At 64.7% G+C, this 53,239-nt stretch carries 47 protein-coding genes and 2 pseudogenes; 22 read left to right on the forward strand and 27 right to left on the reverse strand.

Features of this window, described 5'->3' with window-relative positions:
- Window positions 1-81: 81 nt before the first annotated feature.
- Window positions 82-345 carry a hypothetical protein gene (locus CV770_RS25360; protein ID WP_028143817.1) on the reverse strand — a complete coding sequence of 88 codons (264 nt, stop codon included), beginning with the start codon at window positions 343-345 and terminating at the stop codon, window positions 82-84.
- A gap of 140 nt (window positions 346-485) precedes the next feature.
- Window positions 486-1,292 carry a creatininase family protein gene (locus CV770_RS25365; RefSeq protein WP_104464302.1) on the reverse strand — a complete coding sequence of 269 codons (807 nt, stop codon included), beginning with the start codon at window positions 1,290-1,292 and terminating at the stop codon, window positions 486-488.
- Window positions 1,293-1,455: 163 nt separating this feature from the next.
- Between CV770_RS25365 and CV770_RS25370 the strand changes: the two genes are divergently transcribed.
- The 7 genes from CV770_RS25370 to CV770_RS25400 all read left to right on the forward strand — a co-directional run bounded on the left by CV770_RS25370 (window position 1,456) and on the right by CV770_RS25400 (window position 6,678).
- Entirely contained in the window at window positions 1,456-2,478 is a 1,023-nt protein-coding gene (locus tag CV770_RS25370; RefSeq protein ID WP_104464303.1) for an ABC transporter substrate-binding protein, read from the forward strand.
- Between the two features lie 10 nt (window positions 2,479-2,488).
- Window positions 2,489-3,304: an ABC transporter ATP-binding protein gene (locus CV770_RS25375; RefSeq protein ID WP_091959818.1), complete on the forward strand. Its 816-nt coding sequence runs from the start codon at window positions 2,489-2,491 to the stop codon at window positions 3,302-3,304.
- Window positions 3,301-4,119 carry an ABC transporter permease gene (locus tag CV770_RS25380; protein WP_104464304.1) on the forward strand — a complete coding sequence of 273 codons (819 nt, stop codon included), beginning with the start codon at window positions 3,301-3,303 and terminating at the stop codon, window positions 4,117-4,119. The genes CV770_RS25375 and CV770_RS25380 overlap by 4 nt, the downstream gene beginning before the upstream one ends.
- Window positions 4,119-5,108 (forward strand): 2-hydroxyacid dehydrogenase, encoded by a 990-nt coding sequence (locus CV770_RS25385; RefSeq protein ID WP_092261246.1) that lies wholly within the window; start codon window positions 4,119-4,121, stop codon window positions 5,106-5,108. Before CV770_RS25380 ends, CV770_RS25385 begins: the two co-directional genes overlap by 1 nt.
- Window positions 5,108-5,800: an AprI/Inh family metalloprotease inhibitor gene (locus tag CV770_RS25390; RefSeq protein ID WP_104464305.1), complete on the forward strand. Its 693-nt coding sequence runs from the start codon at window positions 5,108-5,110 to the stop codon at window positions 5,798-5,800. The genes CV770_RS25385 and CV770_RS25390 overlap by 1 nt, the downstream gene beginning before the upstream one ends.
- A 101-nt stretch (window positions 5,801-5,901) precedes the next feature.
- The gene (locus CV770_RS25395) at window positions 5,902-6,276 is read left to right on the forward strand and encodes a hypothetical protein (RefSeq protein ID WP_091959833.1); all 375 of its coding nucleotides are present in this window, start codon (window positions 5,902-5,904) and stop codon (window positions 6,274-6,276) included.
- Window positions 6,277-6,372: 96 nt separating this feature from the next.
- Window positions 6,373-6,678, forward strand: coding sequence for a YMGG-like glycine zipper-containing protein (locus CV770_RS25400; protein WP_104464306.1), 306 nt, complete (start codon window positions 6,373-6,375; stop codon window positions 6,676-6,678).
- Window positions 6,679-6,771: 93 nt separating this feature from the next.
- On the opposite strand, the gene CV770_RS25405 is transcribed toward CV770_RS25400, so the two are convergent.
- On the reverse strand, window positions 6,772-7,365 hold the full coding sequence (locus CV770_RS25405; protein WP_104464307.1) for a dihydrofolate reductase family protein: 594 nt from the start codon (window positions 7,363-7,365) through the stop codon (window positions 6,772-6,774).
- A gap of 26 nt (window positions 7,366-7,391) precedes the next feature.
- Window positions 7,392-7,703, reverse strand: a complete 312-nt coding sequence (locus CV770_RS25410; protein WP_161500028.1) for a hypothetical protein — start codon at window positions 7,701-7,703, stop codon at window positions 7,392-7,394.
- A gap of 94 nt (window positions 7,704-7,797) precedes the next feature.
- Here CV770_RS25410 and CV770_RS25415 point away from each other — a divergent pair, with 94 nt between their 5' ends.
- Entirely contained in the window at window positions 7,798-8,220 is a 423-nt protein-coding gene (locus CV770_RS25415) for a winged helix-turn-helix transcriptional regulator (protein WP_104464309.1), read from the forward strand.
- Window positions 8,221-8,272: 52 nt separating this feature from the next.
- On the opposite strand, the gene radC is transcribed toward CV770_RS25415, so the two are convergent.
- From radC to CV770_RS25430, 3 genes are all read right to left on the reverse strand, one after another.
- Window positions 8,273-8,986 carry a RadC family protein gene (radC, locus tag CV770_RS25420; protein WP_091959846.1) on the reverse strand — a complete coding sequence of 238 codons (714 nt, stop codon included), beginning with the start codon at window positions 8,984-8,986 and terminating at the stop codon, window positions 8,273-8,275.
- A 92-nt stretch (window positions 8,987-9,078) separates the two neighbouring features.
- Window positions 9,079-9,897, reverse strand: coding sequence for a type I methionyl aminopeptidase (map, locus tag CV770_RS25425; protein ID WP_018316408.1), 819 nt, complete (start codon window positions 9,895-9,897; stop codon window positions 9,079-9,081).
- A gap of 185 nt (window positions 9,898-10,082) precedes the next feature.
- Window positions 10,083-11,399 carry a mechanosensitive ion channel family protein gene (locus CV770_RS25430; RefSeq protein ID WP_165637487.1) on the reverse strand — a complete coding sequence of 439 codons (1,317 nt, stop codon included), beginning with the start codon at window positions 11,397-11,399 and terminating at the stop codon, window positions 10,083-10,085.
- 207 nt (window positions 11,400-11,606) lie between these two features.
- Here CV770_RS25430 and CV770_RS25435 point away from each other — a divergent pair, with 207 nt between their 5' ends.
- Window positions 11,607-13,400: a potassium/proton antiporter gene (locus CV770_RS25435; RefSeq protein ID WP_104464310.1), complete on the forward strand. Its 1,794-nt coding sequence runs from the start codon at window positions 11,607-11,609 to the stop codon at window positions 13,398-13,400.
- Window positions 13,401-13,670: 270 nt separating this feature from the next.
- Here the strand turns inward: CV770_RS25435 and modC are convergent, their stop codons facing one another.
- The 5 genes from modC to mepA form a co-directional block, all read right to left on the reverse strand.
- Window positions 13,671-14,333, reverse strand: coding sequence for a molybdenum ABC transporter ATP-binding protein (modC, locus tag CV770_RS25440; RefSeq protein WP_091959850.1), 663 nt, complete (start codon window positions 14,331-14,333; stop codon window positions 13,671-13,673).
- A 2-nt stretch (window positions 14,334-14,335) separates the two neighbouring features.
- The gene (gene modB, locus CV770_RS25445) at window positions 14,336-15,031 is read right to left on the reverse strand and encodes a molybdate ABC transporter permease subunit (RefSeq protein WP_104464311.1); all 696 of its coding nucleotides are present in this window, start codon (window positions 15,029-15,031) and stop codon (window positions 14,336-14,338) included.
- Window positions 15,032-15,044: 13 nt separating this feature from the next.
- Entirely contained in the window at window positions 15,045-15,830 is a 786-nt protein-coding gene (modA, locus tag CV770_RS25450; protein ID WP_104464312.1) for a molybdate ABC transporter substrate-binding protein, read from the reverse strand.
- Window positions 15,831-16,025: 195 nt separating this feature from the next.
- On the reverse strand, window positions 16,026-16,529 hold the full coding sequence (locus tag CV770_RS25455) for a hypothetical protein (protein ID WP_201760034.1): 504 nt from the start codon (window positions 16,527-16,529) through the stop codon (window positions 16,026-16,028).
- Between the two features lie 325 nt (window positions 16,530-16,854).
- The gene (mepA, locus tag CV770_RS25460; protein WP_091959859.1) at window positions 16,855-17,799 is read right to left on the reverse strand and encodes a penicillin-insensitive murein endopeptidase; all 945 of its coding nucleotides are present in this window, start codon (window positions 17,797-17,799) and stop codon (window positions 16,855-16,857) included.
- Between the two features lie 544 nt (window positions 17,800-18,343).
- Here mepA and CV770_RS25465 point away from each other — a divergent pair.
- Both CV770_RS25465 and CV770_RS25470 read left to right on the forward strand, forming a co-directional pair.
- Window positions 18,344-20,506: a putative bifunctional diguanylate cyclase/phosphodiesterase gene (locus CV770_RS25465; protein WP_104464314.1), complete on the forward strand. Its 2,163-nt coding sequence runs from the start codon at window positions 18,344-18,346 to the stop codon at window positions 20,504-20,506.
- A gap of 135 nt (window positions 20,507-20,641) precedes the next feature.
- Complete coding sequence (locus CV770_RS25470; RefSeq protein ID WP_104464315.1) at window positions 20,642-21,352, forward strand: RDD family protein; 711 nt, start codon at window positions 20,642-20,644, stop codon at window positions 21,350-21,352.
- A gap of 6 nt (window positions 21,353-21,358) precedes the next feature.
- Here the strand turns inward: CV770_RS25470 and CV770_RS25475 are convergent.
- Both CV770_RS25475 and CV770_RS25480 read right to left on the reverse strand, forming a co-directional pair.
- Window positions 21,359-22,538: pseudogene (locus tag CV770_RS25475) on the reverse strand (acyl-CoA dehydrogenase family protein).
- A gap of 111 nt (window positions 22,539-22,649) precedes the next feature.
- Window positions 22,650-23,542, reverse strand: a pseudogene (locus CV770_RS25480) (LysR family transcriptional regulator).
- 104 nt (window positions 23,543-23,646) lie between these two features.
- Here CV770_RS25480 and CV770_RS25485 point away from each other — a divergent pair.
- Together CV770_RS25485 and CV770_RS25490 are read left to right on the forward strand one after the other, a co-directional pair.
- A complete protein-coding gene (locus tag CV770_RS25485; RefSeq protein WP_104464316.1) occupies window positions 23,647-24,516 on the forward strand; it encodes an SDR family oxidoreductase in 870 nt (289 codons plus the stop codon).
- 41 nt (window positions 24,517-24,557) lie between these two features.
- Entirely contained in the window at window positions 24,558-25,223 is a 666-nt protein-coding gene (locus CV770_RS25490; protein ID WP_104464317.1) for an NAD(P)-dependent oxidoreductase, read from the forward strand.
- Between the two features lie 37 nt (window positions 25,224-25,260).
- On the opposite strand, the gene CV770_RS25495 is transcribed toward CV770_RS25490, so the two are convergent.
- Window positions 25,261-26,481, reverse strand: coding sequence for an MFS transporter (locus tag CV770_RS25495; RefSeq protein ID WP_104464318.1), 1,221 nt, complete (start codon window positions 26,479-26,481; stop codon window positions 25,261-25,263).
- A gap of 390 nt (window positions 26,482-26,871) precedes the next feature.
- The gene (lepA, locus tag CV770_RS25500) at window positions 26,872-28,683 is read right to left on the reverse strand and encodes a translation elongation factor 4 (protein WP_104464319.1); all 1,812 of its coding nucleotides are present in this window, start codon (window positions 28,681-28,683) and stop codon (window positions 26,872-26,874) included.
- A 114-nt stretch (window positions 28,684-28,797) separates the two neighbouring features.
- On the opposite strand from lepA, the gene CV770_RS25505 reads away from it, so the two are divergent.
- A complete protein-coding gene (locus tag CV770_RS25505) occupies window positions 28,798-30,423 on the forward strand; it encodes a glycosyltransferase family 39 protein (protein WP_104464320.1) in 1,626 nt (541 codons plus the stop codon).
- Between the two features lie 112 nt (window positions 30,424-30,535).
- Here the strand turns inward: CV770_RS25505 and CV770_RS25510 are convergent, their stop codons facing one another.
- From CV770_RS25510 to CV770_RS25530, 5 genes are all read right to left on the reverse strand, one after another.
- Window positions 30,536-30,853, reverse strand: coding sequence for an HPr family phosphocarrier protein (locus CV770_RS25510; protein ID WP_104464321.1), 318 nt, complete (start codon window positions 30,851-30,853; stop codon window positions 30,536-30,538).
- On the reverse strand, window positions 30,850-31,251 hold the full coding sequence (locus CV770_RS25515) for a PTS sugar transporter subunit IIA (RefSeq protein ID WP_007597752.1): 402 nt from the start codon (window positions 31,249-31,251) through the stop codon (window positions 30,850-30,852). Before CV770_RS25515 ends, CV770_RS25510 begins: the two co-directional genes overlap by 4 nt.
- A 133-nt stretch (window positions 31,252-31,384) precedes the next feature.
- Entirely contained in the window at window positions 31,385-31,909 is a 525-nt protein-coding gene (locus CV770_RS25520) for an HPr kinase/phosphorylase (RefSeq protein WP_104464322.1), read from the reverse strand.
- Window positions 31,906-33,702, reverse strand: a complete 1,797-nt coding sequence (locus CV770_RS25525; RefSeq protein WP_201760035.1) for a sensor histidine kinase — start codon at window positions 33,700-33,702, stop codon at window positions 31,906-31,908. Before CV770_RS25525 ends, CV770_RS25520 begins: the two co-directional genes overlap by 4 nt.
- A 218-nt stretch (window positions 33,703-33,920) precedes the next feature.
- Entirely contained in the window at window positions 33,921-34,622 is a 702-nt protein-coding gene (locus CV770_RS25530) for a response regulator transcription factor (protein WP_008542552.1), read from the reverse strand.
- A gap of 241 nt (window positions 34,623-34,863) precedes the next feature.
- Between CV770_RS25530 and CV770_RS25535 the strand changes: the two genes are divergently transcribed.
- The 3 genes from CV770_RS25535 (at window position 34,864) to CV770_RS25545 (ending at window position 40,171) form a co-directional block, all read left to right on the forward strand.
- Window positions 34,864-35,598 carry a HugZ family pyridoxamine 5'-phosphate oxidase gene (locus tag CV770_RS25535; protein WP_104464323.1) on the forward strand — a complete coding sequence of 245 codons (735 nt, stop codon included), beginning with the start codon at window positions 34,864-34,866 and terminating at the stop codon, window positions 35,596-35,598.
- A gap of 76 nt (window positions 35,599-35,674) precedes the next feature.
- Window positions 35,675-38,269 carry a CHAT domain-containing tetratricopeptide repeat protein gene (locus CV770_RS25540; protein ID WP_104464324.1) on the forward strand — a complete coding sequence of 865 codons (2,595 nt, stop codon included), beginning with the start codon at window positions 35,675-35,677 and terminating at the stop codon, window positions 38,267-38,269.
- A 285-nt stretch (window positions 38,270-38,554) separates the two neighbouring features.
- Entirely contained in the window at window positions 38,555-40,171 is a 1,617-nt protein-coding gene (locus CV770_RS25545; RefSeq protein WP_091959907.1) for a phosphoenolpyruvate carboxykinase, read from the forward strand.
- An 81-nt stretch (window positions 40,172-40,252) separates the two neighbouring features.
- On the opposite strand, the gene CV770_RS25550 is transcribed toward CV770_RS25545, so the two are convergent.
- A complete protein-coding gene (locus tag CV770_RS25550; RefSeq protein ID WP_104464325.1) occupies window positions 40,253-41,140 on the reverse strand; it encodes a helix-turn-helix domain-containing protein in 888 nt (295 codons plus the stop codon).
- A 334-nt stretch (window positions 41,141-41,474) separates the two neighbouring features.
- Here CV770_RS25550 and CV770_RS25555 point away from each other — a divergent pair, with 334 nt between their 5' ends.
- On the forward strand, window positions 41,475-43,115 hold the full coding sequence (locus tag CV770_RS25555) for a flavin-containing monooxygenase (RefSeq protein ID WP_104464326.1): 1,641 nt from the start codon (window positions 41,475-41,477) through the stop codon (window positions 43,113-43,115).
- A gap of 55 nt (window positions 43,116-43,170) precedes the next feature.
- On the forward strand, window positions 43,171-44,364 hold the full coding sequence (acmB, locus tag CV770_RS25560) for a methyl acetate hydrolase AcmB (RefSeq protein ID WP_104464327.1): 1,194 nt from the start codon (window positions 43,171-43,173) through the stop codon (window positions 44,362-44,364).
- A 37-nt stretch (window positions 44,365-44,401) separates the two neighbouring features.
- Here acmB and CV770_RS25565 read toward each other — a convergent pair whose 3' ends face one another.
- Window positions 44,402-45,217: an acyl-CoA thioesterase gene (locus tag CV770_RS25565; RefSeq protein WP_104464328.1), complete on the reverse strand. Its 816-nt coding sequence runs from the start codon at window positions 45,215-45,217 to the stop codon at window positions 44,402-44,404.
- A gap of 188 nt (window positions 45,218-45,405) precedes the next feature.
- A complete protein-coding gene (locus CV770_RS25575) occupies window positions 45,406-47,922 on the reverse strand; it encodes a glycogen/starch/alpha-glucan phosphorylase (RefSeq protein WP_165637491.1) in 2,517 nt (838 codons plus the stop codon).
- Between the two features lie 205 nt (window positions 47,923-48,127).
- Here CV770_RS25575 and CV770_RS25580 point away from each other — a divergent pair, with 205 nt between their 5' ends.
- Complete coding sequence (locus CV770_RS25580) at window positions 48,128-48,373, forward strand: hypothetical protein (protein WP_091959926.1); 246 nt, start codon at window positions 48,128-48,130, stop codon at window positions 48,371-48,373.
- A gap of 24 nt (window positions 48,374-48,397) precedes the next feature.
- Here CV770_RS25580 and CV770_RS25585 read toward each other — a convergent pair whose 3' ends face one another.
- Entirely contained in the window at window positions 48,398-49,261 is an 864-nt protein-coding gene (locus CV770_RS25585; protein ID WP_165637492.1) for a LysR family transcriptional regulator, read from the reverse strand.
- A gap of 97 nt (window positions 49,262-49,358) precedes the next feature.
- Here CV770_RS25585 and CV770_RS25590 point away from each other — a divergent pair, with 97 nt between their 5' ends.
- Window positions 49,359-50,270, forward strand: a complete 912-nt coding sequence (locus tag CV770_RS25590) for a DMT family transporter (RefSeq protein WP_091959935.1) — start codon at window positions 49,359-49,361, stop codon at window positions 50,268-50,270.
- Between the two features lie 15 nt (window positions 50,271-50,285).
- Window positions 50,286-51,059: an MBL fold metallo-hydrolase gene (locus tag CV770_RS25595; RefSeq protein ID WP_091959940.1), complete on the forward strand. Its 774-nt coding sequence runs from the start codon at window positions 50,286-50,288 to the stop codon at window positions 51,057-51,059.
- A gap of 132 nt (window positions 51,060-51,191) precedes the next feature.
- Here CV770_RS25595 and CV770_RS25600 read toward each other — a convergent pair whose 3' ends face one another.
- Both CV770_RS25600 and CV770_RS25605 read right to left on the reverse strand, forming a co-directional pair.
- Window positions 51,192-51,962 carry a TIGR02186 family protein gene (locus CV770_RS25600; protein ID WP_104464329.1) on the reverse strand — a complete coding sequence of 257 codons (771 nt, stop codon included), beginning with the start codon at window positions 51,960-51,962 and terminating at the stop codon, window positions 51,192-51,194.
- Window positions 51,959-52,876, reverse strand: a complete 918-nt coding sequence (locus CV770_RS25605; RefSeq protein ID WP_028139822.1) for a sulfite exporter TauE/SafE family protein — start codon at window positions 52,874-52,876, stop codon at window positions 51,959-51,961. The genes CV770_RS25600 and CV770_RS25605 overlap by 4 nt, the downstream gene beginning before the upstream one ends.
- Between the last annotated feature and the right edge of the window lie 363 nt (window positions 52,877-53,239).

Genomic DNA, 53,239 nt, shown 5'->3' on the forward strand with positions numbered 1-53,239 from the left:
GGGTCGGGGGCACGACACGGGGTGGATGAGGCGCCCGTGTCGGACGCAGGATCCACGTAAGATCGGCCTCAGGTACTCAAATCAGTAGCAGCTACGAACGCGGCCAACGTACTGGCCGAAAGCGTTGTACTGGGCGACCCAGCCGCAGCGGTGATAGCCGTAGTAATAGGGATCGTTGTTGGCGGCGATCGCGGAGCCGACGACGGCGGCGGTGGCGATGCCGGCACCAACACCCCAGACCCAACCGGGCTGCTTGGCTTCGGCCGAGGAGGTGGTGGACACGATGCTGCCGGTGACGGCGAGGGTCGCGAGAGCGAGAGCGGCAATCTTGGTCTTGATCGACATGTGAAACTCCATCCGGGGTTGAGGCGGTCCGTTGTGGCCCGCGTGCCCAGTTTGACGGAGGCTCCCCGCGTCCGGTTCGAATGCGGCAAATCCGCTCCCGGAGTGAGGAGTTTTCGTGAATGATTCCAATTGGATGCTGGTTAGCCGAGGGGTCCCTTGGCGAGCCTGTTCACGTCGAAGTTATCGACCTCGCTCAGCAGCTCGCAAAAAGCACAGGCGCCTTGATCGATGAGCTGCTCGCCCTTGGCCGCCACGGCCAATGTCGCATTGCCGACGGCGCCGCTGGCGTTGAGATCCTGCGCCTGCCAGGCGAACGGCGCGGGCCGCTGCGTCGACAGCCAGCGGTACTGCTGCTCCAGCGCCATGCTGCTCGCAGGAAAATCCGCGATGGCATCCTTGCGCACCTGATCGGGATAGCGCGCCAGCATGATCGAGGTCTCAACCGCGCCGCCATGAATGCCGTGGCGCACCTCGTCGGCCGGGAACAATGTGTCGGCGCCTGATAGCCGCGACCACGACGTCGTCACCACGAACAGTTTCTGATGCGCGCGCAGATCCTGCGCGATCAGCATCATGGCCGCGCTGTTGCCACCATGACTGGTGATGATGACGAGCTTCTTCACGCCGCGCCGCGCGACGTCCTCGCCGATCCCGGTCCATCGCTTCAGCGCGGTTTCAGTCGGCAGCGTCTGCGTGCCCGGATAGTCGATATGCTCGGTGGAAATCCCGACCGGTTCGACGGGAAGAAAACTGGCCGGAACGTTGTCGGGCAGAAGCTCGCGCACGCGCGTAAGGTACGCGTCCGCGATCAGCACGTCGGTGGTGAGCGGCAGATGCGGGCCGTGCTGCTCGGTCGCCGCCAGCGGCAGCACCGCGATCCAGCGCGACGTCTCCGCGGGGGGCGCATCGGCCCAGCGGATTTCGGTCCAGTCGCGGGATGGCATCATTGAGTTTTCTTTGGAGGTTTCATTGCCCGAATTTGTCACGTAATTTGGGATCAGGGGACGCGGGCCCGGCCGGCTCGTGTCCCCTGACGTCATGCGGTTTTATCGCGTTGGCCTGCCACGAGCTAGACGCGATTATGCTGGAAGCGATCGACGGAGTGCCATTATGACCCCCTCTCATCTGCGCAGAGCGCTAACTGCGGGCCTGATGACCGCTCTGATCTGGAGCGTCCCGGCGCGGGCCGAAACCCTGGACAAGGTTACCTTCGGCACCAATTGGGTCGCGGAGGCCGAGCATGGTGGCTTCTTCCAGGCGGTCGCTGACGGCACCTACAAGAAATACGGCCTCGACGTCACCATCGTTCCCGGCGGTCCGAACGAGAACAACCGGATGCTGCTGATCGCCGGCAAGATCGATTTCTTCATGGCCGCGAACACGCTGATGTCGTTCGACGCGGTCGCCAACAACGTTCCCGTCGTGACCATCGCCGCGATCTTCCAGAAGGATCCGCAGGTGATGTTGACGCAGCCGGATGCCAAGGTCAGCAAGATCGAGGACCTCAAGCCGCTGACGCTGTTCGTCTCCAAGGAGGGCATGGGCAGCTATTTCCAGTGGCTGAAGTCCGAATACGGCTTCAACGAGAAGAACGTGCGGCCCTATAATTTCAATCCGCAACCCTTCATCGCCAATCCCAAGAGCGCGATGCAGGGCTACGTCACCTCCGAGCCGTTCGCGGTGGAGAAGGCCGCCGGCTTCAAGCCGAACGTGCTGCTGCTCGCCGACTACGGCTTCAACACCTATTCGACCCTGATCGAGACGCGCCGCGACGTGGTCGAGAAGAAGCCCGACCTGGTGCAGCGTTTCGTCGATGCCTCCATGATCGGCTGGTACAATTACATCTACCGCGACAATTCCGCCGGCAACGCCATGATCAAGAAGCTCAATCCGGAAATGACCGACGACCTGCTGGCCTATTCCGTCGCCAAGATGAAGGAGCATGGCATCGTCGATTCCGGCGACAGTTTGAAGAACGGCATCGGCGCGATGAGCGACGAGCGCTACACCTCCTTCTTCAACAAGATGGTCAAGGCCGGCGTCGTGAAGCCCGAACTCGACTTCCGCAAATCCTACACGCTGCGCTTCGTCAACAAGGGCGTCGGCGTCGAGCTGCGCCCGGGCAAGCCGTAGCGCAAGCTCGATGTCATCAGGCAAAACCTCGTCCGCGGCCGACGCCGGCCTGACGCATCTCGCCGTCAGCCTGCGCGGTGTGACGAAGACCTATGACAACGGCGTCATGGCGCTCGGCCCGTTCGACCTCACTGTCCGCAAGGGCGAGTTCATCTCGCTGCTGGGTCCGTCCGGTTGCGGCAAGTCGACGGTGTTGCGGTTGATCGCGGAGCTCAGCGCGCCGTCCTCAGGCATCGTGCGGGTGGCCCATCACGAGGGCGTGGTGCAGCCGGGCCACGGTATCGGCTTCGTGTTTCAGGAGCCGACCTTGATGCCCTGGACCAGCGTGCGCGAGAATGTGAGGCTGCCGCTCAAGCTCGCCGGCGTGCCGAAGGCGGAGGCGCGCGGGCGTGCCGACGCGGCGCTGGCCAGCGTCGGGCTCGCCGATTTCGCCGATGCCTTTCCGCGCGAGCTCTCTGGCGGCATGAAGATGCGGGTGTCGCTGGCGCGCGCGCTCGTCACCGATCCGGATATCCTTCTGATGGACGAGCCGTTTGCCGCGCTCGACGAGATCACGCGCTTTCGTCTCAACAATGATCTGCTCGCGCTGTGGCGCAGCCTCGGCAAGACCGTCATCTTCGTCACCCATTCGGTGTTCGAATCCGTCTACCTGTCGCAGCGCGTGGTGGTGATGACGGCGCGGCCCGGCCGCATCCAGGCCGACATCCGCATCGAGACGGTCGAGCCGCGCAGCGAGACGTTTCGCACCTCCGCCGCCTATTCCGATTATTGCCGGAAGGTGTCGGCCGCGCTGGCGCCGTCTTATTCGGGGCAGTCGACGCTATGAGCGTGCAAGCTGCCGTCACCGCAAAACCGCGAGGCGCGCAACGCGCGATGCGCTTCGTGCTTCCCGTCATCGTGTTCGCGGCCGGCATCCTCGCCTGGGAACTCATGGTCCGCATCAAGGACATCCCGCCTTACGTGCTGCCCGCGCCCTCCGTCATCGTCCTGACGCTGATCAAGGACTGGGCGGTGCTGTCACAATCGCTCGCGACCACGCTTCTGACGACGCTGGAAGGTTTCCTCGCCGCCAGCATCGGCGGCGTCGCGCTGGCGCTGTTGTTCAACCAGTCGAAATGGGTGGAATATTCGCTGTTCCCCTATGCCATCGTCCTCCAGGTCACCCCGGTGATCGCGATCGCACCATTGCTGCTGATCTACCTGGAGCAGCAGACCGCAGTCGTGGTCTGCGCCTTCATTGTCGCCTTCTTCCCTGTGCTGTCCAACACCACGCTCGGGCTCAATTCGGTCGATCGCAACCTTGCCGGCCTGTTCCAGCTCTATGGCGCCTCAAAGCCGCAGACACTGCGCTTTCTCAAGCTGCCCGCGGCGTTGCCCTACATTCTCGGCGGCCTGCGCATCGCAGGCGGCCTGTCGCTGATCGGCGCGGTCGTGGCCGAGATTGCGGCCGGAACGGCCGGTGCGGGCTCCGGGCTCGCCTACAGGATCGCCGAGTCGGGCTATCGATTGAACATACCCCGCATGTTCGCAGCGCTGCTTTTGTTGTCGCTGGCCGGGATTGTCATCTATGGGGTGCTGGCGGTAGTTTCCCACCTCGTTTTACGGCGCTGGCATGAGAGCGCGCTTGGAAAGGAAAACTGATGGCTGCCGGTTCGATTTCGTCCGAAAAGATCGACCTTCTGATCTATGGTCCGGTGCGGCCGATCCTCGAGAACGGGTTTTCCGACCATTTCGTCGTGCACAAGGCCGAGACGCACGGCGACCTCGAACGGCTGACGCCGGCGATCCGCGAGAAGATCCGCGGCGTGGCGGTGACCTATCACACCGTCCGTGCCGACAAGGGTTCGCTGTCGCAGCTGCCCAAGATCGAGATGGTGGCAAGCTTCGGCGTCGGCTACGACCACGTCGATGCCAAATACGCGGCCGAGCACGGCATCATCGTCACCAACACGCCCGACGTGCTGACCGAGGAGGTCGCCGACGTCGCGATGGGGCTGCTGATCTCCACCTTGCGCGAGTTCATCAAAGCCGATCGCTACGTGCGCTCCGGCCTCTGGCAGACGCAGAACTATCCGCTCAGCGTCGGTTCGCTGCGCGATCGCAAGGTCGGCATCGTCGGCATGGGCCGGATCGGCCAGGCCATCGCGCGCCGGCTCGATGCCTCGCTGGTGCCGGTGGTCTACCACTCGCGCAATCCGTCCAAGGACGTCTCCTACAAGCACTATCCCGATCTGATCGAGATGGCGAAGGCGGTGGACACGCTGATGGTGATCGTGCCCGGCGGCGCCTCGACCAACAAGATGATCAATGCCGAGGTGCTCAAGGCGCTCGGCCCGCGCGGCGTGTTGGTCAACGTCGCGCGCGGCTCGGTGGTCGACGAGCCGGCGCTTGTGCAGGCGCTCAAGTCCGGCACCATCCTCGCCGCCGGCCTCGACGTGTTCGCGGCCGAGCCGACTGTGCCGGACGAGCTCAAGACCATGCAGAACGTCGTGCTGCTGCCGCATATCGGCTCGGCCTCGGTGGTGACGCGCAACGCGATGGACCAGCTCGTGGTCGACAACCTCAAGTCATGGTTCTCAGGCAAGGCGCCGTTGACGCCGGTGGCCGAAACGCCGTTCAAGGGGCGCTGATGCGAAGTCTTCGGGTCGTTGCATTCGCCGTCGCGGCCTCCTTGGCCGCGAACGGCGCTGCGCATGCGCAGGATGCAACGAGCCTGAAGAAAGAGATGCTCGGGCAGTGGGAGCTATCGACCACCGAGCGCAGCAAGACCTGCGTCGTCACGATGAAGGGCGACGCCGCGGCCCAGGGCTTCAAGCTCGAGCTGGAGCCGGCCTGCAAGGCGGCGCTGCCCTTCACCAAGGACATCGTCGCCTGGAGCGTCAGGGGCCTCGACATCGTCCGTCTGCAGGATGCGAGCGGTGAAGCCGTGATCGACTTCACTGAGGTCGAGGCCGGCATCTTCGAGGGCCTGCGCCAGGGCGAGGGCGTCTACATCCTGCAGGATCTCGCCGCGGCCCGCTCGATGGCCAAGTCGATGGACCAGATGATCGGCGACTGGGCGATGGTGCGCGGCAACGGCCAGCCGGTCTGCGGGCTGACGCTGACCAACACGGAAGCCGGCCAGGACAATTTCCAGGTCTTCCTCAAGCCGAAATGCGACGCGGCCATCGCGCAGTTCAACCCGACGCAATGGCGGCTGGAGCGCGGCCAGATCATCCTGATGTCGAAATCGGGCAACGTCTGGCAGTTCGAAGCCGACGACAACGCACAGTGGCGGCGCGTCCCCGATACCGCCGATCCCCTGATCATGCTGCGTCAATAGGCGGCCCGACATTCGTTGCCGCGAATGGCGCCACGCGAAGGCGGAACCTGCAGACCGGGCATCTCGTTGACGGAAGAGGTGATTTCGTTGGGAGATCCGGCATGGCCAAGCGCGTCCTCGCGATCGGCATCGAACCCGGCAGTGCCGACTACAGCGCATTCCCGCAGCTCACGCCGGAGCTCGTGCGAACCTACATCGAGGCCCAGCTGTTGCGCCTGCGCGATCTCGGCTTCGAGGTCACGAGCTGCCTGATCGATCTCGACGTCACCGCGGAAGCCGGCGTCACGGCGGCGCTGCGCGACGAGCGCTTCGACTGCGTCGTGATCGGCGCCGGCCTGCGCGAGCCGAAGGAGCGCCTCGTGCTGTTCGAGAAGGTGCTCAACCTCGTCCATCGCCTGGCGCCGGACGCTGCGATCTGCTTCAACACCACGCCCGCCGATACCGTCGAGGCCGTGCAGCGCTGGGTCGAACCGTAACCTTCGGCCTGAGGCCCCGCGCTGGCTGCGACAATTGGTCTGGTCCGGCGCCGTCCCGAGCGCTATGACTGGCGGCATCAACCGGGAGGATTCGGGATGCTTCGAGCTGTTGGAATGGCGGTGTGTCTGACGGTTGCGATGGCGGTGCCGGCGCATGAGGCCGCCGCCCAGGATGCCATCGGCGGCGCGATCATCGGCGGCGTCGGCGGGGCGATCCTCGGTGGCGCGCTCGGCGGAGGCCGCGGTGCTGCCATCGGCGCCGTCGTCGGTGCCGGCACGGGCGCCGCGATCGCCTCCGAAGGCGAGCGCCGCCGCTCCGGTTACTACGCCTATCAGCGCGGCTGCTACATGCAGCGCCCGGACGGCCGCTACGTCCCGGTCGATCCGCGGTATTGCTACTGACGGTGTGCGAACCGTCGACCGTATTGCTCCAACCTGCTTCAGCTAGGCTTCGATGCTTGTCACCGTGCTCCGCCGCTTCCGACACGCATTGTGTCAGGTCTGGGCCATCGGCGCATAGCGGCTGACCACAATCCCGCAATCATAGGCCTGACAGCCGAGGAGACGGAGCTTGTCAAAGCCGCTCTGATCGAAGATGCGTCGTCCGCTGCCCAGTGCTGCCGGATTGACGTAAAACTGGAATTCGTCCACCAGTCCGGCGGCGATCAGTGCTGAGGCGAAACTTGCGCCCCCGAAGACGGCTATATTGCCGCCTTGCTGCGCTTTCAGAGCACTGACCTCGCGCGGGAGGTTTCCGCTGCATACGATCGTGCGCTCCCAGCGGGATTTCTGCAATCTGTCGCTTGGAACCACCTTCTGGATGTCGACGATGCGCCGTGCAAATGCGTAGAAGGGATCTTGCGCGAATTTCTTGGCGGCGTTGCCCCAATGGTCGAGGTACCCCTCTTCAACCATCTTACGGCTCAGCAGGATGCTGTCGATTGACTCAAAGTGACCATTGAAATCACGCTTGAGCACTTCATCCCAGGGGTTGTGGTCGCCCCAGCCCCAAACTTGCCAATCGCGGGCACGGTCCGCGCCGACAAAGCCGTCGACCGACATCTGCATTTGAAGAACGAGTTTCCTCATCTCCGAACTCCCTTGAAATTGCTGTCTCAGGCGTGACCGGCTGCACCGAAGGCGCGTTCGGCCCAGCGCTCCAGTGACGTCGGGGCTGTGTTCCGTGGACCCGGCGCCTCCATTGCCCAGCGCTCGCCATTGTTGAAGCTTCTGGCAGTCTCGATCAGCGCGTCGGCAAAACTCGCCGATATGCCGTTTTCGATCATGCCCGCGCGAACGTTCGAATAGGGCGCTGCTTGATAGGCAACCTGCCTGCCGAGAGCACGGCCGAGGATCTCGACCTCACTGGTGACGCCAACCACCACAATCGTTCGCTGACCTCCAGTCGATCGCTCCAAACGGGTCATGGCTTCCTAACTTCGATCAGCGATTTACATTTGCAATCATTGGCGCGGGATGCTAATGGTGTCAATAGTAAATCGCTTTAAAAATGGAATTGTAATGGCGGGCAAAGAGAAGTCGGGCTGTCCGGTCAATCTTTCGCTGGAGATCGTCGGCGATCGATGGACGTTGTTGATCATTCGCGACATGGTGTTTGCGGGAAAAAAGCACTTCAGGGAGTTCCTGCACTCGGATGAGGGCATTTCATCGCGCACCCTCGCAGAACGGCTGCAGACCCTTCTGGACGAAGGGATCGTCACTCGTCACGACGATCCCAATCACAAGCTCAAGACGGTGTACCAGCTGGCGCAGGCCGGAATTGATCTGCTGCCCGTGCTGGTGAGTCTCGGCGATTGGGGCAACCGCTATCGTCCCGCCGATCCTCGGTTGGGGGCCATCGCCAAAGAACTCGCCGGCGGTGGACCCAAGGCGATCGCGCGCATGAAGCGGAAGCTTGCCTCAGAGCATCTGGCCGCTGAATGACGTCAACTCGCCAGGTCCAGTTACTTCGTCGAGACTGACTTCCCTGGAAGTGTCAAATCAACCGCATCCCGCGCAGGCTGGCGTGGCCACTCTTGCCGACGATGATGTGGTCGTGCACGGCAATCCCGAGTGGTTTTGCGATGTCGATGATCGCTTTGGTCATCTGGATGTCGGCCTGCGAGGGCGAGGGATCGCCGGAGGGATGGTTGTGGACGAGGATCAAGGCGGTCGCCGATAATTCCAGCGCGCGCTTGATCACTTCGCGCGGATAGACCGGGGTGTGGTCGACGGTGCCGGTCTGCTGCACCTCGTCGGCGATCAGCTGGTTGCGCTTGTCGAGAAACAGCAGGCGAAACTGCTCCTTCTCGGCAAACGCCATGCTGGAGCGGCAATAGTCGATCACCTCGTTCCAGGACGACAGCGCGTTGCGGCTGTTGACCTCGCCTTTGGTCACGCGGCTCGCGGCGGCCGCAATCAGCTTGAGCTGGTTGATCGCGGCCTCGCCGATGCCGTCAACCTCGCGCAAGCGCGCCACCGGCGCGTGCACGACCTCGGCGAACGAGCCGAAAATCTTGATCAGCGTTTTCGCGAGCGGCTTGGTGTCGCGCCGCGGCAGCGCCGGAAACAGCGCCATCTCCAGGAGTTCATAATCGCTCAGCGCATCCGCGCCGGCGCTGTAGAAGCGCTCGCGCAGCCGCTCGCGATGGCCGTGATAGTGCGGCGGGTCCTCAGGCTTGCTCTTGTCGTGGTCCGGCTTGGCGGGCATCGGCCGCCAGCATTGCCGCGGAACCGCGTTTTTGCAACCGTCAATTGCGGGGACAAATGCGGTTCACGTCCGGCCGGCGAGCCTTTGAAGCCTTACCCGATCTGCTTCTCGCCGTGCCGCTCCGACAGCGTAAAAATCTCGACGCCATCAGCGGTGACGCCGACGGAGTGCTCGAACTGCGCCGACAGCGAACGGTCGCGGGTGACGGCGGTCCAGCCGTCGGAGAGGATCTTCACATGCGGCTTGCCGAGATTGATCATCGGCTCGATGGTGAAGAACATGCCAGGCTTGAGCTGCACGCCTTCGCCGGGCCGGCCGATATGAATGATGTTCGGCTCGTCGTGGAACATGCGCCCGAGGCCATGGCCGCAGAAATCGCGCACCACGCTCATGCCCTGCGGCTCGACGAAGCTCTGGATGGCGTGGCCGATGTCGCCGGTGGTGGCGCCGGGCTTCACCGCGGCGATGCCGCGCATCATCGCTTCATACGTCACCTCGATCAGCCGCTCGGCCTTGCGGGCGATCGGGCCGACCGCATACATCCGGCTGGAATCGCCGTACCAGCCGTCGACGATGAAGGTGACGTCGATGTTGACGATGTCGCCTTCCTTTAGCGGACGGTCACCGGGCATGCCGTGACAGACGACGTGGTTGAGCGAGGTGCAGGTCGAGTAGCGATAGCCGCGATACATCAGCGTCGCCGGATAGGCATTGTTGCTGAAGGCGAAGTCGCGGACGAATTCGTCGATGCGCTCGGTCGGCACGCCGGGCCCGACGATGTCGGTGAGCTCGTCGAGGCACTTCGCCACCAGCGCGCCCGCCTTGCGCATGCCGGCAAAGGCACTCGGCCCATGCAGCTTGATCTGTCCGGTCTTGCGCAGGGAGGTATCGGAGGCTTCGACGTAGCTCATGCGGGCGCAATCTTCTGAGGTGGGCTCGATATCGGCGGAAAGTCTTGATTTCAGGCCCCAATTTAATGATTGCGGGCCTTCGTGCAAGCCAAGGCAGAGCGTTTTCGAGCGAAGTGGCTACCGGTTCGTGTGAAGAAAACGCGTCAAAATAAGGATCTTGCCGCCTCTTGCGCCCGAAAGCGGGCCTAATTCGGGACTTCTACGGAGGTTTCCACCGGCAGCGCGCCGCCGCGGACCCGGATTTCGCGGACGGGGTAGGGAACCCGGATGCCCTCGCGCTTGAAAGCGTCCCACAGCGACAGCATCACGTCACTCTTGACGTTGTCCATGCCGTCGGGGTCCGCGATCCAGAAGGTCAGCGAGAACTTCATCCCGGCTTCGGCGAACTCGGTCAGGATGGCGTTCGGCGGCTTGCCCTTGGTGGCGCGCGGATGGGCCGCTGCGGTCTCGGCGGCGAGCTTGGTGACCAGGCGGGGGTCGGCGTCGTAGTTGGTGCCGAAGGCGATCTTCACCAGCGTGTTCTTGTCGGTATAGGTCCAGTTGACGACCTTCTGCGTCACCAGATCCTCGTTCGGCACCAGGAACTCGCGGCCGTCGCCGGCGGCGACGGAAATATAACGCGTCTTCATCGCGCTGATGCGGCCGGTATTGTCGCCGATGGTGACGAGGTCGCCGGGCTTCACCGATTTGTCGGCGAGCAGGATGATGCCCGAGATGAAGTTGGCCACGATCTTCTGCAGGCCGATACCGATGCCGACGCCGACCGCGCCGGAGAACACCGCGAGCGCCGACAGGTCGATACCGACCGCGCCGAGCGCAATGACGATTGCGATGGCAAGAAGCCCGATGCGGATGATCTTGACCAGCAGCACCTGCACCGACGGCGTCAGGTCGGTGGTTGCGTTGATCCGGCTCTCGGCGAAATTGCTCGCGATGTTGGTGAGCCACAGCGCGATCAGCAGGAGCGCGCCGGCCTTGAGGACCAGCAGCGGGGTCAGCCTGAGACCACCGAGCACGATCGCGTAGGAATCGAGCAGGTCGACCGTCGTATCGAGCTGGCCGAGGATCGAGAGCGCGGCGAGAAGCCACGCCGTGATCGACACCAGGCGGACGATGAAGGCATTGCGCAGCACCGAGGTCACCAGCCGGATCACGAGCCATGCGAAGCCCAGCTTGGCGGCGACCATCAGCAGATAGGAGCGGCTCGGCCAGGTCGCGTGGTACATCACCACGCGCGAGATGATCACGAGCAGCGTGAAGACCGCCGTCGAGGCGCTGGAGACCATCACCCGGGCGAAGTGCCGGAGCGGCAGCGGCCAGCGCATCGTCAGCGCGGTCATGTCGACCCGGTTGCGCACGCCGGTCTCCGCGGCATAGGCGATGCCGGCCGCGGCCAGGATGAGACCGAATTGCAGGTAGAACCAGGGCGACGAGATTTCCGCCCCGACGCTGCGCGCGGTGGTCTGCACGAACTCCATGAAGTCCTTGAGGTCCATGTCCATCGGTCTCGTCGGCAAGCGGGGAGGAATTGATTCGAGGGAGCCGCAGAATCCCACAAAGGGCGCGGCCGGGCCATCGATACACCGCTAAGTGAAGCGCGTTAAGGCCGCAAAACGCGGGCAGATTGCCGCGAGCGGAAGAAAATGGGTTGGCGCGCGAGTCTGCCGACGATAAGGATGCAATTCCAGCTGTTTTTACCCGGAAGGTGGATGGCTTCCCTCGACTCCGTCAGCATTGCCATTTTGCTCGGCGCCGTCCTCGTGATGGCCGGTATCCTGTCGAGCCTGCTTGCGCTGCGCTTCGGCGCGCCCTTGCTGCTCGTCTTCCTTTTGATCGGCATGCTCGCGGGCGATTCCGGCCCCGGCCAGCTCCAGTTCGACGACGTCCGCACCACCTATCTGGTGGGCTCTGTCGCGCTGGCCTTGATTCTGTTCGACGGCGGCTTGAAGACGCGCTTTGCCAGCATCCGCACCGTGCTCGCCCCGTCCGTGGTGCTCGCGACCGTCGGCGTGCTCTTGACCGCGCTGATCACGGCGCCGTTCGCCAAATACGCGCTCGACCTCAACTGGACGGAGTCGCTGCTGGTCGGCGCGGTGGTCGCCTCGACCGACGCCGCCGCCGTCTTCCTGCTGGTGCATACCCAGGGTCTGCGCCTGCGCCCGCGCGTCGGCGCGACGCTGGAGGCCGAATCCGGCACCAACGATCCTTTCGCGATCTTCCTCACTTTGATGCTGGTCGAATACATCTCGCTGGGATCGAGCTCCGCAAGCCATGTGGCGATGGAGTTCATCCAGGAGGCGGTGCTGGGCGCCGTGGTCGGCGTCTTCGGCGGACGGCTCGTCGTCATCGCGCTCAACAAGGTCGCGCTGCCGCAGGGCCTGCACGCGCCGTTCGTGACGACTGCGGCCCTCGTGATCTTTGGCGGCTCGCAGATCATGCACGCCTCCGGCTTCCTCGCGGTCTATCTGGCCGGCATCATCATCGGCAACCGGCCGACCCGCGCGCACAATTCGGTAGTGGCTTTCCTCGATGCCGCGACCTGGCTGGCGCAGATCGTGATGTTCGTGCTGCTCGGCCTGCTGGTCTCGCCAAGCCGGTTAGGGGCCAGCGTCTTGCCGGCGGTCGGGGTCTCCTTCGTGCTGATGCTGGTGGCGCGGCCAATCGCGGTGTTCGTGTGCCTGGCGCCATTCCGCTTCAACTGGCGCGAAAAGATCTTCATCGCCTGGACCGGCCTGCGCGGTGCCGTCGCGATCTTCCTGGCCTCGATCCCGATGCTGGTCGGCTTGTCCAAGGCCTATCTCTATTTCGACGTCGCCTTCGTCGTCGTCATCATCTCGCTGCTCTTGCAAGGCTGGACGCTGGCACCCGCCGCGCGCAAGCTGCATGTCGCTCTGCCGCGCGCCGAGCGCGGTCCGCGCCGTGTCGAGCTGGATCTACCCGGGCAGCTCGAGCAGCAGCTGGTCGGCTATCCGGTGCGGCCCAAGAGCCTGTATTTCCGTCGCGGCCTGATCCCGTCCTGGTCCAAGCCGACGCTGGTGATCCGCAACGAGAACATCTTGACGCCGCTAGAGGCCGACCCCATCGCGCCCGGCGACTACATCTACCTGCTGGCGCCGCCGGAAAAGGCCGAGTCGCTGGACCGCTTCTTCGTCGACATGCAGCCGAGCTCGGCGCCCGATCCGCATCTGCTCGGCGACTTCATGGTCTCCGGCGAGCACACGCTGGCCGAACTTGCGGAGATCTACGGCGTCAAGGTCGGCGAGGACGAGAGCAAGCTGACGCTGGCCGATTATTTCGACGTCCATCTCGACCGCGCCCCGAAGGAGGGCGCCGAGTTGCCGCTGGACGAGATCGTGCTGGTCGCGCGCAGCATTTCCGGCGGCCGCGTCAATGTCGTCGGCCTGCGCCTGCCGGAAGAAGACGAGGCGCCGCCGCCGCTGACGCGCGCGCAGGCGCTGCGGAAGAAGCTCGCGGATGTGTGGACCTCGGTGGCGGGGGTTTAGCGAGGCTCTCGTGTCCCGGACGCGCTGCAACGCGCAAGCGTTGCTGCGCAGAGCCGGGACCCATGGTGGATGTGGGCCCCGGCTCTGCGCCGCATCACTACGTGCTGCGTCGCGTCCGGGGCACGAGAGAAACTCCGCAATGACGGCGAGGCTCGACCTTCGCTTTTCGAACAACAGTTCGTAGCCCGGATGGAGCGCAGCGTAATCCGGGGCCGCTGTATCGGTACGGAAGAGTCCCGGATTGCGCTGCGCTCCATCCGGGCTACGGTCTCACGCCAGCACCTTCACTCCGCCAAAACTCGTCACCCGCCCCTGCTTCAGCATCACGATCTGCGTCGCGAGCTGGCGCAGCTCGGCGGCGTCGTGGCTGACATAGACCATCGGCACGTTGGCCTCGTCGCGCAGCCGCACCAGATAGGGCAGGATCTCGAGCTTGCGGCCTTCGTCGAGCGCGCCGAGCGGCTCGTCGAGCAGCAGCAGGCGCGGTTTTGCCAGCAGCGCGCGTCCGAGCGCGACGCGCTGGCGCTCGCCGCCGGAGAGCTTTCCAGGGCGGCGGCCGAGCAGGGTGCCGATGTCGAGCAGGTCGATGACGCGCTTGTGCTGCGCCGGATCCGGCGCCAGGCGGTTCATCTGCCGTCCATAGTCGAGATTCTGCGCGACGTTGAGATGCGGGAACAGCCGCGCATCCTGGAACACATAGCCGATGCGGCGGCGCCAGGTCGGGATATGGATGCCGGCCGCGGTGTCGTCGACGGTCTCGCCGTCGAGCACGATGGTGCCGCGGTCCGGCCGCAGCAGCCCCGCGATCATGTTGACCAGTGACGTCTTGCCGGCGCCCGAGGCGCCGAACAGGCCGATGACGCGGCCCTCGCCGGTGAACGATGCGGCGAGCGAGAATTCACCGAGTTGTTTTTCGACATCGACGCGCAGCATGGTCAATTCCCGTGCAGGCGCGCAGTGGCGCGGCGGGCGAACCATTCGGCGGCGATCAGCGCGCCCAGCGCCAGCACGATCGAGACGATCACGAGCCGGCCGGCCGCGGCGTCACCGTCCGGCGTCTGGATCAGCGAGTAGATCGCGGACGAGATCGTCTGGGTCTCGCCGGGAATGTTGGAGACGAAGGTGATGGTGGCGCCGAACTCGCCGATCGCCTTGGCAAAGCCGAGCACCATGCCGGCGAGCACGCCCGGCAGAGCCAGCGGCAGCGTCACCGTGAAGAATACTTTCCATGGCGCGGCGCCGAGCGTCTCGGCGGCCTGCTCGAGCCGGCGGTCGATCGCCTCGATCGACAGCCGCATCGGCCGCACCAGCAGCGGAAACGACATCACGCCGCAGGCCAGCGCGGCGCCGGTCCAGCGGAACGAGAAGACGATGCCGAGCTGGTCGGCGAGGAATCCGCCGACGAGGCCGCGGCGGCCGAACGTCAGCAAGAGCAGATAGCCGGTGACGACAGGTGGCAGCACCAGCGGCAGATGCACGACGGCGTCGAGCATCGACTTGCCCCAGAAATCGCGCCGCGCCAGCAGCCACGCCAGCGCGATGCCGAATGGCGTCGCCACCAGCGTTGCGATGATCGCGACCCTGAGCGAGAGCAGGATCGCGGTCCATTCGGCGGGAGAGATGTCGAACATCAAGTGGTGATTATCAGATTGTCGGGCTGACCAGGAACTTGAAGCCGTATTTTTCCAAAATGGTCTTGGCGGCGGAGGAGCGCAGGAAGGCGAGATAGTCGCTGGTCCCGTCCTTCGCCGTCGTGGTCGCGGCGACCGGATAGATGATCGCGGGATGCGAGCCCGCCGGGAAGGTGCCGACGATCTTGACGCCTGGCTCGGCCTTGGCGTCGGTGGCATAGACGATGCCGAGGTTGGACTCGCCGCGCGCCACCAGCGTCAGCGCGGCGCGCACGCTCTCGGCCATCGCGAATTTCGGCTCGGCGGCCTGCCAGGCGCCGAGCTTCTCAAGCGCGGCCTTGGCGTATTTGCCGACGGGTACGGACTTGACGTCGCCGGTCGCGATCCTGCCGTCGCCGGCGAGCTTGGCGAGGTCGAAGCCTTGCGCGATTGTGACGTTGGCGATCTTGGAATCCTTCGGCGCGATCAGCACGATGCTGTTGCCGAGCAGATTGACTCTGGAAGGCTCGTTGATGGTCTTCTTGGAGATCGCGTAATCCATCCAGTCGGTGTCGGCGGAGACGAACACGTCGGCCGGCGCGCCCTGCTCGATCTGCCTCGCCAGCACCGAGCTCGCGGCATAGCTGACCGAGAACTTGACGCCGGTCCTGGCGGTGTAGGCGGCGTCGATCTCGTCGAGGGCGTTCTTCATCGACGCCGCGGCGAACACGGTGATGGTCTTGTCCTCGGCGGCGGCCGGCGAAAGGCTCGCGCTTGCGAGGATCACGAGGGCGGTGAAAAGTCGACAAATGCGTAACATGGGGAGCGCTCCGTGCGAGTCCGCGCGCGCAAGATGCACGCACAGGTCTGGCGTTGGTGGGTCAGGTCGCGACGGGTGGAAGCGCTGCTCCACGGGGCCCGGCTGCGGCTTACGGCCGGCAGGGATATCGCAATTGCGAAGATAGCAGGCTGGCGCCCGAGGTCAAAGGGTGGCCGCTTGTCCGGCCGGGCGGGCCTATTGCGCCGGCAGGATCGCGATCCCGACCGAATTCTCCTTGGCGCCGCTGAGCTGAAGTACGAAAGGCTGCGCCGAAAGCTCGTATTTCACGGTCTTGCGGATGCCACCGCAATCGGTCGCACCGCTGAAGGCCACGGGCTTGAGAACATGCCCATCCTGGACCACGTCGATCCAGGCGCCGGCGGACAGGCTGATCGTGTAGAGCCCGGCCGTGGCGGACTTGACGCTGGTGAAGCCGGCAAAGCTGCCGTCCTTGGGCGCGCGCTCCGGCGGCGTCGGCAGTTTTGCCTCGCTTGGGGCAACCAGTCCCAGCGTGATGGCCGAGGAGGGCAAGCTCGCCTGCTCGCTGCCCGATGCGAGCGTTGTGCGGTCCGGCGCGGTGAGCGCGGCGCGCTCGCGCTCGATCGGCCATTTGAACTTGTCGCAGCCGCTCGGTTCTTCAGCGGCGAGAGCGGAGGTCGGGCCGAACGAGAGCGCAGCGAGGACGGCGAGAACGCGCATGTGAAATCCCATCGTTGGCCGCGCGAGCGGTGCGAGGCTTGCGGTCAGGCTTGTTCGACGGGATGCGCGTCCCGGAGATGCCGCAGCTTACGGCTGAGCGGCAACGCCATTGTACCGCATTCACGTGGTACGAACCAACCAACGAGTTCGTCATCCCGGGGCGCGCGCAGCGCGAGCCCGGGATCCATAGCCACAGGATTGTGTTTGGCGAAGATTCGGAGTGGCCACCTCGCGCCATAACCACTCCCTGTGGTTATGGGTCCCGGGCTCGCTTCGCGCCCCGGGACGACAGCATTGGGTGGGGCGGCAGCGCGGCCCACACACACTACGGCTTTGCATCCGCCCCATGCAGCACCGCTTTGCATGCCGCCGGCATCTGCGCCAGCGTCATCGGCGGTTTCGGCTTCGGCGGCTCCGGCGGCGGCTTGGGGTGCAGCACCGCGTCGGAGAACCAATAGGCGAGATCGGCGGGCTTGCAGCCTTCGTCCTCGGACTGCGACGGCTGGCCCTCGCATTCGCCGGCGCCTGGCGGGCAGTGCATGCGGATGTGGAAGTGGTAGTCGTGGCCCCACCAGGGCCGGATCTTCGACAGCCAGGCGCGGTCGCCCTTGGCCTCGCGGCACAGCGCCTTCTTGATCGCGGCGTTGACGAAGATGCGCTGCACCGCCGGCTCCCGGGCCGCGTCGCGCAGCACCAGCACATGGCCAGGTGTGAACACTTTTGGATCGATGTCGAGCCGGTCGTGGCGCACCATCATCACCGCCGACATGTCCTCGCGCTCCTCGCGCGAGAGGCGGCGGTCCGGCATCGGCGTCAGCCAGATGTCGGCATCGAGGCCGATCTGGTGGCTGGCATGACCCGACAGCGCCGGCCCGCCGCGCGGTTGGGCGATGTCGCCGACCAGGATGCCCGGCCATCCCGCGTCCTTGCGCGCTTTGGCCGCGAGCCGCTTGATCAGCGCGATCATCTCGGGGTGGCCGTAGCTGCGGTTGCGCGACAGCCGCATCACCTGCCAATTGTCGCCGTTGAGCGGCATCTGCTCGGCGCCGCCGATGCAGCCCTTGGTGTAGGAGCCGATGACATGGGCCGCCCCCTTCGACGGCAGCAGCTTGCGCGCGAACAGCTCCTTGGCGGCGAGATCGGGGTCGTTGGGATTGGCCAGCGGCGGCAGCGGCTTCGGGTTCACGCTACCCTTGTCCTGGGCCAGCGCGCCGCCGGCGGTCAGGAACGTCGCTAAAAGCAGGAGAGGGGCGAGGCGGCGGGGACTCATGCGCAGCCCTTATAGCCCAACACGGCGTCGGGGTTAAGAATCGGGCTGTGCTGCGGCGGACGATCTCACAGCGTCTTGACGGCCGTTGCCCCAGTGCGAAGGCGCGCCCGGCATGTCGATCCCCATATCCAACAGGGTCGTCCAAAAGTCGTGGTTTTTTCATGGGGCCAGCCGGATTCTTAACACTGCGATAACCGTATCCTGCATTGACCAAAATTCTTGCGCGGAGCGAGAGCCGTTTTCGTCCTGCATGCAAGCTGATGCGTTTTCGGAATTGAATCATGAATAGCGCGCATATTTGCGTCACGTCTTTCTCCGCTAGCGGCGAGGCAACAGGTTTGCCGTGCCCTGTGACGCTGCTGCGCCTCTCAAACAGGCAAATCGATCCGGTTTACAGTTGCCGCAAGGCGCGGCCCCGGCCGGCCGGGCCACCCAAGATTACTTTTTTTTCAGACACTTGCCCCAAAACTTGCGCCGTTGGGCGCGACTGGGACGAGTGAAGTTGGGTTTGGGGTCTCGAAAAACAAGAAAACGAAAGCAAAGCGTGCTTGCCCGGGCTGGTCAATCGCCGCGCAAGCCGCGCTTCGCGCGCGCGCCGCGAGGTCTTTCGGAACGCGATGAAGTCCTGCGCAGCCGTGCCGAGGCGGAAGCCGCGATCGCGGACGCGCGCAAATCCCATGAGCGCCTGCGCCAGGCCGTCGACATCCTGCCGCAGGGCATCGTATTTCTCGACGCCGAAGGCCGCTACGTCCTCTGGAACAAGAAATACGCCGAGATTTACAGCAAGACCGCCGATCTGTTCGAAGAGGGCGCGCGTCTCGAAGACACGTTGCGCATCGGCGTCGCCCGCGGCGACTATCCGGAGGCCATCGGCCATGAGGACGAGTGGATCGCCGAGCGGCTGCAAAGGCTCTATCAGCCCGGCGCACGCCACGAGCAGAAGCTGTCGGACGGCCGCGTCATCCTGATCGACGAGCGCCTGACCGACGATGGCGGCGTCGTCGGCCTGCGCGTCGACATCACCGAGTTGAAGCAGCGCGAGGCCTCGTTCCGCCTGCTGTTCGACGGCAATCCCGTTCCCATGATCGTCTGCGCGCTGGACGACGAGCACATCCTCGGCGTCAACGACGCCGCGGTCGCACATTACGGCTACAGCCGCGCCGACTTCGAGCGGTTGAAGATCCGCTCGCTGCAGGCCTTCGACAGCGAGCCGCCCTGGACCGCTGATCCGACCGGCGCGGAGCAGGCCGGCCGCACCTGGAAGCACGTCAAGGCCGACGGCGCGCTGATCGACCTTGCGATCTATTCCCGCGAATTGACCTATGCCGAGCGGCCGGCGGTGCTGCTCGCGCTGATGGACATCACCGAACGCAAGCGCGCCGAGGCGCGGCTCGCCTTCATGGCCCAGCACGACGGCCTGACCGGCCTGCCGAACCGCAGCCTGCTGCGCCAGCAGGTCGACGAGATGCTGCTGCACACGCGGCGCAGCACCGACAAGGTCGCGCTGCTGATGCTGGGGCTCGACAGTTTCAAGTCGGTCAACGACACGCTGGGACATGCGGTCGGCGACAAGCTGCTGCGCGGCGTCGCCAAGCGGCTGCGCTCCACCTTGCGCGAGGAAGACGCGCTGGCACGGCTCAACTCCGATGAGTTCGCGATCGTGCAGAGCGGCCTGACGCGCCCCGAGGACGCGGTGATGCTGGCAAAACGTCTGCTTGCGGCGATCGCCGATCCCTATCTGCTCGACGGCCATTCCGTGGTGATCGGCGCCTCGATCGGCATCGCGATGGCGCCCGGCGACGGCGATGATTCCGAAAAGCTGCTCAAGAGCGCCGACATGGCACTGTCGCGCGCCAAGCTGGACGCGCGCGGCAGCTTCGCCTTCTTCGAGGCCGCGCTCGACGCGAAAGCGCAGACCCGCCGCAAGATCGAGGTCGAGCTGCGCGACGCGATCCAGAACGACGTGCTGCGCCCTTATTACCAGCCGCTGATCGACCTCCAGAGCGGCCGCATCACCGGCTTCGAGGCGCTGGTGCGCTGGCCGCATGCCGAGCGCGGCATGATCTCGCCGGCCGAGTTCATTCCGGTCGCCGAGGACACCGGCCTGATCAATCCGCTCGGCGGGTTGATGCTGCGCCGGGCGTGCCTGGACGCCGCGACCTGGCCGGACGACGTTCGCGTCGCGGTCAATCTGTCGCCGCTGCAGTTCCGTAGCGGCAATCTGCTTTCGATCGTGACGGACGCCTTGAGGTATTCCGGCCTGCCGCCGCGGCGGCTCGAGCTCGAGATCACCGAGACGCTGCTGCTGGAGAAGAGCGCGCAGGTGCTGGCGACGCTGCATGCGCTGCGCGCGCTCGGGGTGCGCATCTCGATGGACGATTTCGGCACCGGCTATTCCAGCCTCAGCTATTTGCGCAGCTTCCCGTTCGACAAGATCAAGATCGACCAGTCCTTCGTGCGGGATCTCGGGGCCAACCGCGAGGCCCAGGCGATCATCCGCTCCATCGTCAGCCTCGGCAAAGGCCTGGGGGTCATCATCACCGCCGAGGGCGTCGAGACCGAAGCCGAGCTCAGCTGCCTCCGCACCGAGGGCTGCGACGAAGGCCAGGGCTTCCTGTTCAGCAAGGCAAGGCCGAACGCCGAGATCATCAGCCTGCTGGCCGCGCAACGCGGCATCGACGGCGAGGACGCCGCGCTGGTGGCGTGAGCGGCACAGGAGGCCGTCATGCAGAAACTTGCGCGTCCCAAAGCATGCGCGTCATATGCGATTGCTGGCGGATGGTCGAACCTGCCGCAGGTTGGCGGCGTCTCAGGGATCGAATGAACCGATGCGGCTTCTCTCATGACCTCCGATGCTCCTCCGCTGGCCGGACCGCGCTATGCCCGCTTCTCGCGGCGGTTCAAGGCCGTTCTGCTCGACTGGATGCTGGCGATGGCCCTGCTGTTCGGCGCCCTGGCGATCGCGAGCAATGTCGCGAGCGATGGGCTCAGCCGGATTCTCGGCGTTGCAGTCGTCGTTATCCTGCTGCTCTACGAGCCGGTGCTCGTCTGGCGCGCCGGCGGAACGCTCGGGCATATCTGGACGAATTTGCGCGTCATCGACGATCGCGGCGGCAATTTGAGCTTCGCCAAGGCGTTCGCACGCTTTGCCGTGAAGGGCATCCTGGGCTGGTATTCGTTCGTGATCCTGGCTGCCACGCGCCGCAACCAGGCGGTTCACGATCTACTCACGCATTCGACCGTGCAGATCCGCGATCCCGCCAGGGCGAAGCCCGGCCAGTTCATCACGGAGCGGCGTGAGGATGATCCGACGATGCCCTCGCGGCTGCGGCGTACGCTCGTCTATCTTGCGCTCAGCGTCTTCCTCTATTTCGGCGTGGTCGCAGCCTTGGTCCGAAGCGGCGTCCTGTCCCGCGCGTGCCTCAACCAGGACATTTGCTCAGGAGGCGACCGCATCGTCGACCTCGCCGCCGCCGCGGCTTTCCTTCTGACGATTGCCCTGGTGATCGGCATGGGCTGGCGAGGCCGGCTGCCCGGCGCCCGCAAGGCGTAGACGAATTCACCGCTTGGCATCGACGCTGGCCGCCAAAATCGCCTTCCCCACATCCTCATAGTGCGTGTCCCGCGCCTGGATCTGCTGCGCGATCGCGTGCATGTCGCGAAACCGGCGTTCGAACGGGTTGCTGCGGAACACCGCGGTCGCGCCGGCCATGTGATAGGCGGTGTCGACCACCTTTGTCGATTGATGGATGGTCCAGGTCGCGGCCAGTCGCACCGCGCTGCGATGCGCTGAACTCACCCGTCGCGGACAGCTCGTGCCACATCGCAGCCGCGGTGGCATAAAGATAGGCGCGCGCGGCGCGCAAATCGCCTTCGGTGCGGCCGATCAGGCCCTGCACCGCCCCTTTGTCGCGCATCGCGCCGGCCGCCAGCGAGGGCCGCTTTTCGCGCGCAAGTGCAATCGCCGCATCCAGCGTCGCGCGTGCCACGCCGAGCGACACCGCGGCAAAGCCGAGGCTGAAGGCGGAGCCGGTGCCGATCCTGTAGAGCGGTCCCTTCCCGCGCAAGCCGGACGGCACGTCGCGGAACGCCGTGAAGCGCTCGGGGATGAAGAGGTCGCTCACCTCGTAGGAATCGGTGCCGGTGCCGGCGAGCCCGATCGCCTGCCAGACATCGTGCAACGTCGCGCTTGCGGCGGGAAACAGAATGGTCCGCACTTCCGGCGAGCCATCGGCGTTCCTGCGCGGCGTGCCGTCAACCCCGAGGATGCGCACATGCGCGCCCAGCCAGCTCGCCTGCCGCGAGCCCGAGGCGAAATCCCAGCGCGCCGTGACGCGATAGCCGCCCGCGACCGCGCGCGCCTCGTGCGCGATCGCGCCCCACGCCAGGATCCCGGGCGCGGTGTTGAAGATCTCCTGCGCGGTATCGCGATCGAGCGAGGCCGCGATCATCGCGCAGACGCTGCACTGGCCGAGACACCAGGCCGTGGACGCATCGGCCTTCGCGATCTCTTCCTGCATCTGCATGAAGGTTTCAATGGGAGCTTCAGCCCCGCCGAGGCTCTGCGGCAGCAGCGCGCGATAAAGGCCGTTCTCGATCAGCGCGGAGACGACGGCCGGCGTCAGCCGCCGCGTCCGCTCGATCTCGTCCGCTTCGCCCGCAATCAGCGGGGCGAGCGCCCGGGCACGTTCGACCAGACCAACTCCGGGAGTTGCGTTCATGCGCGTTTCCTCGCCCATTCTGCCGTGAGCGGTGAGATGCGCGATGGTGGTCTATTTGGCGGGGAGGATCAAGGTTCGGAGCGGCGGTTCACTTCGCTTCGAGGGCCGCATTCAGAGAACCTGCAAGTCTTACCCATCGACATAGGCTGCCAGTTCGTCCGGCGTTCCCGTGGGAAAGGCATCTTTGAGATAATCGAGAAAGGCGGATACACGAGCGCTCAGCAGTCGTCGCGATGGGTAGAGTGCCCATAAGGCGATCTCCGGTCCATCGACGTCGCCCCAATGCACAAGCGTGCCGGCCGCGAGATCTTGGCTCACGAGCGACACCGGCAATCGGCCGGCGCCCACACCTGCCCGCACTGCGTCGCGAACCATGACAAGCGACGACAAGCGAAGGACCGGATCAACTTTAACTCGCGGTGGCCAGCCGGTGCCGTCATCTCCCAGATGGCGGTCTGGTCGCTCGCCCCGCGTACTACCACGGGAACAGCGATATCGCCCGCGGGTGGAGCAAGTTGCGGGCTTGCGACGACCACCAGCCGATCGCGCAGGAAAATTCGTCCGACGAGGCTCTCATCCGGATTCGGATTGACCCGGATCACGAGGTCATAACCTTCCTCCACCATGTCGACGGCCCGGTCTTCCGTCGTGATCTCGAGCCGGACCTCCGGATATCTGAGCGCGAACCCGGCGGCGAGCTTGCCCATGGCGGTTTGCGAGATGAGCAATGGCGCGCTGATCCGCAAACTGCCTCGTGGCCTGTCTCCACCTGAAGCGATCGCGGTTGCCGTCTCGTCAAGCTCGGCGAGCAATGCCGCCGTCCGCTCGTACAGCGCCCGGCCTTCCTCGGTGAGCTTCAGCAAGCGTGCTCCGCGCTCGAAAAGGCGCAGATCGAGGCTGCTCTCCAGTTCCGCCACCCGGCGGGAAAGCGTTGCTTTTGGGCGCCCGGCAGCCCGGGCGGCCCGTCCGAACCCTCCGTGCCGGGCCACCAGGTTGAAATCGGCAAGTGCGAGCAGGTCCATTCGTTCCACCAGTAAGACAGTCTGTCCAGATATAGCGTCTATTGGTTCGAATTTGGATCGCTAGTTTCCGGGTGTCTTCCAACCCCAAACCCGGAGTGATCCCCATGACCATCCTCGTTACCGGCGCCACAGGCGCCGTCGGCCGCCAGGTCGTCGAACAGCTCGTCAAGCGCGGCGCCGACGTGCGCGCGCTCGTCCGCGATCCCGCGAAAGCCAGCTTCCCAGCAGGCGTCACGGTCGCGCAAGGCGATCTGCTCGACGTCGATGCGCTTCGCGACGCTCTCGCAGGTGTCTCCACCTTATTCCTGCTCAACGCAGTCGTGCCGGATGAATTCACGCAGGCGCTGATCACGCTTAACCTGGCCCGCCAGGCCGGCGTTGAACGGGTCGTCTATCTCTCGGTGATCCACAGCGACCTCTACGTGAACGTGCCGCACTTAGCGGGCAAGTTCGGCGTCGAGCGGATGATCGAGCAGATGGGCTTCAATGCCACCATCCTGCGCCCTGCCTACTTCATGCAGAACGATCTCACGATCAAGGACGTGGTGACCGGATACGGCGTCTACCCGATGCCGATCGGCAGCAAAGGCCTCGCCATGATCGACGTGCGCGACATCGGCGAGATCGCAGCCCTCGAGCTGGTTCACCGCGAGCAGTCCGCAGGACCACTGCCGCTGGACCGCATCAATCTCGTCGGTCCCCACACGCTGACCGGCGCAGATGTCGCCGGCATCTGGTCGGACGTGCTGGGGCGCACGATCGCCTATGGCGGCGACGATACGGCCAGCTTCGAGAAGAATCTCAGGCAGTTCATGCCGGGCTGGATGGCGTTCGACATGCGGCTGATGAGCGAACGCTTCCTCACCGATGGAATGATCCCCGACGCGGGCGACGTCGAACGCTTGACGGCGCTTCTGGGCCGCCCCTTGCGCTCCTATCGCGACTTCGCGTCCGGGAGCGCGGCCTCGGCCTGAGGCACGAGCGCGCTCCAACCACGACGACAAGGAATTCCATCATGATCAGTTCTGCGGATGATAATGCCAGGGCCCCATTGAAGGTGCTGGTTCTTGGAGCAACCGGCCCTACCGGGCGTCGGATCGTCAGCCAGGCTCTGGCGCGAGGACATCAAGTGACCGCGCTGGTGCGGTCACCCGGGAAGGCGGGCGACCTGAGCGGCGCAAGAGTCGTCGTTGGAGACGCTCGCGACGAGAAAGCATTGCGTGAGGCCGTCTCTGGCCAGGACGTCGTCGTCAGCGCGCTCGGTACCCCAGCGAGCCTATTCCGCGAAGTGACGCTGCTCTCGACGGCGACGCGCGCGCTCGTGAACGCGATGAAGGCCGAGCAAGTCTTCCGGCTGGTCTGCATCACGGGGATCGGCGCGGGAGACAGTGCCGGCCATGGCGGCTTCGTCTTTGACCACGTGATTTTCCCGCTGCTTCTGCGCAAGGTTTATGCCGACAAGAACCGGCAGGAAGCGATCGTCAGAAACAGCGGGCTCGACTGGATTCTCGTTCGCCCCGCCGTCCTGAACGACAAGTCCGGCCGCGGCGCGATCCGGGCGCTCAGCGATCTCGGCGGCTTCAATGGCGGAGCCATCTCGCGAGAAGATGTTGCGGCATTCGTGCTGGACCAAATGCAGGTCGACACCTGGCTGCATCGTTCGCCGTTGATCACGTGGTGAGCGCGTGATCAACGGTTGGCCGTTGCACGTTGCCTCCTCACGCCGCAGCGCGGCCCAGGTCGAGCGATGGCCTGCGTTTCGTCGGGAAGCTCAGCGCCACCGCGACGGCGGCCAGCCCGATCGCGAAGGAGCCGACATGCAGCCATGTGTAGCGCTGGAAATTGTCGAACACGAGCCCGCCGGCCCACGGTCCGAGCGCCATGCCGAGGCTGGCGAAGGCCGACACCGCGCCGAACACGGTGCCCATGATGCGCGCGCCGAAGAATTCGCGGACCAGCACCGCATAGAGCGGCATCACCCCGCCATAGGCGAGGCCGAACACCACCGACAACGCGTAGAATTCGCCGAGCTGCGCCACTGCGAGATAGGTCGCGATGCACATCGCCTGCACGAGCAGGCCGCCGACCAGCACGGGCTTCGCGCCGATGCGATCGGCGAGGGCGCCCAGCAGCAGGCGGCCGCCGAGGCCTGAGACGCCGGCGACGCTGTAGACCGTCACCGCCGTGAGCGGAGCGATGCCGCACACCATCGCATAGGACACCATGTGGAAGATCGGGCCGGAATGCGCGGCGCAGCAGGCGAAATGCGCCGCCGCGAGCGCGATGAATTGCGGCGTGCGCAGCGCCTGCGCCGCGGTCAGCTCGACCTCTGGCGCTGCGTTTGAGGTGGCGGCGCCCGACGTTGTCGGCGCCGGACGCACCAGGAAGCAGGCCGGGATCAGCAACGCCCACGCAGCGATGCCGATCACCAGCATCGCGGTGCGCCAGTCATAGGCGGTGATCAGCCAGCTCGCGGTCGGCGCGATCGTCACCGGCGACACGCCCATGCCGGCGGAGACCAGCGCCACGGCAAGGCTCCGGTTGGTCTCGATCCACGCGCTCGCGAGCGCCATCATCGGCGCGTAGAAGCTGCCGGCCGCGATGCCGATCAGCACGCCGAAGCAAAGCTGGAACTGCCACAGGCTTGTCGCCTGGCTCGCAGTGACGAGGCCGAGCCCCAGCAGAATGCTTCCCGCGAGCACCACGATGCGGGTGCCGAACCGATCCGACAGCGCACCCCACAGGAACGCGGCAAATCCCATGAAGAGGAAATCCAGCGTCGCCGCCGCCGAGACCCCGGCGCGCGACCAGCCCATCGCCTCCGAGATCGGCTGCAGAAACACCGCCAGCGACAGCATCGTGCCGAACCCGACGCAAGTCATCAGCGCACCCGCGGCGACAACGACCCAGCCATAGTCGAAGCGTGACGGCTTGCTCATGGGTTTCCTCAGCGCTGTTGGTTTTGTTGGTGATGCGCGCGGGGATGGTGGCCTATCAGACGGCGGAGGGCAAGGCTGGCGGCTACGCGTTTTCGTAACCGTCGTCATTCCGGGGCGCGCCACTTGGCGCGAACCCGGAATCCATCTCTCTGCGTTACCTACTGTGCGAGGGATTCTCAGATGCGCAATTGCGCAATGCCATCATGCCGCTGTTTTGCCCGATGGGTCTATTTGATTTCTAAAAAATCGAAACCCCAATCCAAACAAGCCCTCGTCTACTGTGCATGGGGTTGTTTTCGATATTTTTGTTTTGCCGGGTCCCCGAACGCAAATGCCCGGGACGAGCCCGGGCATGACGGCGGCTGATGTAACTGTAAAAGCCAGCCCGCCTCAGCCATCCACCTTCAGCGCGGCAATGAAAGCTTCCTGCGGGATGTCGACCTTGCCGAACTGCCGCATCTTCTTCTTGCCTTCCTTCTGCTTCTCCAGAAGCTTGCGCTTACGCGTGATGTCGCCGCCGTAGCATTTTGCGGTGACGTCCTTGCGCAGGGCGCGGACCGTCTCGCGGGCGATCACCTTGCCGCCGATCGCGGCCTGGATCGGGATCTGGAACATGTGCGGCGGGATCAGCTCCTTCATCTTCTCGACCATGGCACGGCCGCGCCCCTCCGCGCGGGTGCGGTGAACCAGCATCGAGAGCGCGTCGACCGGCTCGTTGTTGACGAGGATCTGCATCTTGACGAGGTCGGCCGGCTTGTAGTCGGTGAGATGATAGTCGAACGAGGCGTAGCCCTTGGAGACCGACTTGAGGCGGTCGTAGAAGTCGAACACGACTTCGTTGAGCGGCAAATCGTATTTCACCATCGCGCGGGAGCCGACATAGGTCAGCTCCTTCTGCGAGCCGCGGCGGTCCTGGCACAGCTTCAGCACGCTGCCGAGATATTCGTCGGGCGTCATGATCGTGGCTTCGATCCAGGGCTCCTGGATCTCGGCGATCTTGACCACGTCGGGCATGTCGACGGGATTGTGGATCTCGATCTCGGTGCCGTCGGTCAGCTTCATCTTGTAGATGACGCTCGGCGCGGTCGCGATCAGATTGAGATCGAACTCGCGCGACAGCCGCTCCTGGATGATCTCGAGATGCAACAGGCCGAGGAAGCCGCAGCGGAAGCCGAAGCCGAGCGCGGCCGAGGTTTCCATCTCGAACGAGAAGCTGGCGTCGTTGAGGCGCAGCTTGCCCATGGCGCCGCGCAGCGTTTCGAAATCGTCGGCGTCGACCGGGAACAGGCCGCAGAACACCACCGGGATGGCCGGCTTGAAGCCCGGCAGCATCTCCGTCACCGGCTTCCTGTCGTCGGTGATGGTGTCGCCGACGCGGGTGTCGGCGACTTCCTTGATCGCGGCGGTGATGAAGCCGATCTCGCCGGGGCCGAGCTCGTCGACCTGCTGCATCTTCGGCGTGAAGAAGCCGACGCGCTCGACGTCATAGGCGGCGCCCGTGCCCATCATGCGCACGCGGCTGCCCTTCTTCATGACGCCGTCGACGACACGGATGAGAACGACGACGCCGAGATAGACGTCGTACCAGCTGTCGACCAGCAGCGCCTTCAAGGTCGCATTGCGGTCGCCCTTCGGCGGCGGCAGGCGCGTAACGATGGCTTCCAGCACGTCGGGCACGCCAAGGCCCGTCTTGGCCGAGATCATCACCGCGTCGGAGGCATCGATGCCGATGACATCCTCGATCTGCTGCTTGATCTTCTCGGGCTCGGCCGCGGGAAGATCGACCTTGTTCAGGACCGGGACGATCTCGTGATTGTTGTCGAGCGCCTGGTAGACGTTGGCGAGCGTCTGCGCCTCGACGCCCTGGCTGGCGTCGACCACCAGCAGGGAACCTTCGCAGGCCGCCAGCGACCGCGAGACTTCGTAGGCGAAGTCGACATGGCCGGGCGTGTCCATCAGGTTGAAGATGTAATCCTTGCCGTCCTTGGCGCGGTACGACAGGCGCACCGTCTGCGCCTTGATGGTGATGCCGCGCTCGCGCTCGATGTCCATGGAATCGAGCACCTGCTCCTTGCCCGCCATTTCGCGGTCGGAGAGGCCGCCGGTCATCTGGATCAGACGGTCGGCCAGCGTCGATTTGCCATGGTCGATATGGGCGACGATGGAGAAATTGCGGATGTTGGAAATAGGGACGGTCGTCATGGGCGCGGGATACCACTCACATCCCCGTGCGGCAACCATATTGCTGTAATTTCAGGGCCTTTGTTCACGCCAAGCTGATTCCACGATGGGCCAAAACGCGCTAGGCAAGCGCCCATGTCGACCACGTCTCTTCCCACCCCTGGAGTGCGCACGAAGGCCCGCCTGAGCTTTGGCCGCTTCCAGGCCTGGCTGGTTGCCTGCGCGGTCCGTCCCGAGGCGAGATTGTGGCTGGTGATCCAGCTCGCCATCCTCCATGCGGTGCTCTGGACCTTCATCCTGATCAATCTCAAGGCTGCGCAGGACGTTCACATGGACGTCGCAGAAGCCTATGGCTGGGGCCAGAAATTCCTGTGGGGCTATGGCAAGCATCCGCCGCTGTCGGGCTGGGTCGCCGGGCTCTGGTTCAAGCTGTTCCCGGCGGCGGACTGGGCGACCTATGCGTTGGCGATGGCGACGGTCAGCGCCGGCATGGTGATCTGCTGGCTGGTTGCCTTGCGCGTGGTGGACGCGCGGCGCGCGTTCCTGGTCGTGGTGATGGTCGCGCTCTACCCGATCTTCAATTTCAAGGGGTTCAAGTACAACCCGGACCTGCTCCAGCTCGTCACGCTGCCGCTGCTGGTGCTCGCTTATCTCAACGCGTTCGAGAAGCGGAGCTGGCAGTCCGGCGTCCTACTCGGCCTTGCCGGCGCGCTGGCGCTGATGACCAAATATTGGGTGCTGACCATGATCGGCGCCATCGGGCTTGCCGCGCTGATCCATCCGGAGCGGATGAGATTTTTGGGTTCGCCGGCGCCGTGGGTCGCGATTGTGACGATGGTCGTGGCGATGATCCCGCACGTGGTCTGGCTGGCCGAGGCGCATTTCGTGCCGCTGACCTATGCCGGCGACACTTACAGCCTCGCGGACAGCGGCCAGGTGCACCAGCTCGTCACCGGCTACATGCTGCATAATCTCGGACTGCTGGCATTGCCGGTGGCACTGGCCGGGCTCGCGATGGCGCTGGTGCCGCCGTCGTTCACATTGCTGCTGCGCGCGCCCTTGCGCATCGTCACGCGCGCCTGGGCGCGCGGCGCCAATTCCGGCGTCAATGTCTCGCAGGCGCTGAACGTGTGGATGATCCAGATCATCGTCGCATTCGGCCCGCCGCTCGGCGCGCTGGTCTTCGGCGTCTACCTGAAGACTGATTGGGGCATCTCGCTGTTCTTCCTGGTGCCGCTCGCGCTGGTCGCGATCCCCACGCTGCGGGTGCAGGGCGCGAGCCTGTTCAACATCGTCGCGATCTGGCTCGTGCTCAGCGTCGCCACGCTCGCCGCCTCGCCCTGGATCGCCGCGCGCGAGATGACGGCCAATGCCGGCAACACGGCGACCTATGGCGCGCGCTCCGAGCTCGCGCGCGAGCTGACCCAGGCCTGGCACGCGCGCTTCGCCTCGCGCTGGGCAGTCGTTGCGGGAACGATGGAGACGATCCAGCCGATCGTGTTCTACAGCCCCGATCACCCCAGCCCGTTCACGCCGAACGAAGCCTGGGCCTCCGGACTGACCTCGCTCGACGACGTCAAGCGATACGGCTTTATCGGCGTGGTCGATGCGACCGACGAACGCCTGCCCAAGTTCGAGAAGTGGATTTCGGAGGTCGCGCCGAACGCCGAGCGCGTGGTGATGACCACGCGCCGCTTCACCCACGGCAAGGCCGGCCCCGCGATGAGCTGGAACGTCTACATCGCGCCGCCGGCGAAGTGAGAGGTGCCGTAGGGTGGGCAAAGCGCAGCGTGCCCACGTCTGATGAGTTCGTGGGCACGGCGCTTCCGCGCCTTTGCCCACCCTACGGCACTACGGCAACCGAGCGCGCGGCTCAGATCCCTTCCTCGTTGAACTTGCTTTCAACGAGTTCGGCGATCGCCGCGAGCGCGGCTTCGGCATCCGCGCCGGCGGCGGCGACGGTGATCGTCGTGCCCGGTCCTGCGGCAAGCATCATCAGGCCCATGATCGAGGTGCCGCCGACCGTCTCGCCGCCGCGCGTCACCCAGACCTGCGCATCGAAGCGCTCGACGGCCTGGACGAATTTCGCGGAGGCGCGGGCGTGCAGGCCGCGTTTGTTGATGATCAGGAGGTCTTTGGAAATCGCGCCCGCGGGCACGCCTGTCCCCGCTTGTGGCGCCTCGTCGCTCATTTGCCGGCGAGCACGCGGCTGGCGATGGTGACGTATTTGCGTCCCGCTTCCTGGGCCATCGCGATCGCGTCGGGCAGCGGACGCTCCTCGCGCACCTTGGCGAGCTTGACCAGCATGGGCAGGTTGATGCCCGCGAGCACCTCGACCTTGGGCCTGCTCATGCAGGATATTGCAAGGTTCGACGGCGTGCCGCCGAACATGTCGGTGAGGATCGCAACGCCGTCGCCGGAATCGACGCGGTTAACCGCCTCGATGATGTCACTTCGGCAGAGATCGGAATCATCTTCGGCACCGATCGTGATCGCTTCGATTTGCTTTTGTGGGCCCATGACATGTTCAAGCGCTGCCTTGAATTCGTCGGCAAGGCGCCCGTGGGTCACAAGTACTAGACCAATCATCGGAAAACTCCTCGCGGGCGCTTTTGGTGCACCGCACGAACGCGCCACTTTGACCATCCAGAGCCCCTGCGCAAGAGGGGATGTTGCGTATCTCCCTGAATCTAGACGGATGGATGAGGGGAGCTGCGCCGGTCTATTCGGTCGCGATAGTGGGGTTCATATGGTTACCATTTCCCTTCAAACAATCGCCCGAGGGGTTAACGGAAGATGAACTCTTGGTAGTGGTCAAGGCCGCGACAACCAATGGGAGGGGTGAATATTCGCGGCCAACAGGGATTCGCGGTATTTCGACACCGGAAATGATGGTTTTCAGCGAATCCGCCGCAGGCAGGCGCTCGGCGTCCGCGGCATCCAGATCGACCACGAGACCGACGGTCGCATGCTCCACGAAGTCGCAGCGGCGGATCCCGAGGCCCCGGATCTCGATCAGGCCAGCCAATACCGGCGCGGGGCGGACTTCAATTTCATCGCCGAGTGTCGCCAGATGGACACGGTCATCCCCGACCAGAACGGCCCTTTCGATCACGCCCGAGCGTCCGGCCATGATCAAATCAAAGGCAAGGCGCGACTTGCCGGAGCCCGAGGGACCGCGGATCAGCACCGCCCGTTGTCCGACCTTGACTGCGGAGGCGTGAACGCTGGGCCCGCCGTCGTTCATAGCGCCGGCAGCCTCACCACGAAGCGCGCGCCCGCGACCGTCGGCACGCCCTCGTCATCCGGCGGGCCTGCGCGGTTCTCGGCCCAGATGCGCCCGCCATGGGCGTCGATGATCTGCTTGGAGATCGACAGGCCGAGGCCGGAGTTCTGGCCAAAACCCTGATGCGGACGGTCGGTGTAGAAGCGCTCGAAGATGCGTTCCAGCGCGTCGTCGCGAATGCCGGGCCCGTCATCGTCGACCACGATCTCGATCTCCCCGCGCGCGCGACGGCAGGTGAGGCGCACCTTGCTGCCGGGTTCGGAGAACGACTGCGCGTTGGACAGCAGGTTGGATACCACTTGCCCGAGCCGTGAATCGTGGCCGCTCACGGCGAAGGTGTCGGTCGGGCTGCGGCCCTCGAAGCGCGTCTCGACCGCGACGTCGTGGCCGAGCTTGGTCTCGTTGGCGACAGACACCAGCGTCGTCAGCAGACGGCGCAAATCGACCGGGATCGCATCCTGGCGCTGCAATTCGGCATCGAGGCGGCTTGCGTCGGAGATGTCGGAGATGAGGCGGTCGAGCCGCTTGACGTCGTGCTCGATCACCTCGAGCAGGCGTGCGCGGCTGTTCTCGTTGCGCGCCAGCGGCAGCGTCTCGACCGCCGAGCGCAGCGAGGTCAGCGGGTTCTTCAATTCGTGGGCGACGTCGGCAGCGAACATCTCGATCGCCTCGATGCGGCTGTAGAGCGCGCTCGTCATGTCGCGCAGGGCGCCGGAGAGATGGCCGATCTCGTCGCGGCGGCGGGTGAAATCGGGGATCTCGATGCGGGCCTTGATGCGGCGGCGGACGCGCTCGGCGCTGTCGGCAAGCCGGCGCACGGGCCCGGCGATCGTGCTCGCAAGCAGCAGCGACAGCATGATCATGACGGCGGCCGCGACGCCGCCGACTTTCAGGATGGCGAGGCGTTCGGCAGTGACCATCTGGTCGATGTCGTCGCCTTGCGTCGACAGCATCAGCGCGCCGTGGATCGCGCGCGAGCGCAGCACGGGGACCGCGACCGAGACGATCACCTCGCCGCGGGCATTGACCCGCACCATCGATCGCTTCTGGCCCTGGAGCGCATCGCCCACCTCGGCATAGCCGTTGCCGTTCTCGGGGCCGAGCTCGCGATAGAGCGGCAGGTCGCCGCGGTTCAGCCAGGTGCGCACCGCGACCATGCCGCGCTCGACGAAGCCGGGCTTCTCCGCCGGCGGCGGCAGGTCGAGGCGCAGCACGTTTTCGAGGTTGCGGCTGTCGAGCAGCAGGCTGCCGTTCGGATCGTAGATGCGCGCGCGCGTCTTGGTCGGCGAGATCAGCGTGCGCAGCACTGGCGCGACGCGCTCCGGATTGATCGGGAAGTCCAGCGGCGAATACTCGTCCGAGCCGCCATAGGTCTCGCCCGGCTTGAGGTCGAGCAGCCGGTCGGGATCGATGGTGATGGCGTTGGTCTGCACGGTGGCGGAGGCCGCGATCGCGCCGGCGATGATCTCGGCCTGCACCAGGAGGCTCTGCGCCCGCGCGTCGATCAGGCCGGCGCGGAATTGCGACAGATACAGGATGCTCGCCACCAGCGCGACGAGGCCGGCGAGGTTGAGCGAGACGATGCGGCGGGTCAGGCTGGAGAAGGACAGCGCGAAGAAGAATTGCCCGGCGCGCTTGAGCCAATTCAGCGGTCGGAAGCCCTGCGGCTTGTCTTCGGCAAATTGCTCCGGAACGCCGTCGGATGTGATCTCCCCGGCGCTCTGGTTCTCGTCAGGCTGCGTTCGGTCAAGCAATGCTTACGCCCGCGTTAGGACAGCTCGTGGCAATGGTCCCCGCATTCTAGAGCATGATCCGGAAAAGTGTGCAGCGGTTTTCCGAGCGGATCATGCTCAAACGATAAACCCAAAGTGCGACGACGATTCCCCAATCTCGTCGCGCTTTGGAGCCATCCCGGTCCCGATGAAATCAGAACCGGCGATGCTCTCAGTCTTTCGTGAAGGCGCCTCGCGCCTCAGGCTTCCTTGAAGCGGTAGCCGACGCCGTAGAGCGTCTCGATCATCTCGAACTCGTTGTCGACCACCTTGAACTTCTTGCGTAGCCGCTTGATGTGGCTGTCGATGGTGCGGTCGTCGACATAGACTTGGTCGTCATAGGCGGCGTCCATCAGCGCGTTGCGGCTCTTCACCACGCCGGGCCGGGTCGCGAGCGCCTGCAGGATCAGGAATTCGGTGACGGTCAGCGTTACCGGCTCGTTCTTCCAGGTGCAGGTATGCCGTTCCGGATCCATGCGCAAAAGGCCGCGGTCGAGCGCCTTGGCATCGTTCTCCTTCGGCGCGACGGTCGGGTCCTTCGGCGCCGAGCGGCGCAGCACCGCCTTGACGCGCTCGACCAGGAGGCGCTGCGAGAACGGTTTGCGGATGAAATCGTCGGCGCCCATCTTGAGGCCGAACAGCTCGTCGATCTCCTCGTCCTTGGAGGTCAGGAAGATCACCGGCAGGTCGGACTTCTGCCTGAGCCGGCGCAGCGTCTCCATGCCGTCCATGCGCGGCATCTTGATGTCGAGGATGGCGAGATCGGGCTGGGTGGTGCGGAAACCGTCAAGCGCGGAAGCGCCGTCGGTGTAGGTCATGATGCGATAGCCTTCGGCTTCCAGCGCGATCGAGACGGATGTGAGAATGTTGCGGTCGTCGTCGACCAAAGCGATTGTGGGCATGAGCCTCTGCTTTCTGCTTTCCGTTTGGGTCGTGGCTTGAAACGGCGAGCAATCCACTGATGCGCCGCATACATGGGTGCCGATGTCGGCGTTCGAACCTTGTCACCGAGCAATGCAAGCTGGGCTGAAGTGTGACCAAGTTCCACGAAACACGGCAGATTCGCCGCATGTCGACCCATAACCAGGCCCCCGTTTACCCGAAAAAAGGCCCCCCTTGCAACCACCTGAGCCGAGAAAGCCGATGCAACCGACCCCTGATTTCGACCCGGCAAAGCTCGCCAAATCCCTGCTGCGGCGATCGCGGCAGGGGGCGCTGGCCACTCTCATGGCCGGCAGCGGCGACCCCTATTGTTCCCTGGTCAATCTGGCCAGCCATCCCGACGGCTCCCCGATCCTGCTGATCTCGGGCCTCGCCGTGCATACAAGGAACCTTCTCGCCGACAGCAGGGTCTCCCTGATGCTGGACGAGCGGGTGGCGGGCGATCCGCTGGAAGGCGCCCGGATCATGCTGTCCGGCCGGGCGGAGCAGGCTGATGCCGAGAAGGACTTGCTCCAGCGACGGTATCTCAATGCGCATCCGTCGGCGGAAGGCTTTGTTTCCTTTAAGGATTTCTCTTTCTTCCGGATCCGCCCCGCGGGAACTCATTTGGTCGCCGGCTTCGGCCGGATCGTTGATCTCAAGCCCGCCCAGTTCCTCACGGACCTTACCGGCGCCGAAGATCTGCTGGCGGCGGAGGAGGGGGCGGTCGCGCATATGAACGCCGATCATCGCGACGCCATGGGCCTCTATGCGACAAAGCTCCTTGGCGCTGCCGCGGGGGACTGGCGCTGCACCGGCTGCGATCCGGAAGGTCTCGACATGCAGGACGGCCAGACCGCGCTGCGGCTGGACTTCCCGGAGCGGGTGACGGACGGCACGTCGCTGCGCAAGATGCTGGTCCGCCTCGCTGGCGAAGCCCGCATGAAGATGGACTAGAACGCAACAATTTGAACGCCGCGACCCATCGCTGCGACCCAAGACGGTCAGGTCTTAAGGCTCGCAGCGAGGGTTCATGACGCGTCGTCGTTTGGCATTGGCTGCGGGTCTGGCGCTGGCGATCACCACGTCGCTTGCCACGCCCGGTCTTGCCCAGAAGAGCGATCTGTCGGCGCAGAGCGGGCGCATCAATGCGCTCCGGAGCGCCGGCAAATATGCGGAGGCGCTGCCGCTGGCGCAGGCCATGGTGGCCTCGCTCGAGAAGACCAGCAACAACCGCGACCTCGCCGCGGCGCTCAACAATCTCGGTCAGATTTACGCCGACCAGGGCCACGACGATCAGGCCGAGCCGCTCTACAAACGCGCCATCGCGCTGATGGAGAAAGGGACCGGTCAGGGCAGCGTCGAGATTGGGCCGCTCCTGAACAATCTTGCGGCGCTCTATCAGCGGCAGAGCCGCTTCACCGAAGCCGAACCGCTGTTCAAGCGTGCGCTGGCCGTTCGCGAAAAGGCGCTGTCGCGCGAGCATCCCGATGTCGGCCAGGCCCTCAACAATCTCGCCACGCTCTACGTGAAGCAGGAGCATTTTGCCGACGCCGAGCCGCTGTTTCAGCGTGCCCTCGCGATCTATCAGAAGGCCGCCGGGCCCGAGCATCCCGCGGTTGCCACCGTCCTGAACAATCTCGGCCAGGTCGATCGCGACCTCAACCGCGATGCCGACGCCGAAGCGCCGATCAAGCGCTCGCTCGCGATCCGCGAAAAGGTGCTGGGGGCGGATCATCCCGACGTGGCGCGCTCGCTCAACAATCTCGCCGGGCTCTACGAGCACCAGCAGCGCAATGCCGAGGCCGAGCCGCTCTATCGCCGCGCGCTTGCCATCCGTGAGCGAGCACTCGGACCTGACCATCCCGATGTCGCGACCTCGACCAGCAATCTCGCTTATTTCCTTCAGGTGTCGGGCCGCACTGCTGAGGCCTTGCCGTTTGCGCAGAAGACGCTTGCCGCCAACCGCGCGCAGCTGCGCGTCGTGCTGCCGGTGCTTTTCGCTGCACGTCAGCAAACTTTGCTGGCGAGCGACAGGGCGCTGGATGACGCGCTCGGCGCGATTCAGCGCGGCACGCAATCTTCCGCCGCCTCTGCCGTGAACAAGCTCGCGGTGCGATTGGCCGCCGGCAGCGACCGGCTCGCCGAGCTGGTGCGTCGGGATCAGGATCTCGCGGCCGAGGCCGAGGCGCTCGACAAGGCGATCATCACCGCCGTGTCGAAGCAATCGGCGCAGCGGGACGTCGCGGCCGAGCAGCGCAGCCGCGCGCGGATCGCTGCGACTGCAAGCGAACGCGCGGGCCTGCAGAAGACGCTCACGCTCGAGTTTCCCGACTACGCCTCGCTCTCCAACCCGCTGCCGCTGGCGGTCAAGGACATCCAGCCGCTGCTGTCGGCCGATGAGGCGATGGTGATCTATTCCGTCGTCGACAAGCGGAGCTATGTCATCGCGATCACGCGCGATGGCACCGACTGGAAGGAGATCTCGCTCGGCGCGGACGCGATGGCGCGGAAGGTGTCGGCTTTCCGCAGGGGGCTGGATGTCGGCAAGGCGCGCGATGCCTCCGGCAAATCGGGGCTGTTCGATCTTGCGCTCGCGAACGAGCTCTATGTCGCACTGCTCGGCCCGGTCGAGGCGTTGACGAAGGACAAGCGCAATCTCCTGGTCGTGCCATCGGCGGCGCTGACCGCATTGCCGTTTCATCTGCTGGTGACGGAGAAGCCGCAGGCTGCGATCCCGGACAGGCTCGAAGGTTATCGCGGCGCCGCCTGGCTGCTGCGGCGTCAGGCCGTCTCGGTGCTGCCGTCGGTGATCAGCCTGAAATCGCTGCGCGCCTTCGCGCGCAAGGATCAGGGCGCAAAGCCGATGACCGGCTTCGGCGATCCCGTTTTCAACCCCGCAGCCGAAGGGCCCGCCGACCGTCGCGCCGCAGGCGGCAAGGTCGCGGCGCGCAGCATTGCGACGATTGCCTATACCGATTTCTGGCGCGGCGCCGGGGTCGACCGCGCGCGGCTTGCGCAGGCGCTGCCGCAACTGCCCGATACCGCCGATGAGCTGAACGCCGTGGCGAGAGATGTCGGCGCCACTGATGCCGACATCCATCTCGGACGCGATGCCAGCGAAACGACGCTGAAGCGTGCAGCGCTTGCTCAATACGGCATCATCTATTTTGCCACCCACGGTCTCGTTGCCGGCGACGTCAAGGGACTGGGCGAGCCCTCGCTTGCATTGTCCATTCCCGATCAGCCGACTGAGCTCGACGACGGCCTCCTGACCGCGAGCGAAGTGGCCCAGCTCAAGCTCAACGCCGATTGGGTGGTGCTGTCCGCCTGCAACACCATCGCCGGCGACAAGCCCGGGGCCGAAGCGCTGTCGGGATTGGCGCGCTCCTTCTTCTATGCCGGTGCCCGCGCGCTGCTGGTCTCGCATTGGGCCGTGGATTCGGAAGCCGCCACCCGCCTCACCACATCGACGTTCGAGCTGCTCAAGAACGAACCGAAAATCGGTCGCGCCGAAGCCTTGCGCCGCGCGATGTTAACGTTTGTCGACGACAGCTCGTCACCGCGCAACGCCTACCCGGCGATGTGGGGACCGTTCGCGCTCATTGGCGAAGGCGAGGTACGATAAGCCGGCAGCCGGAATTGTGCGTCGCAAAAACCATGATCAACGCCGAATTCCGCGTTTGGTTGCGCGATCATTCGTGATTTTTTGATGCAGCTGCTCAGAGCTGGCATGCGCGACGTTTGGCGCGGTCCTTGAATAAACCAAATCCTGCGGGATCAGCTTGGCAACGCCAGCGTTCATCATTATTAGGTCGCCCAGTCGAGGCCGGTTGGCCTATAAATCACGGTGACCGCGATGGTGATGAAGTTCTGGTCGCGCTGAATGTCGCGGGTTCTAGGAGGATTTTTCGTGCAAGAGACGGGCGTGCGCAACGGTGCCTTCGGCGCCGACAAGTTCGGTTTAAAGAATCTCGAGCAGGTTCACTGGAACCTCGGTGCGCCGCAACTCTATCAATACTCGCTCACTGCGGGTGAGGCGGTGCTGTCCGCTGACGGCGCACTCTGCGCCGACACCGGCGAGTTCACCGGGCGCAGCCCAAAGGACAAGTTCACGGTGCGTGACGCCACCACCGACAAGAAGATGTGGTGGGCCGGCAACCAGTCCATCACCGCAGAACAGTTTGAGACGCTCTATCAGGACTTCCTCAAGCACGCCGAAGGCAAGAAGCTGTTCGCGCAGGATCTCTACGGCGGCGCCGACCCGGCCTACCGGATCAAGACGCGCGTCTTCACCGAGCTCGCCTGGCACTCGCTGTTCATCCGCACGCTGCTGATTCGCCCCGAGGCGATCGAGCTGCCGACCTTCGTGCCGGAGCTCACCATCATCGACATGCCGAGCTTCCGCGCCGATCCCAAACGTCACGGCTGCAAGTCGGAGAACGTCGTCGCGATCGATTTCGCCCGCAAGATCGTCCTGATCGGCGGGTCTTATTATGCCGGCGAGATGAAGAAGTCGGTCTTCACCACGCTGAACTATTATCTGCCCGAGCGCGGCGTGATGCCGATGCATTGCTCGGCCAATGTCGGCGCCAAGGGCGACGCGGCGATCTTCTTCGGCCTCTCCGGCACCGGCAAGACCACGCTGTCGGCCGATCCGAACCGCACGCTGATCGGCGACGACGAGCACGGCTGGGGCCCGAACGGCGTCTTCAACTTCGAAGGCGGCTGCTACGCCAAGTGCATCAAGCTGTCGCAGGAAGCCGAACCCGAGATCTTCGCGGCCTCGACCCGCTTCGGCGCGGTGCTCGAGAACTGCGTGCTCGACGAAGACACCCGCGTGGTGGATTTCGACGACGGCTCCAAGACCGAGAACACGCGCTCGGCCTATCCGCTCGACTTCATCCCGAACGCCTCGCGCACCGGTCGGGCGCCGCAGCCGAAGAATGTGGTGATGCTCGCCGCCGACGCCTTCGGCGTGCTGCCGCCGATCGCAAAGCTCTCGCCGGCGCAGGCGATGTATCACTTCCTGTCCGGCTACACCGCCAAGGTCGCGGGCACCGAGCGCGGTCTCGGCAACGAGCCGCAGCCGGAATTCTCGACCTGCTTCGGCTCGCCCTTCCTGCCGCTCGACCCCAGCGTCTACGGCAACATGCTGCGCGATCTCATTGCCCAGCACAATGTCGATTGCTGGCTGGTCAACACGGGTTGGACCGGCGGCAAGTATGGTGTCGGCTCGCGCATGCCGATCAAGGTGACGCGCGCGCTTCTCACCGCCGCGCTCGACGGCTCGCTTCGCAATGTCGAATTCCGCACCGACAAGTATTTTGGCTTCGCGGTCCCGACCGCGCTGCCCGGCGTGCCGGCCGAGATCCTCAACCCGGTCAACACCTGGAAGGACAAGGACGAGTTCGACAAGACCGCCCGCGCGCTGGTCGGCATGTTCCAGAAGAACTTTGCCAAGTTCGAAGCCCAGGTGGACGCCGAGGTGCGCGCCGCCGCGCCGGACGTGAAGCTCGCGGCTGAGTAAGTTTTCGCAGGACGTGATTGACGAGAAAGGGCGGCTTGATCAGCCGCCCTTTCTTTTACGGCCTGAGCATCGTCAGGCTGCCTAGCCCGTGCATTGCTTGCGATATTCTGCGGGAGTCGCACTCATGTGCCGGCGAAAGATCCGGTTGAGATGGCTCTGGTCGGAGAATCCGCTCAACAGGGCGATCTCCTTCAGTGCAAGGCGGTCCTTGCGCAGATGTTCGCAGGCGCGCTTCACCTTGCGGGTGAGGACGTAGGCGTGCGGGCGCATGCCATAATGCACCTGAAACTTGCGGGTGAACTGCACCGGCGTGCAGTTGCAGATGTTGGCCAGTTCGTCGAGCGTGATGTTCCGGGAAATGTTCTGCTCGATATAATCCTCGATCATTCGCGCATGCGCCGGCCTGAAGGGCCCTTGCGCACAGGGCAGCTTGAATTGCACTGAGGCGTATTTTCGCAGGATGTGAACGCTCGCCTGAAGTGCCATGGCATCGTAGCAGAGCCGGCCGCCCGGACCTCCTGTGGAAACCTCCTGCACCATCTGGTCAGCAATCCAGGTCAGGACCGGATCCTCGATCCTGAGCAGATCATGAAGCTCGACGCTTTCGGTATCCCGATCAAAAGCCTCGCTTGCGGTCTTCGCCATGAGACTAGGCGAGATGTAGAGATGACTGACTTCGATGTCATGGCACCATCGCCAGTTCGAAGCTTCCGCGCGCGTCAGCAGCGTCGTGACGCCGCGGCCGACTTGATCCTGCTTCCAGGATCCGGTCACGCGGCGTTTCATCGCCGTGGTGCCTTCGCGATAGATCACGATCAGAAAGTTATCGGACGGCGGCACCCAGATATCGGATGGCGCATAGCGGAACACGCGCAGCCGAAAATCGGCTTTTCCCACCGCCGAACTGTCCAGCATCATTTCGCCGGGAGCATAGCGTGGCAGCTCCTCGACCGTGATGAACTGCCCCATCGCGCGAGCCTCCTCCCTGGAGTTTTGGCATGGTCGACTGCTTGTTGTTCTCATTGGCCGATCGGCAAGGCAGCAGCATAGGCCGGATTTGCCATTTGCCAAGCGAGCTCGGGCGAGGTCGGCGCCGGCCTTCGGCTTCATTCAAAGGATTGTCGGTTTTGTTCAAGCCGGGAACGCAGCCCGCCTCATAGCCTCCCTCGCGTTCCGGGCAAGTGCGGAAGAACGGTGAAAAGCCGCAAGCGCTTGCGGGACCGACAAATGACGCGATGCACGACCATCCGATCACACGACGGGTGGGAATGCCGCGCGCTCTGGGAAGACCTAGGAGGGAAAAATGGCAGAAACGGCGACCAAACCCAATGGAAGCAATGGCGCGCATGTAACGGCGAAATTCGACGCGGTGGTTGTTGGAGCCGGCGTCGCCGGGCTCTATCAGCTCTACCGTTTGCGCGAACAGGGATTGAAGGTCAGGGCGATTGACGCAGGCGCAGGCGTGGGCGGCACCTGGTATTGGAATCGCTATCCCGGCGCCCGCTTCGATTCAGAGAGCCACATCTACCAGTATCTGTTCTCCGAGGAGCTCTACAAGGGATGGAGCTGGAGCGAGAAATTCCCCGGCCAGCCGGAAATCGAGCGCTGGCTCAACTACATCGCCGACCGCCTCGATCTGCGCAAGGACATCCAGTTCGGGACGATCGTCAAAAGCGCTCATTTCAACGAAGCCACACAGCGCTGGCTGGTCACGACCGACAGGGGTGACGTGATCGACACCCAGTTTCTGATCACCTGTTGCGGCATGCTCTCCGCCCCGCACGTATCGTTTCCGGGACAGGAGACGTTCAAGGGGCAGCTGTTCCACACGGCGCGCTGGCCCAAGGAGCCGGTCGAATTCGGCGGCAAGCGCGTCGGCGTTATCGGCAACGGCGCAACCGGCATTCAGGTCATCCAGACGATCGCTGGCGAGGTCGGTCATCTGAAAGTCTTTGTTCGCACGCCGCAATACATGATTCCGATGAAGAATCCCAAGTACAGCGAGGAAGATGCGGAGGCCTACAAGTCGAAATTCCAGCACCTCACGGAGCGCCTGCCGCATACCTTCACCGGATTCGAATACGATTTCGAGCACGCCTGGGCCGGCCTGACGCCGGAGCGGCGCCGGGAGGTGATCGAGGATTGCTGGAACGACGGCTCCCTGAAGCTGTGGATATCGTCCTTCGCCGAGTTGTTCTTCGACGCCGAGGTCAACGCCGAAATCTCGGGCTTCGTGCGCGAGAAGATGCGCGAGCGACTGAAGGATCCAAAGCTGTGCGATGCCTTGATTCCGGCCGACTACGGTTTCGGGACGCATCGGGTGCCACTGGAGCAGAACTTCCTCGAGGCCTTCCATCGCCCCAATGTCGAGATCGTCAGCGTCAAGGCCAATCCGATCGAACGCGTGACACCCACGGGTATCCAGACCGCGGACGGGACGATCCACGAGCTCGACGTCATCGTTCTGGCGACTGGATTCGACGCCGGAACCGGCGCGTTGACGCGCATCGATATCAGGGGCCGCGGTGGGCGGTCGCTGAAGGAGGATTGGAGCAAGGATATCCGCACCACGATGGGCCTGCAGGTTCACGGCTATCCGAACCTGTTCACGACGGCGGTGCCGCTGGCTCCGTCGGCTGCGCTCTGTAACATGACCACCTGTCTCCAGCAGCAGGTCGAATGGATCGACGATTGCATCAGGTTCGTGCGTACGAAGAACCTGAAGGTGGTTGAGCCGACCAAGGATGCCGAAGACGGATGGGTGGCGCATCACGATGAGATCGCCAATGCGACGCTGATCGCGAAGACCGATTCCTGGTACCTGGGCTCGAACGTCGAAGGCAAACCGCGCCGCGTTCTGTCCTACTGCGGCGGCGTCGGCGCCTACCGGCAGAAATGCAACGAGGTCGCTGCCAGCGGCTACCAGGGTTTTACCATGAATTGAGTGCTCGCCAGCCGCTGCATCGACGGAATTCATCCAATACAACGGGAGGACAACCATGAGCACGAATTTCGGTGCTGCTGCAGACGCCGTTCTCGACGGTGTCGTTACATCCACGCCGCGCGTGCCCGGCGTCGTCGCGATGGTGACGGACCGTTATCGCAACATCTACGAAGGTGCTGCGGGGAAAAGGCGTGTCGACCAGCCAGCCGAGATGACGACCGACAGCATCTTCGCCATCTTCTCCACGACCAAGGCGGTCACCGGCACGGCCGTGCTGCAACTCGTCGAAGAGGGCAAGCTCGATCTCGACGCACCGGCCAAGCGCTACGCGCCGGACATCGGCAAGCTCCAGGTCATCGAGGGCTTTGATGCCGCGGGTGAGCCAATGCTGCGGGCGCCCAAGCGGGACATCACCACGCGGATGCTGATGACGCACACCGCCGGCCTTGGCTACGATTTCATCAACCACACCTATAACCGCCTGGCCGAGGAGAAGGGGCAGTCCAGCGTCATCACCGCTTCCAAAGCCTGCCTGATGACGCCGCTGCTGTTCGATCCGGGCGAGCGCTGGGATTACGGCACCAATCTCGACTGGTGCGGCCAAATCGTCGAGGCCATCGCCGGGCGCCGGCTTGGAGAGGTTTTCAATACGCGCATCTTCGAGCCGCTCGGAATCAAGAGCATGACCTTCGAGCTGACCGACGCCATGCGCAGCAAACTGGCGGGGATCCACGCGCGCGGCGCCGACGGCTCGTTGACGCCGATGGATTTCGAGCTCCCCGCCAAGCCTGAAGTGCATATGGGTGGCCACGGCCTTTACGGCACGGTCGGCGACTACATGCGTTTCATCCGGATGTGGTTGAATGACGGTGTCGGCGAGCATGGCCGCGTGCTGAAGGCGGAGACCGTGCGCATGGCGGAGAAGAATCATCTCGGAGACAAGAAGGTGACACCGATCACCGGCGTCATCCCAGCGCTGTGCAATGATGCCGAGTTCTTCCCGGGCCAATCAAAGTCCTGGGCGCTCTCGTTCATGATCAACGACCAGGAAGCACCCACCGGGCGTCCCGCCGGCGCCCTCGGCTGGGCGGGCCTTGCCAATCTGTTCTATTGGATCGACCGGCAGAACGGGTTCGGCGGGTTCTGGGCCACGCAGATTCTTCCGTTCGGCGATCCAACGTCGTTCATCGGTTACATGAATTTCGAGACGGCGTTTTATCAGAGCCTGAGGCAGCGAATGGCGGGTTAGGAACCCCGGCAAGAACGGGACGAGGGGTGGAGAAAGCTCACGCCTTGAAATACGCGATCTGTGTCGAGGTCGCGAGCAGCCTTCCGTTCGGCGACCACAGCTCGGCGTTCTGGTCGGCGTAGCTCCTGTGCATGATCTTCGAATCGGCGGTGGCCAGCACGCGCGTGATGTCCTCAGCCGCGAGCTCGTCGCTGTCGGTGTGGAAATAGGTCGTCAGCGACACCGTGCCGAACGGCACCAGCTCGCGCCGAGCGTGGAAGATGCGGCCGAAGAAGGCGTCCGACATCGACATCAGCGACAGCATGTCGAGCTTGCGCGGCGTGCGGTCGCTGATCCAGAGCTTCGAATAGGTGCTGGCGGGCTCGGCCTGCTGCGGGCCGATCCGCATCTCGCCCTCGACGAAGCGAAACTCGTATTGGTTCGCCCAGGCCGCCGCGATCTTCGGGAACGGCAGCGTCGCTTCGAACGGCTTTGCATCGGGATATTGCGCCACCCGGTGCTCCCAGGACGGCCGCCGCTCGGCGAACACCGCGGTGGCGAGCGTTGCGACCTCGCCGCCGCCTTGGCTGAGCTCGACGCTCCAGTGCTGGCTGGAGCGGTTGCCCTTCACCAGCCGCACGTCGAGATCGAACGGCCCCTTGGCGATCGGCGCGCAATAATTGACCGTGAGGGCGAGTGGATCGCCGGCGCGTTCCGGGTGGTCGATCAGCGCGCGCAAAATGGTCGCGGCGGTGGCGCCGCCGAACGGGCCGACAAAGGCCCAGTAATCGTCGCTGGTGTGCCCCTGCCAGCTCGAGTCGCCGGCAGTGACGCGGGTGGCGTCGTCGAAGGGGTGGGGAAGCTTGGCGTGCATTTTCGTTTCCGTCTGTCATTCCGGGGCGATGCGACGGGACCGCGTAGCGCGGGACCGAGCATCGAACCCGGAAGCTCGAGATTTCGGGTTCGGCTCTGCGAGCCGCCCCGGAATGACGGTCGTCATATCACAGCCATCGCGTGGCTGTGCAATTACCTGTCGGGTAACGCTTCCACGCCGCGGAAAAATCAGCCCGCGGCGTCGCGCAGGTTCGGCAGCAGCGGCGTGGTCGGATTCACCGGCACGTTCCAGATCTCCTCGGCGTATTCGCGGATGGTGCGGTCCGAGGAGAACCACGCCATGCGCGCGACGTTGAGGATGGAGGCGCGCGTCCAGGCCGGCGAGACCAGCCAGCGCGCATCCACGCTGCGCTGAGCCTCGTAGTAGGAATCGAAATCGGCGCTGACCATGTAATGGTCGAGATGGCGCAGCGCGTGCGCGATCGATTCGAAGCGGCCGGGATCGCCCGGCGAGAACTCGCCGGTGCCGATCGCATTGATGGCGCGCTGCAGCTTCGGCGAATTGCGGATCAGGTCGGAGGCGTCCAGCCCCTGCTTGCGCCGGATCATCACGTCGCCGGCCTCCATGCCGAAGATCGCGATGTTCTCAGGCCCGACATGGTCGCGGATCTCGATATTGGCGCCGTCGAGCGTGCCGATGGTGATGGCGCCGTTGAGCGCCAGCTTCATGTTGCCGGTGCCGGACGCTTCCATGCCCGCGGTCGAGATCTGCTCGGACAGGTCGGCCGCGGGAATGATCACTTCGGCGAGGCTGACATTGTAATCGGGCAGGAACACCACCTTGAGCTTGCCGCCGATCGTGGGATCGTTGTTCACGACCTCCGCGACGTCGTTGATCAGCTTGATGATCAGTTTTGCGTAGCGGTAGCTCGCGGCAGCCTTGCCCGCGAAGATCTTCACCCGCGGCACCCAATTGCCGGTGGGATCGTCCTTGATCGCCTGGTACAGCGCGACAGTCTCGATGACGTTGAGGAGCTGGCGCTTGTATTCGTGGATGCGCTTGATCTGCACGTCGAACAGCGCGGTCGGGTCGACCTTGATGCCGAGCCGTTCGCCGATCAGGCGTGCGAGCGCCGTCTTGTTGTGAAGCTTGACGCTGCGGAACTTCTTTTGGAACTCGACGTCGCTGGCGCGCGCTTCGATCAGCGAAAGCTGGGTGGGATCGTCGAGCACCGCCTCGCCGCAGGTCTCGCGCAACAGGTCGGTCAGCTTCGGGTTCGCCAGCATCAGCCAGCGGCGGAAGGTGATGCCGTTGGTCTTGTTGGTGATGCGGCCGGGATAGAGATGGTTGAGGTCGTGGAACACGGTCTCACGCATCAGGTCCGAATGCATGCCCGAGACGCCGTTGATCCGGTGCGAGCCGACGAAGGCGAGCTGGCCCATGCGCACGCGGCGCCCGCTCTTTTCGTCGATCAGCGAGACCGAGGCACGGAAGTCGATGTCGCCAGGGCAGCGCGCTTCGGCGAGCGCCAGATGCTGCACGTTGATGCGGTAGATGATTTCGAGATGCCGCGGCAGCAGCCGCTCGAACAGCTCGACCGGCCAGGTCTCCAGCGCCTCGGGCAGCAGCGTGTGGTTGGTGTAGGAGAGGGTGGCGACCGTGATCTTCCAGGCCTCGTCCCAGCGGAAATTGTGCAAATCGACGAGGATCCGCATCAGCTCGGTGACGGCGAGGCTCGGATGGGTGTCGTTGAGTTGCACCGCGACCTTGCTCGACAGGCTGCGCAGCTGTCCGTCGGACGCAAGGTGCCGCTTGACGAGATCCTGGAGCGAGGCCGAGACGAAGAAATATTCCTGGCGCAGGCGCAGCTCGCGGCCTGCCGGGCTCTCGTCGTTCGGATAGAGGAATTTGCAGATCGCTTCCGCGCGCGACTGCTCGGCGGTGGCGCTGACATAGTCGCCCTTGTTGAAGGCGTCGAGCTTCAGCGGATCGGGCGAACGCGCCGACCACAGGCGGAGCGCGTTGACGTGCTGGCCCCGCCAGCCGACGATCGGCGTGTCATAGGCGATCGCCTGCACGGTCTCGCCCGGATGCCAGATCGCGCGGTCGCGGCCCTTGTCGTCGACATGCTCGACGCCGCCGCCGAAAAAGATGTCGTAGATCACCTCGGGGCGCTGCAATTCCCAGGGATTGCCGAAGCTCAGCCACTCGTCGGGATATTCCTGCTGCCAGCCCTGGTTGATGATCTGGCGGAACAGGCCGTAGTCGTAGCGGATGCCGTAGCCGATCGCGGGGATCGACAGCGTCGCCATGCTCTCCATGAAGCAGGCGGCGAGCCGCCCGAGGCCGCCATTGCCCAGCGCGGCGTCCGGCTCGCATTTGCGCAGCTCAGGCAGCGAGACACCGAGATCGCCGAGCGCGACCTCGAAGATCTTGAGCAGGCCCATATTGTTGAGCGCATCGGTGAAGAGACGGCCGATCAGGAATTCGAGCGAGAGATAATAGACGCGCTTGCGGCCCGCGTCGTAGCTGTGCTTCTCGGCCGTGAGCCAGCGATGCACGACACGGTCGCGCAGCGCCAGCGCCGCGGCCTGGTACCAGTCGTGCCTGGTCGCCATGCCCGCATCCTTGCCGATGGCAAGGCGCAGCTTCGCCAGGATCGCGCCCTTGATCTCAGCCAGCGCGAGCTCGTCGATCGGCTGGCCGGGGGCGGGAAAACTTGGCTGGAACGATTGATCTTGCAAAGCCGTCACTTCCTGGTCGAACACACCACTAACCCTACGCGTCTTGCCCCTGCACCGGAACTGCCACTGGAGCGGCCGTGCACTGCGCTGGCGCGAATTTATGCAAGGAACGGGCCGATTTGGGAACCCGGGCGAGCACGGAGAAACCCGGGATTCGGTGCTAGATTGCGGGTCAATTCAGCCATCAGTGTGGAGGAACATTCCCATGAGACTGCTGACGCGACTGCTGATCGAAATCGCCGCGGCGGCCCTGCTCGTCGTCTGCATCGGCACCCTCAGTGCCGCGTTTGCCGCCGGCAAGCCCGGTCGCAGCGCCGACGGCCTCAGCTGCGGCTTCACCGTCCCGCAGAATGCCTCGCCCGCGGCCCGCTGTGCCGCCATCAAGCGCCAATGCGGCGGCAAGTTTTATGCGAATGCGTGCGGCAACAGGCTGATGTCCGCGGCGAATTGAGAGGTCGCCGGATAGTCTGCTGGCTCAAGCCGCCTTCGCCTGCACCGCATCGCAAAACTCGGCGAGACGATCCGCGAGCCGGAGCGTTGCCGGGCTCGCATCGGGCGAGGCCATCAGTGCGACCTCGGTCTTGTTGATCGGCGCAAAACCATCTTTCGCCGTCAGCACGCGGTGGTCGGACTGGATCGACATCTCCGACAAGATGCTGAGGCCCATGCCGGCGGCGACCGCGGCCTGGATGCCGGAGAGGCTCGACGAGGAATAGGCCATGTGCCAGGCGCGGCCGACGCTTTCCAGCGCGTGGATGGCACCGGCCCGGTAGAGGCAGCCGGTCGGGAAGCCGATCAGCGGCACGGACGCGGCGTGAACGTCGACCGGATGGCTCTTGCTGGTGACCCAGTGCACGCGCTCCGGCCACACCGCGATGGCGCCCTTCTCGCCGGCCGCACGCTTGAACAGCGCAACGTCGAGCTCGCCGCGCTCGAGATCGCGCGCCAGGTGCTTGCTCTGGTCGGCGCGCACGTCGAGCCGCAGGCCCGGATGCGAGCGCGCGAACGCGCCCAGTAATTTGGTCAGCCGGTACGCCGCGAAATCTTCGGGGATGCCGAGCCGGATCGCGCCTTCGCCATCCGGCTGGCGCAGCACGTCGCGCGCCTCCTCGGCGAGCGAGAGCAAGCGCCGCGCATAAGAGAGCAGCCGTTCGCCGGCCTCGGTCGGGCGCACGGTCTTGCCGTCGCGATGCAACAGCACCTGGCCGATATCGTCCTCCAGCCGCTTGATCTGCTGGCTGACGGTCGACTGCGTGCGGTGGACGCGTTCGCCGGCGCGGGTGAAGCCGCCGGCCTCGACCACCGAGACGAAGCTGCGCAGCAGCTCGAGATCGAGCATGGCCGCCTCCATTCGAAAATCCACTGACCACAAGTTAATCATTTAATTTCCAAATGACAAGCGCGGTCCCTAGATCGAGGCTCAGGAGAATGCCCCCATGTCGCTCGCGCCCTCGATTTCAGCCCCCCGCAGCCGCTTCAACACGCTGCCGCTCGCTATCGGCCTGTTCTGCCTGCTCTGGAGCTACGCCTTCGTCGCCGGCAAGATCGGCGTCACCCATTGCCCGCCGCTGATCCTGCTCGCCGCGCGCTTCTCGCTCGCCGGCATTTTGATCCTGGGCGCCACGCTGATCCGCGGCGACAGCTGGTCGTTAACCTGGCGCGATGCGGCGATCTTCGCCGTACTTGGGATTGCCAACAACGCGCTCTATCTCGGGCTCGGCTACACCGGCCTGCAATCGGTCTCCGCCGGCCTCGGCGGCCTGATCGTATCGGCCAATCCGGTCTTCACCGCGGCGCTCGCGACCCTGCTGCTCGGCGAAGGCATGACGTGGCGCAAGGCGGGCGGCCTGCTGCTCGGCATCACCGGCGTGACCCTGATCGTCTGGCATCGCCTATCGGTCGGCACGGATTCGCTGCACGGCATCGTCTTCACGCTGGCTTCGCTCGCCTCGCTCGTCGCTGGCACCATCCTGTTCAAGCTGCTCGCGCCGAAGGGCTCCTTGTGGATCGGCAATGGCGTGCAGAACCTTGCCGCCGGTCTCGCACTGACGCCGATCGCGTTCAGTTTCGCCGACATCCACGCGATCGACTATACGCCGGGCCTGCTCGGCGCCTTCGCCTTCCTCGTGCTCGGGGGCTCGATCCTTGCCTACTGGCTCTGGTTTCACCTCCTGAAAGTATGCGGCGCCACCGCCGCCAGCGCCTATCATTTCCTGATGCCGCCGCTCGGCATGCTGTTCGCGTATCTCGTGCTCGGCGAGCACGTCGAGGCGCGCGATTTGCTCGGGATCATCCCGGTCGCGCTCGGCATCTATCTGGTGACGCGGCCTGCAAAGCCTGTCTCGTAAGAGGAGAGTTCTCTCGTGCCCATTTCCATCACCCTGATCGGCGGCCCGACCGCGCTGATCGAGATCGACGGCTTCCGCCTGCTCACCGACCCGACCTTCGATGCGCCCGGCGCCTACCAGCTGCCGCATGTGACGCTGGAGAAAACCATCGGTCCCGCGTTGAAAGCCGACGCGATCGGCCCGGTCGATGCCGTGCTGCTCAGCCACGACCAGCATTCGGACAATCTCGATCATTCCGGCCGCGACTATCTCCATAAGGTCAAGCGCGTGCTGACGACGGAGGCGGGCGCGAAGCGCCTCGGTGGTCATGTCGAGGGCCTTGCGCCCTGGAGCACGACGCATCTGAAGGATAGCGACGGCAACACCCTGACCATCACCGCGACGCCGGCGCGCCATGGCCCGGCTGGCATCGAGCCGCTGTCGGGCGACGTCATCGGCTTCGTGGTGGCGTCGAGCCGGAAGGACACCAGCACGGTCTATATCAGCGGGGACACCACCTGGTTCGACGGCGTCGCCGAAGTCGCGCGCCGCTTCAAATGCGGCGTGGTGCTGCCCTTCGCGGGCGCCGCGCAGACGCGCGGGCCGTTCCACCTCACCATGGACACCAACGACACCATCGAGACGGCGCGCGCCTTCCCCGATGCGACGATCGTGCCCGTGCATACCGAAGGCTGGGCGCATTTCCGCCAGAACAGCGAGGATCTGCGCAAGACGTTCGACGTGCTTGGTTTCGGAATGCGGCTGCGGCTGCTGGAGCCGGGCGTACCGACGGTGATCCAGGCGCCGTAGCTGCCGCATACCTCTCGATTTCGTCATGGCCGGGCTTGACCCGGCCATCCACGTCTTTGTCGTCGCGCGTAAGAACGTGGATGCCCGGGACAAGCCCGGGCATGACGGCGAGTGAGTGGCCCGCAGCGCCTCTCAATCCTTCCGAAAAACAATCGACGCCATCCATCCCGTCATCAGGGCCATCGCGGCGGTGACGAGGCCGTAGATCAGCCCGTTCTGCCTGGCGGTGGTGGCGACGAACTGCTCGAAGCCGACCTTGACGATCTCGAAGGCGGTCTCGGTCTTGCTGATGAACGCGCCGTTCGCGAACAGCTTGATCTCGACCTCGTACGTTCCGATCGGCACCTCCGCGGGCAGTGGAATGCCGGTGCGGAACAGGGTGGGCGTCAGGAACGTGACGGCGCTCGGATCTTCGCGATAGAGCCCGCGCTGGGTGCGCAAGCGAATAAACGCGGACCGAAAAGCGTCGTTCGGCACCACGTCGGCATAATCGCCGCCGACCCGCTGCGTCAGCAGCACGTTGTTCAGCCCGATCTGCTGCCGCCGCGCGATCTCGGGCGAGGTGATCGCGTCGAAGGACCGGTTGGCGAACAGCGCCAGATAGCTCGGCACCTGCAGGAACTGCCGGTAGTCGGTGTTGATCCAGATGCCGAAGGTGCGTTCTTTCCGCCGCGTCACCATGTCGGCGCGCGGGCCCATCACGGTGACGACGAGATCATAGGCGGTGCGATCGGCGGGCGACGTCGCGTCCTTCTCCACCGAGCCGAACAGCACCAGCTCCTCGCCGGAATAGTTCGGTGTCACCGTGACGCGGTGGTTGGAGACCGAGACGATCAGCCGCTCGGCGCGCGCGGCGGAGCCGAGCAGCAGGACGAGCAGGAGTGCGAGAGCTGCGCGCATCATCCGCTCACTCCCAGTTCGCGGATGGTGAAGAGATCCTCCGGCCGGATCACCAGCTCGATCGCGAAGCGGATTCCGACCGAGAGGATCAGGAGGCCGAGCAGCAGCCGCAGCTGCTCGCCGCGGATCTTCTGCCCGGCGCGGACGCCGAACTGCGCGCCGGTGACGCCGCCGACCATCAGGATCAGTGCCAGCACGGCGTCGACGAGGTGATTGGTCACCGCATGCAGCATGGTCGCGAACAGCATCGTGACGAGCGTCAGGACCATGGAGGTCCCGATCACCGTCGAGGTCGGCACCCTGAGCAGATAGATCATGATCGGCACCAGGATGAAGCCGCCGCCGATGCCCATGATGGCGCCGATGAAGCCGATCATGATGCCGACGATCACCACGGGGATGACCGAGAGATAGATCTTCGAGCGCTTGAAGCGCATCTTCAGCGGCAGGCCGTGGATCCAGTTGTGCGTGCGTCGTGGCGGCAGCGCGCCGCGCCGGGTCCTCATCAGCGCGCGCAGCCCTTCCGAGAACATCAGGCTGCCGACGGTGCTGAGCAGCACCACATAAGAGAGCGCGATCATCAGATCGAGCTGGCCGAGCGCGCGAAGCTGCGTGAAGGTCCACACGCCGAGCGCCGTGCCGGTCACGCCGCCGCAGAGCAGGACGCTCGCCAGCGCCGGATCGATCGCACGCCGCCGCCAATAAGACAGCGCGCCGGAAAAGGAGGAGGCCGCGATGTGGCTCGTGACCGAGGCGACCGCGACCGCCGGCGTGATGCCGATGAAGATCAGCAGCGGCGTCATCAGGAAGCCGCCGCCGATTCCGAACATCCCCGAGACGAAGCCGACCGCGGCGCCCATGGCGAGCACCAGGAAGACGTTGACGGGAAGATCGGCGATCGGAAGATAGAGCTGCATCGAAGAACCATACGCCGGCGAGACGGGTCGATTGCGCGGAATGCCCGCCGGACGGTCGGAACGATTGCCGCGCCCCTCAATAGCGGAATTCGCGGCTGGGAGGGACCCGGAATTTCGGGCGTGGTGAATACGTTAAGTGGGATCAGTTGGCTGCACACCGCGCGCCACGGCTTCCGGCACCTTCTCCGCTGTCATGCCCGGGCTTGTCCCTAGCATGTTCACACATCTGGGGCCGGCGGCGGGTTGCCAAGTCATCTGAAGTCTGAATCCATCGGGAGGGGTGTGCCGATGGAGCGAGCGATGGAAGGTGGATTGGGACGGTTTGGCGACCGGCGCCTGGAAAAAGGGGGGCTCGTTTGCTGG

This window comes from Bradyrhizobium sp. AC87j1, assembly GCF_002936975.1.
GTDB classification, from domain to species: domain Bacteria; phylum Pseudomonadota; class Alphaproteobacteria; order Rhizobiales; family Xanthobacteraceae; genus Bradyrhizobium; species Bradyrhizobium shewense.

What these genes read in the sequence shown, in the direction of transcription:
- lepA (WP_104464319.1), bottom strand. Translation starts at nt 28,683, where the DNA reads ATGACGACCGTCCCTATTTCCAACATCCGCAATTTCTCCATCGTCGCC.
- CV770_RS25385 (WP_092261246.1), top strand. Translation starts at nt 4,119, where the DNA reads ATGGCTGCCGGTTCGATTTCGTCCGAAAAGATCGACCTTCTGATCTAT.
- CV770_RS25485 (WP_104464316.1), top strand. Translation starts at nt 23,647, where the DNA reads ATGACCATCCTCGTTACCGGCGCCACAGGCGCCGTCGGCCGCCAGGTC.
- CV770_RS25470 (WP_104464315.1), top strand. Translation starts at nt 20,642, where the DNA reads ATGACCTCCGATGCTCCTCCGCTGGCCGGACCGCGCTATGCCCGCTTC.
- map (WP_018316408.1), bottom strand. Translation starts at nt 9,897, where the DNA reads ATGAGCTACGTCGAAGCCTCCGATACCTCCCTGCGCAAGACCGGACAG.
- CV770_RS25505 (WP_104464320.1), top strand. Translation starts at nt 28,798, where the DNA reads ATGTCGACCACGTCTCTTCCCACCCCTGGAGTGCGCACGAAGGCCCGC.
- CV770_RS25365 (WP_104464302.1), bottom strand. Translation starts at nt 1,292, where the DNA reads ATGATGCCATCCCGCGACTGGACCGAAATCCGCTGGGCCGATGCGCCC.
- CV770_RS25605 (WP_028139822.1), bottom strand. Translation starts at nt 52,876, where the DNA reads ATGCAGCTCTATCTTCCGATCGCCGATCTTCCCGTCAACGTCTTCCTG.
- CV770_RS25530 (WP_008542552.1), bottom strand. Translation starts at nt 34,622, where the DNA reads ATGCCCACAATCGCTTTGGTCGACGACGACCGCAACATTCTCACATCC.
- modC (WP_091959850.1), bottom strand. Translation starts at nt 14,333, where the DNA reads ATGCTGCGCGTCGATGTCGAAAAACAACTCGGTGAATTCTCGCTCGCC.
- CV770_RS25395 (WP_091959833.1), top strand. Translation starts at nt 5,902, where the DNA reads ATGGCCAAGCGCGTCCTCGCGATCGGCATCGAACCCGGCAGTGCCGAC.
- CV770_RS25590 (WP_091959935.1), top strand. Translation starts at nt 49,359, where the DNA reads ATGTCGCTCGCGCCCTCGATTTCAGCCCCCCGCAGCCGCTTCAACACG.
- CV770_RS25535 (WP_104464323.1), top strand. Translation starts at nt 34,864, where the DNA reads ATGCAACCGACCCCTGATTTCGACCCGGCAAAGCTCGCCAAATCCCTG.
- CV770_RS25515 (WP_007597752.1), bottom strand. Translation starts at nt 31,251, where the DNA reads ATGATTGGTCTAGTACTTGTGACCCACGGGCGCCTTGCCGACGAATTC.
- CV770_RS25510 (WP_104464321.1), bottom strand. Translation starts at nt 30,853, where the DNA reads ATGAGCGACGAGGCGCCACAAGCGGGGACAGGCGTGCCCGCGGGCGCG.
- CV770_RS25520 (WP_104464322.1), bottom strand. Translation starts at nt 31,909, where the DNA reads ATGAACGACGGCGGGCCCAGCGTTCACGCCTCCGCAGTCAAGGTCGGA.
- mepA (WP_091959859.1), bottom strand. Translation starts at nt 17,799, where the DNA reads ATGAGTCCCCGCCGCCTCGCCCCTCTCCTGCTTTTAGCGACGTTCCTG.
- CV770_RS25360 (WP_028143817.1), bottom strand. Translation starts at nt 345, where the DNA reads ATGTCGATCAAGACCAAGATTGCCGCTCTCGCTCTCGCGACCCTCGCC.
- CV770_RS25455 (WP_201760034.1), bottom strand. Translation starts at nt 16,529, where the DNA reads ATGCGCGTTCTCGCCGTCCTCGCTGCGCTCTCGTTCGGCCCGACCTCC.
- CV770_RS25400 (WP_104464306.1), top strand. Translation starts at nt 6,373, where the DNA reads ATGCTTCGAGCTGTTGGAATGGCGGTGTGTCTGACGGTTGCGATGGCG.
- CV770_RS25555 (WP_104464326.1), top strand. Translation starts at nt 41,475, where the DNA reads ATGGCAGAAACGGCGACCAAACCCAATGGAAGCAATGGCGCGCATGTA.
- CV770_RS25585 (WP_165637492.1), bottom strand. Translation starts at nt 49,261, where the DNA reads ATGCTCGATCTCGAGCTGCTGCGCAGCTTCGTCTCGGTGGTCGAGGCC.
- CV770_RS25375 (WP_091959818.1), top strand. Translation starts at nt 2,489, where the DNA reads ATGTCATCAGGCAAAACCTCGTCCGCGGCCGACGCCGGCCTGACGCAT.
- CV770_RS25540 (WP_104464324.1), top strand. Translation starts at nt 35,675, where the DNA reads ATGACGCGTCGTCGTTTGGCATTGGCTGCGGGTCTGGCGCTGGCGATC.
- CV770_RS25580 (WP_091959926.1), top strand. Translation starts at nt 48,128, where the DNA reads ATGAGACTGCTGACGCGACTGCTGATCGAAATCGCCGCGGCGGCCCTG.
- modA (WP_104464312.1), bottom strand. Translation starts at nt 15,830, where the DNA reads ATGTTACGCATTTGTCGACTTTTCACCGCCCTCGTGATCCTCGCAAGC.
- CV770_RS25490 (WP_104464317.1), top strand. Translation starts at nt 24,558, where the DNA reads ATGATCAGTTCTGCGGATGATAATGCCAGGGCCCCATTGAAGGTGCTG.
- CV770_RS25415 (WP_104464309.1), top strand. Translation starts at nt 7,798, where the DNA reads ATGGCGGGCAAAGAGAAGTCGGGCTGTCCGGTCAATCTTTCGCTGGAG.
- CV770_RS25435 (WP_104464310.1), top strand. Translation starts at nt 11,607, where the DNA reads ATGGCTTCCCTCGACTCCGTCAGCATTGCCATTTTGCTCGGCGCCGTC.
- CV770_RS25405 (WP_104464307.1), bottom strand. Translation starts at nt 7,365, where the DNA reads ATGAGGAAACTCGTTCTTCAAATGCAGATGTCGGTCGACGGCTTTGTC.
- CV770_RS25380 (WP_104464304.1), top strand. Translation starts at nt 3,301, where the DNA reads ATGAGCGTGCAAGCTGCCGTCACCGCAAAACCGCGAGGCGCGCAACGC.
- CV770_RS25410 (WP_161500028.1), bottom strand. Translation starts at nt 7,703, where the DNA reads ATGACCCGTTTGGAGCGATCGACTGGAGGTCAGCGAACGATTGTGGTG.
- acmB (WP_104464327.1), top strand. Translation starts at nt 43,171, where the DNA reads ATGAGCACGAATTTCGGTGCTGCTGCAGACGCCGTTCTCGACGGTGTC.
- CV770_RS25600 (WP_104464329.1), bottom strand. Translation starts at nt 51,962, where the DNA reads ATGATGCGCGCAGCTCTCGCACTCCTGCTCGTCCTGCTGCTCGGCTCC.
- CV770_RS25370 (WP_104464303.1), top strand. Translation starts at nt 1,456, where the DNA reads ATGACCCCCTCTCATCTGCGCAGAGCGCTAACTGCGGGCCTGATGACC.
- CV770_RS25550 (WP_104464325.1), bottom strand. Translation starts at nt 41,140, where the DNA reads ATGGGGCAGTTCATCACGGTCGAGGAGCTGCCACGCTATGCTCCCGGC.
- CV770_RS25495 (WP_104464318.1), bottom strand. Translation starts at nt 26,481, where the DNA reads ATGAGCAAGCCGTCACGCTTCGACTATGGCTGGGTCGTTGTCGCCGCG.
- CV770_RS25430 (WP_165637487.1), bottom strand. Translation starts at nt 11,399, where the DNA reads ATGGACATGGACCTCAAGGACTTCATGGAGTTCGTGCAGACCACCGCG.
- CV770_RS25565 (WP_104464328.1), bottom strand. Translation starts at nt 45,217, where the DNA reads ATGCACGCCAAGCTTCCCCACCCCTTCGACGACGCCACCCGCGTCACT.
- radC (WP_091959846.1), bottom strand. Translation starts at nt 8,986, where the DNA reads ATGCCCGCCAAGCCGGACCACGACAAGAGCAAGCCTGAGGACCCGCCG.
- modB (WP_104464311.1), bottom strand. Translation starts at nt 15,031, where the DNA reads ATGTTCGACATCTCTCCCGCCGAATGGACCGCGATCCTGCTCTCGCTC.
- CV770_RS25390 (WP_104464305.1), top strand. Translation starts at nt 5,108, where the DNA reads ATGCGAAGTCTTCGGGTCGTTGCATTCGCCGTCGCGGCCTCCTTGGCC.